Source organism: Pseudomonas brassicacearum, assembly GCF_918698105.1.
GTDB classification, from domain to species: Bacteria; Pseudomonadota; Gammaproteobacteria; order Pseudomonadales; family Pseudomonadaceae; genus Aquipseudomonas; species Aquipseudomonas brassicacearum_F.
The window spans coordinates 1-57,671 of sequence record NZ_CAKKMI010000021.1 but is presented as its reverse complement, the minus strand read 5'-3'; the positions used below and the strand labels follow the sequence as shown (position 1 = coordinate 57,671).

Annotated in this window: 47 protein-coding genes and 2 pseudogenes; 27 read left to right on the top strand and 22 right to left on the bottom strand. The window is 61.8% G+C overall.

The features are described from left to right. Positions 1–138: 138 nt before the first annotated feature. From betB to LQ215_RS10870, 5 genes are all read right to left on the bottom strand, one after another. The gene (gene betB / locus LQ215_RS10890) at positions 139–1,611 is read right to left on the bottom strand and encodes a betaine-aldehyde dehydrogenase (protein ID WP_230149613.1); all 1,473 of its coding nucleotides are present in this window, start codon (positions 1,609–1,611) and stop codon (positions 139–141) included. Between the two features lie 80 nt (positions 1,612–1,691). Continuing rightward, positions 1,692–2,312, bottom strand: coding sequence for a transcriptional regulator BetI (betI, locus tag LQ215_RS10885; protein ID WP_003206359.1), 621 nt, complete (start codon positions 2,310–2,312; stop codon positions 1,692–1,694). A 273-nt stretch (positions 2,313–2,585) separates the two neighbouring features. After that, on the bottom strand, positions 2,586–3,764 hold the full coding sequence (gene choV / locus LQ215_RS10880) for a choline ABC transporter ATP-binding protein (RefSeq protein ID WP_230149611.1): 1,179 nt from the start codon (positions 3,762–3,764) through the stop codon (positions 2,586–2,588). Beyond that, the gene (gene choW, locus LQ215_RS10875; RefSeq protein WP_092333375.1) at positions 3,761–4,606 is read right to left on the bottom strand and encodes a choline ABC transporter permease subunit; all 846 of its coding nucleotides are present in this window, start codon (positions 4,604–4,606) and stop codon (positions 3,761–3,763) included. The genes choV and choW overlap by 4 nt, the downstream gene beginning before the upstream one ends. Positions 4,607–4,677: 71 nt before the next feature. Next, on the bottom strand, positions 4,678–5,625 hold the full coding sequence (locus LQ215_RS10870) for a choline ABC transporter substrate-binding protein (protein ID WP_212797929.1): 948 nt from the start codon (positions 5,623–5,625) through the stop codon (positions 4,678–4,680). A 425-nt stretch (positions 5,626–6,050) separates the two neighbouring features. Here LQ215_RS10870 and LQ215_RS10865 point away from each other — a divergent pair, with 425 nt between their 5' ends. Further along, a complete protein-coding gene (locus LQ215_RS10865) occupies positions 6,051–7,427 on the top strand; it encodes an L-serine ammonia-lyase (protein ID WP_230149609.1) in 1,377 nt (458 codons plus the stop codon). Positions 7,428–8,002: 575 nt separating this feature from the next. Then, positions 8,003–9,106, top strand: coding sequence for a GlxA family transcriptional regulator (locus LQ215_RS10860; protein WP_060740272.1), 1,104 nt, complete (start codon positions 8,003–8,005; stop codon positions 9,104–9,106). Between the two features lie 658 nt (positions 9,107–9,764). Here LQ215_RS10860 and LQ215_RS10855 read toward each other — a convergent pair. The 6 genes from LQ215_RS10855 to choX all read right to left on the bottom strand — a co-directional run bounded on the left by LQ215_RS10855 (position 9,765) and on the right by choX (position 15,415). Next, positions 9,765–10,028 carry a hypothetical protein gene (locus LQ215_RS10855; protein WP_230149607.1) on the bottom strand — a complete coding sequence of 88 codons (264 nt, stop codon included), beginning with the start codon at positions 10,026–10,028 and terminating at the stop codon, positions 9,765–9,767. A gap of 380 nt (positions 10,029–10,408) precedes the next feature. Next, entirely contained in the window at positions 10,409–11,572 is a 1,164-nt protein-coding gene (locus tag LQ215_RS10850) for a gamma-butyrobetaine dioxygenase (protein WP_230149605.1), read from the bottom strand. A gap of 20 nt (positions 11,573–11,592) precedes the next feature. After that, positions 11,593–12,069, bottom strand: a complete 477-nt coding sequence (locus LQ215_RS10845; protein WP_230149603.1) for a thioesterase family protein — start codon at positions 12,067–12,069, stop codon at positions 11,593–11,595. Between the two features lie 178 nt (positions 12,070–12,247). Continuing rightward, complete coding sequence (locus tag LQ215_RS10840; RefSeq protein ID WP_230149602.1) at positions 12,248–13,213, bottom strand: L-carnitine dehydrogenase; 966 nt, start codon at positions 13,211–13,213, stop codon at positions 12,248–12,250. Between the two features lie 142 nt (positions 13,214–13,355). Next, positions 13,356–14,243: a 3-keto-5-aminohexanoate cleavage protein gene (locus tag LQ215_RS10835; protein ID WP_046063290.1), complete on the bottom strand. Its 888-nt coding sequence runs from the start codon at positions 14,241–14,243 to the stop codon at positions 13,356–13,358. 227 nt (positions 14,244–14,470) lie between these two features. After that, on the bottom strand, positions 14,471–15,415 hold the full coding sequence (gene choX / locus LQ215_RS10830) for a choline ABC transporter substrate-binding protein (protein ID WP_230149600.1): 945 nt from the start codon (positions 15,413–15,415) through the stop codon (positions 14,471–14,473). A gap of 186 nt (positions 15,416–15,601) precedes the next feature. On the opposite strand from choX, the gene LQ215_RS10825 reads away from it, so the two are divergent. Together LQ215_RS10825 and LQ215_RS10820 are read left to right on the top strand one after the other, a co-directional pair. Next, positions 15,602–16,561, top strand: coding sequence for a GlxA family transcriptional regulator (locus LQ215_RS10825; protein WP_230149598.1), 960 nt, complete (start codon positions 15,602–15,604; stop codon positions 16,559–16,561). Between the two features lie 50 nt (positions 16,562–16,611). Beyond that, positions 16,612–17,163, top strand: a pseudogene (locus LQ215_RS10820) (hypothetical protein); the annotation flags it as partial. 172 nt (positions 17,164–17,335) lie between these two features. Here the strand turns inward: LQ215_RS10820 and LQ215_RS10815 are convergent. The 4 genes and pseudogenes from LQ215_RS10815 to LQ215_RS10800 all read right to left on the bottom strand — a co-directional run bounded on the left by LQ215_RS10815 (position 17,336) and on the right by LQ215_RS10800 (position 19,380). Then, positions 17,336–17,752: a DUF3010 family protein gene (locus tag LQ215_RS10815; protein ID WP_230149597.1), complete on the bottom strand. Its 417-nt coding sequence runs from the start codon at positions 17,750–17,752 to the stop codon at positions 17,336–17,338. Positions 17,753–17,801: 49 nt separating this feature from the next. After that, positions 17,802–18,578 carry a DUF4239 domain-containing protein gene (locus tag LQ215_RS10810; protein ID WP_230149595.1) on the bottom strand — a complete coding sequence of 259 codons (777 nt, stop codon included), beginning with the start codon at positions 18,576–18,578 and terminating at the stop codon, positions 17,802–17,804. Between the two features lie 162 nt (positions 18,579–18,740). Next, positions 18,741–18,962: pseudogene (locus LQ215_RS10805) on the bottom strand (helix-turn-helix domain-containing protein); the annotation flags it as partial. A 16-nt stretch (positions 18,963–18,978) separates the two neighbouring features. Next, the gene (locus LQ215_RS10800) at positions 18,979–19,380 is read right to left on the bottom strand and encodes a lysozyme inhibitor LprI family protein (protein WP_230149593.1); all 402 of its coding nucleotides are present in this window, start codon (positions 19,378–19,380) and stop codon (positions 18,979–18,981) included. A 235-nt stretch (positions 19,381–19,615) separates the two neighbouring features. Between LQ215_RS10800 and LQ215_RS10795 the strand changes: the two genes are divergently transcribed. The 10 genes from LQ215_RS10795 (at position 19,616) to LQ215_RS10750 (ending at position 36,098) form a co-directional block, all read left to right on the top strand. Continuing rightward, entirely contained in the window at positions 19,616–20,593 is a 978-nt protein-coding gene (locus LQ215_RS10795; protein ID WP_030139307.1) for a dipeptidase, read from the top strand. Positions 20,594–20,672: 79 nt separating this feature from the next. Further along, positions 20,673–21,203 (top strand): 4-vinyl reductase, encoded by a 531-nt coding sequence (locus LQ215_RS10790; protein ID WP_003177589.1) that lies wholly within the window; start codon positions 20,673–20,675, stop codon positions 21,201–21,203. A gap of 15 nt (positions 21,204–21,218) precedes the next feature. Next, positions 21,219–23,279, top strand: a complete 2,061-nt coding sequence (gene dgcA / locus LQ215_RS10785) for a dimethylglycine demethylation protein DgcA (RefSeq protein ID WP_215006280.1) — start codon at positions 21,219–21,221, stop codon at positions 23,277–23,279. 163 nt (positions 23,280–23,442) lie between these two features. After that, the gene (dgcB, locus tag LQ215_RS10780; RefSeq protein ID WP_230149585.1) at positions 23,443–25,392 is read left to right on the top strand and encodes a dimethylglycine demethylation protein DgcB; all 1,950 of its coding nucleotides are present in this window, start codon (positions 23,443–23,445) and stop codon (positions 25,390–25,392) included. Next, a complete protein-coding gene (gene etfA, locus LQ215_RS10775) occupies positions 25,392–26,612 on the top strand; it encodes an electron transfer flavoprotein subunit alpha (RefSeq protein ID WP_230149583.1) in 1,221 nt (406 codons plus the stop codon). The genes dgcB and etfA overlap by 1 nt, the downstream gene beginning before the upstream one ends. Positions 26,613–26,625: 13 nt before the next feature. Then, a complete protein-coding gene (etfB, locus tag LQ215_RS10770) occupies positions 26,626–27,396 on the top strand; it encodes an electron transfer flavoprotein subunit beta (RefSeq protein WP_230149581.1) in 771 nt (256 codons plus the stop codon). 278 nt (positions 27,397–27,674) lie between these two features. Beyond that, positions 27,675–28,241, top strand: coding sequence for a GNAT family N-acetyltransferase (locus tag LQ215_RS10765; RefSeq protein WP_230149579.1), 567 nt, complete (start codon positions 27,675–27,677; stop codon positions 28,239–28,241). Between the two features lie 1,108 nt (positions 28,242–29,349). Next, the gene (locus LQ215_RS10760; RefSeq protein WP_230149577.1) at positions 29,350–32,802 is read left to right on the top strand and encodes a GMC oxidoreductase; all 3,453 of its coding nucleotides are present in this window, start codon (positions 29,350–29,352) and stop codon (positions 32,800–32,802) included. Positions 32,803–32,957: 155 nt separating this feature from the next. Beyond that, entirely contained in the window at positions 32,958–34,826 is a 1,869-nt protein-coding gene (locus LQ215_RS10755) for a hypothetical protein (RefSeq protein ID WP_230149576.1), read from the top strand. Positions 34,827–34,853: 27 nt separating this feature from the next. Continuing rightward, positions 34,854–36,098, top strand: coding sequence for a metallophosphoesterase family protein (locus tag LQ215_RS10750; RefSeq protein WP_230149574.1), 1,245 nt, complete (start codon positions 34,854–34,856; stop codon positions 36,096–36,098). Positions 36,099–36,205: 107 nt separating this feature from the next. Here the strand turns inward: LQ215_RS10750 and gbcA are convergent, their stop codons facing one another. Further along, positions 36,206–37,498, bottom strand: a complete 1,293-nt coding sequence (gene gbcA / locus LQ215_RS10745; RefSeq protein ID WP_230149572.1) for a glycine-betaine demethylase subunit GbcA — start codon at positions 37,496–37,498, stop codon at positions 36,206–36,208. Between the two features lie 284 nt (positions 37,499–37,782). Between gbcA and gbcB the strand changes: the two genes are divergently transcribed. Further along, positions 37,783–38,883: a glycine-betaine demethylase subunit GbcB gene (gbcB, locus tag LQ215_RS10740; RefSeq protein WP_230149570.1), complete on the top strand. Its 1,101-nt coding sequence runs from the start codon at positions 37,783–37,785 to the stop codon at positions 38,881–38,883. 232 nt (positions 38,884–39,115) lie between these two features. Here gbcB and LQ215_RS10735 read toward each other — a convergent pair whose 3' ends face one another. After that, positions 39,116–40,156, bottom strand: coding sequence for a threonine aldolase family protein (locus tag LQ215_RS10735; RefSeq protein WP_003206313.1), 1,041 nt, complete (start codon positions 40,154–40,156; stop codon positions 39,116–39,118). A 235-nt stretch (positions 40,157–40,391) separates the two neighbouring features. On the opposite strand from LQ215_RS10735, the gene LQ215_RS10730 reads away from it, so the two are divergent. From LQ215_RS10730 to fdhA, 8 genes are all read left to right on the top strand, one after another. Continuing rightward, positions 40,392–41,096, top strand: a complete 705-nt coding sequence (locus tag LQ215_RS10730) for a TraX family protein (protein ID WP_230149568.1) — start codon at positions 40,392–40,394, stop codon at positions 41,094–41,096. 307 nt (positions 41,097–41,403) lie between these two features. Further along, the gene (gene glyA / locus LQ215_RS10725) at positions 41,404–42,657 is read left to right on the top strand and encodes a serine hydroxymethyltransferase (protein WP_230149566.1); all 1,254 of its coding nucleotides are present in this window, start codon (positions 41,404–41,406) and stop codon (positions 42,655–42,657) included. A 21-nt stretch (positions 42,658–42,678) separates the two neighbouring features. Continuing rightward, complete coding sequence (locus tag LQ215_RS10720) at positions 42,679–43,929, top strand: sarcosine oxidase subunit beta (protein ID WP_003206307.1); 1,251 nt, start codon at positions 42,679–42,681, stop codon at positions 43,927–43,929. A 14-nt stretch (positions 43,930–43,943) separates the two neighbouring features. Further along, complete coding sequence (locus LQ215_RS10715) at positions 43,944–44,273, top strand: sarcosine oxidase subunit delta (protein ID WP_003206305.1); 330 nt, start codon at positions 43,944–43,946, stop codon at positions 44,271–44,273. Continuing rightward, positions 44,270–47,287: a sarcosine oxidase subunit alpha gene (locus LQ215_RS10710; RefSeq protein WP_230149564.1), complete on the top strand. Its 3,018-nt coding sequence runs from the start codon at positions 44,270–44,272 to the stop codon at positions 47,285–47,287. Before LQ215_RS10715 ends, LQ215_RS10710 begins: the two co-directional genes overlap by 4 nt. Positions 47,288–47,447: 160 nt before the next feature. Next, complete coding sequence (locus LQ215_RS10705; RefSeq protein ID WP_230149562.1) at positions 47,448–48,080, top strand: sarcosine oxidase subunit gamma; 633 nt, start codon at positions 47,448–47,450, stop codon at positions 48,078–48,080. Between the two features lie 167 nt (positions 48,081–48,247). Then, on the top strand, positions 48,248–49,105 hold the full coding sequence (purU, locus tag LQ215_RS10700) for a formyltetrahydrofolate deformylase (RefSeq protein ID WP_230149560.1): 858 nt from the start codon (positions 48,248–48,250) through the stop codon (positions 49,103–49,105). Between the two features lie 182 nt (positions 49,106–49,287). Next, the gene (gene fdhA / locus LQ215_RS10695; protein ID WP_003177608.1) at positions 49,288–50,487 is read left to right on the top strand and encodes a formaldehyde dehydrogenase, glutathione-independent; all 1,200 of its coding nucleotides are present in this window, start codon (positions 49,288–49,290) and stop codon (positions 50,485–50,487) included. A gap of 103 nt (positions 50,488–50,590) precedes the next feature. On the opposite strand, the gene LQ215_RS10690 is transcribed toward fdhA, so the two are convergent. The 3 genes from LQ215_RS10690 to LQ215_RS10680 all read right to left on the bottom strand — a co-directional run bounded on the left by LQ215_RS10690 (position 50,591) and on the right by LQ215_RS10680 (position 52,272). Continuing rightward, positions 50,591–50,803 (bottom strand): cold-shock protein, encoded by a 213-nt coding sequence (locus LQ215_RS10690; RefSeq protein WP_028237470.1) that lies wholly within the window; start codon positions 50,801–50,803, stop codon positions 50,591–50,593. Between the two features lie 371 nt (positions 50,804–51,174). After that, positions 51,175–51,747: a hypothetical protein gene (locus LQ215_RS10685; RefSeq protein ID WP_230149558.1), complete on the bottom strand. Its 573-nt coding sequence runs from the start codon at positions 51,745–51,747 to the stop codon at positions 51,175–51,177. A 105-nt stretch (positions 51,748–51,852) separates the two neighbouring features. Next, positions 51,853–52,272 carry a DUF3757 domain-containing protein gene (locus tag LQ215_RS10680; protein WP_230149556.1) on the bottom strand — a complete coding sequence of 140 codons (420 nt, stop codon included), beginning with the start codon at positions 52,270–52,272 and terminating at the stop codon, positions 51,853–51,855. Between the two features lie 299 nt (positions 52,273–52,571). Here LQ215_RS10680 and LQ215_RS10675 point away from each other — a divergent pair, with 299 nt between their 5' ends. Next, positions 52,572–53,150 (top strand): DUF2780 domain-containing protein, encoded by a 579-nt coding sequence (locus LQ215_RS10675; RefSeq protein ID WP_230149555.1) that lies wholly within the window; start codon positions 52,572–52,574, stop codon positions 53,148–53,150. Positions 53,151–53,190: 40 nt separating this feature from the next. On the opposite strand, the gene LQ215_RS10670 is transcribed toward LQ215_RS10675, so the two are convergent. Both LQ215_RS10670 and LQ215_RS10665 read right to left on the bottom strand, forming a co-directional pair. Then, positions 53,191–53,532 (bottom strand): DUF3757 domain-containing protein, encoded by a 342-nt coding sequence (locus tag LQ215_RS10670; RefSeq protein WP_230149553.1) that lies wholly within the window; start codon positions 53,530–53,532, stop codon positions 53,191–53,193. A 170-nt stretch (positions 53,533–53,702) separates the two neighbouring features. Beyond that, positions 53,703–54,596 carry an acyltransferase gene (locus tag LQ215_RS10665; protein WP_230149552.1) on the bottom strand — a complete coding sequence of 298 codons (894 nt, stop codon included), beginning with the start codon at positions 54,594–54,596 and terminating at the stop codon, positions 53,703–53,705. A gap of 296 nt (positions 54,597–54,892) precedes the next feature. Here LQ215_RS10665 and LQ215_RS10660 point away from each other — a divergent pair, with 296 nt between their 5' ends. The 3 genes from LQ215_RS10660 to creC all read left to right on the top strand — a co-directional run bounded on the left by LQ215_RS10660 (position 54,893) and on the right by creC (position 57,567). Next, positions 54,893–55,399, top strand: coding sequence for an ATP-dependent zinc protease family protein (locus tag LQ215_RS10660; protein WP_014340569.1), 507 nt, complete (start codon positions 54,893–54,895; stop codon positions 55,397–55,399). Between the two features lie 69 nt (positions 55,400–55,468). Next, positions 55,469–56,149, top strand: a complete 681-nt coding sequence (creB, locus tag LQ215_RS10655) for a two-component system response regulator CreB (protein WP_230149550.1) — start codon at positions 55,469–55,471, stop codon at positions 56,147–56,149. Beyond that, on the top strand, positions 56,149–57,567 hold the full coding sequence (creC, locus tag LQ215_RS10650) for a two-component system sensor histidine kinase CreC (RefSeq protein WP_230149548.1): 1,419 nt from the start codon (positions 56,149–56,151) through the stop codon (positions 57,565–57,567). The genes creB and creC overlap by 1 nt, the downstream gene beginning before the upstream one ends. Positions 57,568–57,671: the final 104 nt, after the last annotated feature.

Genomic DNA, 57,671 nt, shown 5'->3' with positions numbered 1-57,671 from the left:
CGGCTGCGCAGCAGTCGCAAACAGGGCGACCGTGTTCTGTCTGAATGACCTGGGAGCCAGGAGTCGGGGCCGCTTCGCGGCCCAACGGGAGCAAGCTCCCTCGCCACAAAAGCCCCCGGTCTCAGGTTCGGTGTCCGATCAGAACACCGACGTGTAATCGCCCAGCTCGACCTGTACCGATTTGATGCGTGTGAAGTTGTTCAGCGAGCTGATGCCGTTCTCCCGGCCTACGCCCGATTGCTTGTAGCCACCGACCGGCATTTCAGCCGCCGACTCACCCCAGGCATTGATCCAGCAAATGCCGGCTTCGAGCTGGTGGATCACGCGGTGGGCACGGTTCAGGTCGCGGGTGACGACGCCGGCGGCCAGGCCGAAATCGGTGTCGTTGGCGCGGCGGATCACTTCTTCTTCGGTGTCATAGGTGAGGATGCTCATCACCGGACCGAAGATTTCTTCACGCACGATGGTCATCTCGTCGGTGCAATCGGTGAACACGGTCGGGGCGACGAATGCGCCCTTGGCCAGTTCGCCGTCGGTCAGGCGACTGCCGCCGCACAGCAGGCGCGCGCCTTCGGCTTTGCCTTTCTCGATGTAGCCCAGCACGCTTTCCATGTGGGCGAAGCTCACCAGCGGGCCGAAGTTGGTGTTTTCGTCCTCTGGATTGCCGATGCGGATGCGCGCCACGCGCTCGGCGATCTTGGCTTCGAAGGCGGCCTTGAGGTGGCTCGGCACGAACACCCGGGTGCCGTTGGTGCAGACCTGGCCGGAGCTGTAGAAGTTGGCCATCATCGCGGTGTCAGCGGCGCGATCCAGGTCGGCGTCGTCGAAGATGATCAGCGGCGACTTGCCGCCCAGTTCCATGGTCACGTCCTTGAGCGACGAACTCGAGGCGCTGGCCATGACTTTCTTGCCGGTGTCGGTGCCGCCGGTGAAGGAGATTTTCTCGATGCGCGGGTGCTCGGTCAGCCAGGTGCCGACTTCACGGCCGCTGCCGGTCAGGACGTTGAACACACCCGCTGGAACGCCGGCCTCGGTGTAGATCTCGGCCAGTTTCAGAGTGGTCAGCGAGGTGACTTCGCTCGGCTTGAAGATCATCGCGTTACCGGCCGCCAGGGCCGGGGCGGATTTCCACAGGGCGATCTGGATCGGGTAGTTCCACGCGCCGATACCGGCCACCACGCCCAGGGGCTCGCGACGGGTGTAGACGAATGAAGTGGTGCGCAGCGGAACCTGCTCGCCTTCGATGGCGGGCACCAGGCCGGCGTAGTATTCCAGCACGTCGGCGCCGGTGACGATGTCGACGTATTTGGTTTCGGAGTAAGCCTTGCCGGTGTCCAGGGTTTCCAGGGCGGCCAACTCATCGTTGCGCTCGCGCAGGATGTCCACGGCGCGACGCAGGATGCGCGAACGCTGCATGGCGGTCATGGCGGCCCAGACTTTCTGGCCCTTTTCAGCGCTGACCACGGCGCGTTCGACGTCCTCGAACGTCGCACGCTGCACTTGGGCAAGAACTTCACCGTTGGCAGGGTTGATGGCTTCGAAAGTGGCGTCGCCGCTGGCATCGCTGTACGCGCCATCGATGTAGAGTTTTTGCAGTTCGAAACGGGCCATAAAGTCCTCGCAAGTGCATAAGTGGTTGGCTGGCCACCGGAGCGTGTCGTTTATAGCTGACTACGCAGTTCGGCGGCGGTTCAGGAGTCGAGCGGTTCTGTGTGCTCTGGTGCTCCTGCTTTGGCCAGTTGGAAATCCATGTATTCGTAAGCGATCTGGTGCGCCTGGGCGGTATCGAACGCGTCTCCCGACAGCGCTCCGCGCAGCCACAAGCCGTCAATCAGCGCGGCCAGCCCCCGTGCCGCGCTGCGTGCCTGATCAACGGGCAACACGCGGCGGAACTGGCTACACAGGTTGGAATACAGACGGTGATCGTTGATCCGCTGCAACCTGTGCAAAGACGGGTGGTGCATGCTGGTGGCCCAGAAGGCCAGCCAGGTTTTCATTGCCGGGCCATTGACCTGGCTGGCGTCGAAGTTGCCTTCGATGATCACCTTGAGGTGAGCCCGGGGGCTTGTGTCCTCCAGCGCCTGGCGGCGCGCGGTGACGTTCTCGCTCAGGACAGTCATCAGGTACTGGGCCGTGGCGGCGATCAGGCCATTCTTGTCCTGAAAGTAGTGACTGATGATGCCGTTGGAGACACCGGCCAAACGGGCGATCAGAGCAATGCTGGCGTCCCCCATGCCGACTTGATCGACCGCTTGCAACGTGGCTTCGATCAGTTGTTGGCGGCGGATGGGTTGCATACCGACCTTGGGCATCTAGCACATCTCCTTAGGCCATCCGGCGCACGAATGTCGTCTGCCGGAACGAAAGCCAGTCTATTTTGTTTTGATTGAACGTTCAATCAACAAAAAATAAGTTCTATGACAAGTCGTCGCTATTTGCCGGGGCGAGGACTTTTGGGGATGTCTTTATAACACTCGTCGGTTGGCAGGTAGGCCAAATGCGCTTGATAGCTGGAATGCCAGCAATTCAGAACCACTCAAACAAAAACGCCGCGTTCATCTCGCGGCGTTTTTGCTGACGTGGGCTCAGCCCAGGTTCTTGCCCAGCAGTGCGTGGTACAGCTCGCTGTCGCCGAGGATCCCGACGACTTGCTGGTTATCGTGGAGCACCAGTTTGTTGCCGGTCTGGTAGCGAATCTGCAACGCGTCGCGCATGCCGATGTTGGAGTCCACCAGGGTCGGACGCCGGCCCAGCTCTTCGACGGCTTGGCCCGGTATCCAGTTTTGCAGGTCCAGCGCCGCGCCATTCTGCCGAGCGCCCTTGATGGTGTTGCCTTCGGCCAGGTCGAGCCAGGAATCGCCGCCCGGGTCCAGGCACACTGAGCCGTTGATGCGCTTGCAGTTGTCCAGGGTGCGCATCAGGCTGCGACCGCACAGGACGTTGAGCGGGTTGGTGTGGGCGACGAAAGTGCGCACATAGTCGTCCGCCGGGTTCAGCACGATTTCTTCCGGCTTGCTGTACTGGATGATCCGGCCGTCTTTCATGATCGCGATACGGCTGCCCAGCTTCAGGGCTTCGTCGAGGTCGTGGCTGACGAACACGATGGTCTTGCTCAGCTTGCGTTGCAGCTCCAGCAGTTCGTCCTGCAGGCCCTGGCGGATCAGCGGGTCGAGGGCCGAGAAGGGTTCGTCCATCAGCAGGATGTCGGCGTCCATCGCCAGGGCGCGGGCCAGGCCGACCCGTTGCTGCATGCCGCCGGACAATTCGTCGGGCTTCTTGTTGCGCCATTGGGTCAGGCCCACCAGCTCCAGCTTCTCATCCACCAGCTTGCGGCGTTCTTTCTCGGGACGGCCCTGCATTTCCAGGCCGAAGCTGATGTTCTCGCGCACCGTCAGCCAAGGCATCAGGGCGAACTTCTGGAACACCATGGCGATGCGCTTGGTGCGCATCATCTTCAGTTCAGCGGGGGTGCAGGACGCGATGTCGATCTGGCGGCCTTCGTGCTCGACGAACAGCTTGCCGCGGCTGACGGTGTTCAAGCCGTTGATGCAGCGCAGCAGGCTGGACTTGCCGGAGCCGGACAGGCCCATCAAGACACAGATTTCGCCTTTCTCGATGTCCAGGCTGGCTTTTTCCACGCCGACGATTTGCCCGGTTTTCTTCAGGATTTCGTTGCGGGTCATGCCTTGGTCGAGCAGCTTGAGGGCCTCGCGTGGATCCCTGGAGAAGATCACATCAACGTCTTCAAAACGGATTATGCTCATGCGTCACCCCCTACTTTGGCGTCGGGTTGTTTGCAGATTCGGTCGAGCATGATTGCCAGCAGTACGATCGCCAGGCCGGCTTCGAAGCCCAGGGCGATATCGGCGGTGTTCAGTGCGTTGACCACGGGTTTGCCCAGGCCATCGGCGCCCACCAGTGCGGCGATCACCACCATCGACAACGACAGCATGATGCACTGGGTGATGCCGGCGGCGATGCTTGGCATCGCATGGGGCAGTTCGATACGCGACAGGAGCTGGCGACGGGAGCAGCCGAAGGCTTTGCCGGCGTCCATCAGTTCGTCCGGTACGTCGCGGATGCCCAGGTAGGTCAGGCGGATGGGCGCGGCAATCGCGAACACCACCGTGGAGATCAGGCCTGGGACCACACCCAGCCCGAAGAGGGTCAGGGTAGGAATGAGGTAGACGAAGGTCGGTACGGTCTGCATCAGATCGAGTACCGGACGCATCAGGGTGTAGAACATCGGCTTGTGCGCGGCAACAATGCCCAGCGGCACGCCGATCAGTACGCAAACCAGGGTCGCGAACAGCACCTGGGCGAGGGTTTCCATGGTTTCTTGCCAGTAACCCAGGTTGAGGATCAGCAGAAAGGACGCGATGACGAATACGGTCAGGCCCCATTTGCGCTGGATGAAGTGCGCCAATAGCGCGATGAGGCCGATCAGGGCCAGGGGATTGAACCAGGTCAGCGCAAACGTCACGCCGTGAATCATCGTTTCCAGGAACAGTGCGATTGCGTCGAAGGTGTTGGCGCCGTGTTGCGTCAACCATTCAACGAAGCCGGCAATGTACTGGCCTAAGGGTATTTTCTGATCAATGAGCATGGTAGTGAACGTCCGCATGCAAGGGAATAAACAGCCCGGGCGAGCGAACCCGCCCGGCATAACATAAGCAGTTACTGCGCAAGCTTGGCTTTCACGGCGTCCAGGCCAGGTTTACCGTCAATGGTGGTCACGCCAGCCAACCAGGTATCGAGTACCTGTGGGTTTTTCTTCAGCCAGGCCTTGGCGGCAGCTTCAGGCTTCATCTTGTCGTCGAGCACGTTGCCCATCAGCGTGCTTTCCATGTCGACGGTGAACTCCAGGTTTTTCAACAGCTGGCCAACGTTGCTGCATTCCTGGCTGTAGCCCTTGCGGGTGTTGGTCGCCACGGTCGCGGCACCGAAGTCGGGGCCGAAGAAGTCGTCGCCGCCGGTCAGGTACTGGATCTTGAAGCGGGTGTTCATCGGGTGTGGCGCCCAGCCGAGGAACACCACGTCGGTGCCACGCTTGGAGGCGCGGTCGACCTGCGAGAGCATGCCGGCTTCACTCGACTCGACGACTTTGAAACCCGCGTCCTTGAGGCCGAAGGCGTTCTTTTCGATCATGCTCTGGATCAGGCGGTTGCCGTCGTTGCCGGGTTCGATCCCGTAGATCTTGCCGTCCAGCTCTTTCTTGAATTTGGGAATATCGGCGAAATCGTGCAGGCCTTTGTCATACAAAGCCTGAGGCACGGCGAGGGTGTACTTGGCGCCCTTGAGGTTGGTGCGCACGGTTTCCACGGTGCCGGCTTCGCGGTAGGCCTTGATGTCGTTTTCCATGGTCGGCATCCAGTTGCCGAGGAACACGTCCATGTTCTTGCCGTCGGCCAGGGACTTGTAGGTCACCGGCACGGAAATCATGGTGGTCTTGGTCTTGTAGCCGAGGGCGTCGAGTACCACGCTGGTGGTGGCGGTGGTCACGGTGATGTCGGTCCAGCCGACATCGGAGAAGTTGACGGTGCTGCACTGTTCGGGTTCAGCAGCGTTGGCCAGCATCGGAAGACTCAGCATGGCGGCCAACAACAACGATGTGGAACCTTTCATGGGTGGACTCCTGGTGTTTTATTGGCGGTGTCCGGTCAGGACAACCGCGCTTAATTGGATGTTGCGGTTGGTGGCGCGTGGGCACTCTCTGACACGCGGCCTTGCAAACGAGCCGTAACCGATCATGTACCAGTGCAAATCTGACGCCTACAGGGTGAGTCGTATCCAGTACAGGGAGGGTCGCATCCAGTGTTGGTGACGTCGTTTACAGATTTTTTCCGCCCCTGGCGGGCCTCTGATACGCAGAAAAACGGCGTAAAACCGGGGCCAGGACGGGGCGGCGTTGCTGGGCATGATTGCGTCGGTGTCAGACGTCGGACCCCAAGGCAAAAACCGGATGATGCGGCCATCCCGGCGTTGAGCGTAGCAGCTCCGTCACCGGACGTTCCTGCGTCCGGATGTGCCTGTTCTGGAGGTTATCGACAATGGCAATCAGCGTTTTCGACTTGTTCAAAATCGGTATCGGCCCGTCCAGCTCACACACCGTGGGCCCGATGCGGGCCGCTGCATTGTTCGTGCAAGGTTTGCGTGAGCGAGGACTTTTGGAACAAGTAGCGCGCGTGGAAGTTCAGCTCTACGGTTCGCTTTCCGCCACTGGCATCGGCCATGGCAGCGATAACGCGGTGATCATGGGCTTGATGGGTGAGTGGCCGGACGCGATCGATCCATCGCAGATCGGTCCGTGTATCGAGCATCTGCGTGAAACCCAGACCCTGTTGCTCGACGGTCGCCTGCCGGTGCCTTTCGTCTGGTCCCGGGACATGCGCCTGATCGACGAGAACCTGCCGTTCCACCCCAATGCGATGACGCTGGTGGTCGAGGGCGCCGGCGGCGAGCTGCACCGTGACACGTATTACTCGGTCGGCGGTGGGTTTGTCGTCGATCAGGCCCAGGCCACCAGCGGCGTGGTGGATCTGGACAGCACCGAGTTGCCTTACGATTTCTCCAGTGCCGAAGAATTGCTTGAGCTGTGCCGTACCCACAACGTGCGGGTTGCCGAGTTGATGATGGCCAACGAAAAGGTCTGGCGTTCCGAAGACGAGATCCGCAGCGGCCTGATGAAACTCTGGCGGGCCATGCAGGATTGCGTCGAGCAGGGCCTCAAGCACGAAGGCATCCTGCCGGGCGGTTTGAATGTGCGTCGACGTGCGGCCAAGTTGCACCGCAGCCTGCAGGAGCTGAACAAACCCAATGTCATCGGCTCGACCCTCAGTGCCATGGAGTGGGTCAACCTGTTCGCCCTGGCGGTCAACGAAGAGAACGCCGCCGGCGGGCGCATGGTCACGGCGCCGACCAATGGCGCGGCGGGGATCATTCCGGCGGTGCTGCATTACTTCATGAAATTCAGCGAAGCGGTCACCGACGCCAACGTCGTGGATTACTTCCTCGGCGCGGCGGCCGTCGGAATCCTGTGCAAGAAGAACGCATCGATTTCCGGCGCCGAAGTCGGTTGCCAGGGCGAAGTGGGATCGGCCTGCGCGATGGCCGCGGCCGGCCTGGCGGAAATTCTCGGGGCCACGCCGGAGCAACTGTGCAACGCGGCGGAAATCGGCCTGGAACACAACCTCGGCCTGACCTGCGACCCGGTGGGCGGCCTGGTGCAGGTGCCGTGCATCGAGCGCAATGCGATCGCCGCGGTCAAGGCCATCAACGCCGCCCAAATGGCCCTGCGCGGGGATGGCCAGCATTTCATCTCACTGGACCGGGTGATCCGCACCATGCGCGATACCGGTGCCGACATGCATGACAAATACAAAGAGACGTCGCGCGGCGGCTTGGCGGTCAGTGCGGTGGAGTGCTGATCCAGCGGCCAGGGAGTTGTGTAGGAGCTGTCGAGTGCAACGAGGCTGCGATCTTTCCCCAGCCACTTGAATCTCAAGCGAAAGATCAAAAGATCGCAGGCTTCGCCAGCTCCTACAGGGTCGATCGGGAGCAATCTCTGGCCACAGGTGAATGTAAAAACCGCTCACAAAATGAACACCGATCTGCAAACGCGCCACCTTTTAGCGCGTCGCAAACAGACAAGCCCCCTGTTGTCGAGCCAACCGCTGAATCGCGCTCGACCGTCCGTCACCCGCACCTGTGGTGCTACTCCTTGCGCAAGCCGCGCAGCCCAGTTCCCACAAGTGCTACCGAACTGCTCACAGCCTTCTGTGATCGGTGCCTGTCGCCATGGATGGCACCTAAAACCTGCACTCGATGCACGCCTTATATAGACAGGCCGCGATGTCGTTTTCAGGATTTATTGAACACACATTCAATTTTAGGCATGGCAATTGCTCTATCCCGATAAAGCCCTGTCTCGCGCAAGAGAATGTGGCAATAACAAGAGCCTCCGCCTGAGGCCATCACCCGCTTTGTGTGAGGAGATACCGCGATGACGACGTCCAACTCCGGGGCCCAACCCCAGAACCGTGCGCCTCAATCCATCGGCTTTTTGCTGCTGGACAATTTCACGCTGATTTCCCTGGCGTCCGCGGTAGAACCGCTACGCATGGCTAACCAGCTGTCCGGTCGCGAGCTGTATCGCTGGACCACTCTCACGGTCGATGGCGGCCAGGTCTGGGCCAGCGACGGCTTGCAGATCACCCCCGACGCTTCCATGCACAAGGCGCCGCCCCTGGACACCGTCATTGTCTGTGGCGGCATCGGCATCCAGCGCACCGTGACCCGTGAACACGTGTCATGGCTGCAGAGCCAGGCCCGCCAATCCCGGCGCCTCGGCGCAGTTTGTACCGGCAGTTGGGCCCTGGCCTGCGCCGGCCTGCTGGATGGCTTCGATTGCAGCGTGCACTGGGAATGCCTGGCGGCAATGCAGGAAGCTTTCCCGCGGGTGTCGATGAGCACCCGTTTGTTCACCCTTGACCGCAACCGCTTCACCAGCTCCGGCGGCACCGCGCCGCTGGACATGATGCTGCACCTGATCAGCCGCGATCACGGTCGTGAACTGTCGGCAGCGATCTCGGAAATGTTTGTCTACGAGCGTATTCGCAACGAGCAGGATCACCAGCGTGTACCGCTCAAGCACATGCTCGGTACCAACCAGCCGAAGTTGCAGGAAATCGTCGCGCTGATGGAAGCCAACCTCGAAGAGCCGATCGACCTGGACGAACTGGCGGTGTACGTCGCCGTGTCTCGTCGGCAGCTGGAGCGGTTGTTCCAGAAATACCTGCACTGCTCGCCGTCGCGCTATTACCTAAAGCTGCGGCTGATCCGTGCACGGCAACTGCTCAAGCAGACGCCGATGTCGATCATCGAAGTGGCCTCGGTGTGCGGCTTCGTCTCCACCCCGCATTTCTCCAAGTGCTACCGCGAATACTTCGGCATTCCTCCGCGTGACGAGCGCGTGGGTTCCAACACCACGCAACAGGTGGCGATGATGCCGCTGCCGCAGGCGCTGGTGCTGTCGCCATTGTCCGGGCCGCTGTCGGCGCTGAGCCAGGCGCGTAATGAGTCGACGTTTGCCAGTGTGAGGCTCTAAGACCGCAGCGCCTTCATCGCGAGCGGGCTCGCTCCCACAGTTGGATTGGGGCAAAGTTGGAGAGATTGGTTGGCTGTGAGGCCGTCTTCGCGAGCAGGCTCGCTCCCACAGTTGGATTGGGGGGGCTGGGGAGATAGGTCGGCTATCAGGCCGTCTTCGCGAGCAGGCTCGCTCCCACAGTTGGATTGGGGATGGCTGGGGGAGATAGGTTGGCTGTCAGGCCGTCATCGCGAGCAAGCTCGCTCCCTCAGGGGAAACGCGGTCTTGCCAAGAACCAGGTCGGCTACTAGGCCGCCTCGCCGTGGACGTTGATCTCAGCGCCCCGTTAACCACGCTGGCCGAACGCAGGCATTGCGCAGTGGGCATCCCGGCATGGATGCCGGGATAGCCGCGCTGGGCCATGGATGGCCCTTCGCGGCGGGCCCACGGAGCAATGCCGGAGTGAGGGCATGCCGAGCCTAGGCGAGGCACCGAGTGGTGGGGCATGAGCGTTTTGCTTACTTTTGCGCTTTTCAAAAGTGAGCCGCCGTCAGGGCGGAACCATAAGCCGCCGTTACCGCAGCAACGGATATGTACTCAGTCAGGCCGCCATCGCGAGCAAGCTCGCTCCCACAGGTTTTGTGAACGACACAGATCCTGTGGGAGCAATTGGGTTCTGTCAGGCGCTATGGTTTTGCTGGTAATCCGTCAGAGCCGGCAACAGCTGCTTATCAATCGCCTGGCGCACGGCCGGCAGGATGGTGGCGCTGCTGGTGTACATCTCCTTGACCATCCGCCGCAATTCATTGGCACGGACCGTGTCCAGCCCCCGCACGGCACACTCGCATGCCTGCTCGGCAGTGGCGCCGCTGGGTATTGGCAGTCCCAGGGCCTTGAGGTGGCCCAGCAGGTCTTCCTGGTCGATCAAATCGGCGTACATCATGACGCTTTTCCTTGTTCAGGGATTGGGGTCGTGTCTCGATTCTGGTAGCCACCCGAAGCGGCGGCAAGGGCAAATGGTCGCAATGTCATGAATGACTATGGAGGCGTCGTTTTCGGCTAACTTGCATGGGGCTGGACTGGGCACACTGACCTCAAGCTGAATCACGATGGTTTGGTCACCCTCGCGCAACAGCTCCTCCAGTAACGCTCCTGCCCCGATCCTGTCACGGCTTGATCGGGGATTTTTTTGCCTGTGAATCAGGGAAAGCTTGGGTGTCTGGTGGATTGTCATCGCGAGCAAGCTCGCTCCCACATTAGATTTTGTGAGCGACACAGAACCCCTGTGGGAGCGAGCCTGCTCGCGAAGAACGATGACGCGGTCTAGCGCTGCAACACCAGAATCCGCGACAACAACTCATCCCGATCCACATAGCACCCCTGGAAATGCCGAGCCCCGGAGGCCGGGTCGAACGCGTTGCGGGCATGGAGGGTGCGGCGGTTGTCGAAGCACCAGAGCTGGCCGGGTTCGAGACGCTGTACCAGGCGAAATTGCGGCTCGCGGGTCAGGCCGATGAAGCGGCGGTAGGCGCGGTAAAGCTTGGGCATCTGCTCGACCGAGGTGTCGAACGGCCCACGCAGGAAGTTCGCCATGCGAATTTCCGAAACCTGGCCGAGGGCGTCCAGCGCGATGATCGGCGCCAGGCAGCGGTAGTCGCTGCGGCGGTCCTTGTTGCGAAACTCCACCGGGATCCGGCACAGCGCATCGAAGGCCTCGGGGTCTTCCTGGCGCAGGAAATCGGCGATGGCAAAACCGTCGACAAAAATACTCTCGCCGCCGTCCGCGTCATTCACCAGGCAATGCAAGAATTGCAGCCCCGGCTGCAATTCCCGGGTCGGCAAATCACTGTGCAGCGGCAGGTTGAAGGCGGTGTAGGCATTGCTGTCGGCATCGGCCTTGGACTGCACATTGAACAGCACGCCGAAGTTACTCTCGCGAATGAAGGAAATGCGTTGGGCAACCCGTCTCAGCGAGCCGGGTTCGGTGGGTACGCCGCGCACCTGGGTCAGGCCGATGTCGCGCACCGCCAGCAACCATTGCAACAACGCATCGGCATCGTCCATCAGCGCGGGGTAATCGAACACCGGCAGTTGCAAGTCGTGTCGCCACAATTGGCGCCGGGGCATGTTCGCCAGGCGCTCGGCTCGGGATTGATCATCGTAGGCGTGGGCGCGCAGCCAGCCCGGGTCGAAACGGCTCTGGTGACCGTCCTGCCAGTCCACGCACAGGCAGCCTTCGTCGTCGAGTCGGGTCGCGCCGGGGGCGATGTCTTCAGGGACGTCGACGATTTCCAGCACCTGCTCGCGGGTCACGCTGTAGACGCATTGCGGGCAAGGGCAGTTGTCCCGCAGCCATTGATGATGAAAGGGGCTGACCCGGCCATCGGCCCACGTCACTTGCACCCGATCGGCCGACGGTGTGGCGGCGGTCAATGGGAAGACCAGGGGGTAACGGCGGAAGTCGGCAAAAGCGGCGGCGGTGTTCATGGCGATCTCCTGTACGAGGCTTATCGGGCGGGAGGCAGGGCGATAACCCGGCCGATGTAGGTCGGCGGCGGCAGGTCGGATTGTTGTTCGAGCAGAGCGTCGAGCCGGCCCAGGGTTTGCTCCGTGAAAGGCGCCGAGCGCGGGCCGGCCAGGTCGACGTGCAGCAGCATCTGTTCATTGCCGGCCAGCTCTTTATCACCGCCGACCAGATGCAGGCTGTGATAGAGGTGCAGGCGTTTGGCGTCGTGGCCGATGATGTGCGTGTGCACCTCGACTTGGGCGTCGAGCTTCACTTCGTGCAGGTAGTTGAGGTGCAGTTCGAGGGTGAACAACGAGTGGCCGCTGGCTTCGCGGTTCTGGCTGTCCAGGCCGAGCCGGTCCATCAGCGCGTCGGTGGCGTAGCTGAAGATCAGCAGGTAGAAGGCATCGCGCAGGTGGCCGTTGTAATCGACCCATTCGGGGAGGATGCGGGTTTGGTAGGTGGTGAGGGTGGGCATGCTGAACTCCACAGATCGTCGCTGATGTACACAAATGTGGCGAGGGAGCTTGCTCCCGCTGGACTGCGAAGCAGTCCCAAACCGGCTGTATGCGGTGTATCAGGCACATGGCATTCGCCGGTTTTACGACCGCTTCGCGGCCGAGCGGGAGCAAGCTCCCTCGCCACAGGGGTGATGTTTATTCGTTGAAGGTCATTCCATGCTTGGCCTTGGTGGCCTTCACCGCCTCCAGCACCGCCAGCAGGCAGTCATCACGATAGCGCTCCAAGGCCGAAATGCTGTGGCTGCCCAATTGCGCGCTCGTGCCGTCCACCACATCGTCGATCAGCTTCTCGGTCAGCTCTGGCGCCGGCAGGTAGGTCCACGGCAGTTGCAGCGCCGGGCCGAACTGGGCCATGAAGTGGCGCATCCCGGCATCGCCGCCGGCCAGGGTGTAGGTCAGGAACGTGCCCATGAACGACCAGCGCAAGCCGGCGCCAAAGCGGATCGCATCGTCGATTTCGCCGGTGGTGGCGACGCCGTCGTTGACCAAGTGCAGGGCCTCGCGCCACAGCGCTTCGAGCAAACGGTCGGCGATAAAGCCGGGGACTTCCTTGCGCACGTGCAACGGGCGCATGCCAAGGGATTCGTACACCTGCATCGCTGCCTGCACCGCCTCGGGCGCGGTGTTTTTGCCGCCGACCACTTCCACCAGCGGCAACAGGTAAACCGGGTTGAATGGGTGCCCGACCACGCAGCGTTCCGGGTGGATGGAACCCTCATAGAACTCGCTTGGCAGCAGCCCCGAGGTACTGGAACCGATCAACGCGTTCGGCTTGGCGGCGGCGCTGATCTGGCCGTGCAGCTGGAGTTTCAATTCCAGTCGCTCGGGGGCGCTTTCCTGGATGAAGTCAGCGTCGCGCACACACTCTTCGATGGTCGCGACAAAGCGCAGCCGATCCTGCGAAGCGCCGGGTGCCAGGCCTTGTTTCTCCAGGGCGCCCCAGGCATTGGCGACGCGCTTGCGCAGCGCCGCTTCGGCACCCGGGGCCGGGTCCCAGGCGACAACGTCCAGGCCATGGGCCAGGGCCCGGCTGACCCAGCCACTGCCGATTACACCGCTGCCCAGGGCGGCGAAGGTCTTGATGTCGGTGATAAAGCTCATGGTGATGTCCTGAAAAGAGTGAAGATCGCTTGTGGGAGCGAGCTTGCTCGCGATGGCGGCGGTACATCCGACGCATCTTCGAAGGCAGAAATATCGCTATCGCGAGCAAGCTCGCTCCCACAGGGTTATGCGCAGGTTCGGTTTAGCCGCGCTGGGTCAGGCCCATTTTCTTGCGGCCTTCAGCCGGCGTGAGCACCCGCGCCCCGAGACGGCTGAGGATTTCGCCGGCCCGCTCCACCAACTGACCGTTGGTAGCAAGTACGCCTTTGTCCAGCCAGAGGTTGTCTTCCAGCCCGACGCGCACGTTGCCGCCCAGCAGCACCGCCTGGGCGGCCATCGGCATTTGCATGCGGCCGATGCCGAAACCGGCCCACACCGCGTCCGCCGGCAGGTTGTCGACCATGGCTTTCATGGTGGTGGTGTCGGCCGGCGCGCCCCACGGGATGCCCAGGCAGAGTTGGAACAGCGGGTTGTCCAGCAGGCCTTCCTTGATCAGTTGCTTGGCGAACCACAGGTGGCCGGTGTCGAAGATCTCCAGCTCGGCCTTGACCCCCAGTTCAGTGATGCGCTTGGCGCCGGCCCGCAGTTGCGCCGGGGTGGAGACGTAAATGGTGTCGCCGTCGCCGAAGTTCAGGGTGCCGCAATCCAGCGTGCAGATTTCCGGCAACAGCTCTTCGACGTGGGCCAGGCGAGTCAGCGGACCGACCAGGTCGGTGTTGGGACCGAACTCCATCGGCCGTTCGCCTGCACCGATCTCCAGGTCGCCGCCCATGCCGGCGGTGAGGTTGACGATGATGTCCACGTCCGCTTCACGAATGCGCTCCATCACTTCGCGGTACAGCGCCACGTCGCGGCTGAACTTGCCGGTCTGCGGGTCACGGACGTGGCAGTGGACCACCGTGGCCCCGGCCTTGGCCGCCTCGATGGCGGCGGCGGCGATCTGTTTCGGGGTGACCGGTACGTGAGGGCTCTTGGCGGTCGTGTCGCCAGCACCGGTGAGTGCGCAGGTGATGATGACGTCGTGGTTCATGGTGCGGATTCCTTCAGGCGTGGTGAGTCACTGCGCAGCTAGTGGCCTGTGTGGCTAATTCGTGCACTCAACTTCGGCGCCAGAACTTGCCAGACTGCATTGCCATTCCTCGCCGTAGCGGGCTACGACTCGTCATGGCGCCTTGCCTGGCAAGTCCTGACACTCGAATTTGAGTGCTCGAATTAACCGTACAGGCCACAAGTGCTGCGCAGATGGATAACGGTTGTTCAGTTACTGGTCAGTTTCAGGTTGTCGGCGGCGGGCTTGCCGTCGAAGGTGGTCACGCCTTCGAGCCAACGCTGCTTGTCTTGCGGATGATCCTTGAGCCATTGCCGGGCCGATTCGAGCGGGTCCTTGTGATCGAGCAACGGCTGCATCATCCGGCTCTCGTCTTCGGCGGTGAAGGTCAGGTTGCTCAGCAAGCGGCCGACGTTCGGGCATTGCTCGGCGTAGTCCGGCGCGGTGACGGTCCATACGGTGGCCATGCCTTCGTTCGGGCCGAGGGCGTCGTCGCTGCCGGTGAGGTAGGTCATTTGCACGTTGACGTTCATTGGGTGCGGCGCCCAGCCGAAGAACACCACGGCTTCCTTGCGCCGCACAGCACGGTCCACGGCGGCGAGCATGCCGGCTTCGCTGGACTCCACCAGTTGGAATTTGCCCAGGCCGAACTGGTTCTTGGCGATCATTGCCTTGATCTGGGTATTGGCGCCGGAGCCGGGTTCGATGCCGTAGATCTTGCCGCCCAATTCTTTGTCGAATTTGGCGATGTCGGCGAAGGTCTTCAGGCCCTTGTCGGCCAAGTAGGTCGGCACGGCCAGGGTGGCGCGGGCGTCCTTGAGGCTTGGCTGCTCCAGCACCTTGACCTGCTCGGCTTCGACGAACGGGGTGATGGTCTGGGTCATCAACGGGTTCCAGTAGCCCAGGAACAGGTCCAGGCGCTGGTCACGGATGCCGGCGAAGATGATTTGCTGGGAGGCGCTGGTTTGCTTGGTCTTGTAGCCGAGGCCGTCGAGCATCACTTGGGTCAGGGCGCTGGTGGCGATGACGTCGGTCCAGTTGACCACGCCCAGGCGCACGTTCTGGCACGCGGCGGGGTCGGCGGCCATGGCGGCGCCATTGAGCAAAGTGGTGCCGCAAAGTGCAAGAGCGCAAGAGCTGATCAGTCGTTTCATGTCGGGTTCCTCGGCAGCTTATTGTTATGGGTTCCGGCATCTGCGCACCGGTGATGCCAAGTTACGCAGCCCGGCGTCTGGCAAAACGCACAGCGGCGACGTGCTCTTGCACTGCAGCGACTCTTGAACGGGCGTTGCAACTGGCGTATCAAGGTCCGCACGCTACCCGCCAACCGAGTGCGCTCCATGTCCCAGGATTTCTACTTCTTGTTGATGCCGGGTTTTTCGGCCATCGGTTTCATTTCGGCCATCGAGCCGTTGCGGGTCGCCAATCGGTTTCGTGGCGAGCTGTACCGCTGGCATGTGCTGAGTGTCGATGGCGGGCCGGTGCTGGCGAGCAATGGCATGTCGGTCAACGCCGATGCCGCACTGGAGCCCTTGAAGAAAGGCGCGACCCTCTGGGTGGTGGCCGGGTTCGAGCCGCTGAAATTCGCCACCCCGGCGCTGGAGCGCTGGCTGCATCGGTTGGACAGCGAAGGCGTGACCTTGGGCGGCATCGACACCGGCAGTGTGGTGCTGGCCGAGGCGGGGTTATTGGAAGGGCACCGCGTGACCTTGCACTGGGAAGCGATCGAGGCGTTCAAGGAGTCTTATCCGCAACTCAGCGTGACCCAGGAACTGTTCGAGATCGACCGGCGCCGCATTACTTGTGCGGGCGGCACCGCGTCCATCGACCTGATGCTGGACCTGATCGGCCAGGCCCACGGTTCGGAACTGGCGATCCAGGTCAGCGAGCAGTTCGTGCTCGGCCGCATCCGCCCGCGCAAAGACCACCAGCGCATGGAAATCGCCAACCGCTATGGCATTCGCAACAAGAAGCTGGTGCACGTCATCGGCGAGATGGAAACCCACAGCGAACCGCCCCTGAGCACCTTGGCGCTGGCCGAGTCGATCAACGTCACCCGCCGCCAGCTCGAACGGCTGTTCCGCTTGCACCTGAACGACACCCCGAGCAATTTCTACCTGCGCCTGCGCCTGGAAAAGGCCCGGCAGCTGCTGCGCCAGACCGACATGAGCGTGTTGGAAGTGAGCATCGCCTGCGGTTTTGAGTCACCGTCGTACTTCACCCGCAGCTATCGGGCCCGCTTCGAGCGCTGCCCGCGGGAGGATCGGCGACGGCAGGGGGATGGGCGGGAGCTGGTTTGACAGGTTTCGAATGCGAGACGCGAGGTTGGCTCACGGTCTACGTCGACCACGGGTCCAGCATCACGCCGTTTCCGTTGTTGGGCAAAGCCTTCACCCAGGCCTACACCGCTCATTTGAACGCGCACCTGGCCCAGACCAACCAGTTCAATGCCGATGATCTCGATCAGGCTTTTGAGTTGGTGGGGCGCCGTCCCGAGATGTTGCGCAGCGTCATCGGCGAAATTGCCCTGGAGCTGGGTGAGGCGAGCCAGTTGGATGACTTGCTGCGCAACAACGCTGAAATGCTGCGCGCCGGCGTCTGGACCGAGTTCGAGAGCGCCTGGAACGCCCTGACGGTGTCGCAACGCGCCGTGCTGCAGGTCATGGCCGAGCGCTCGCAAAACAACGAACCCTTCGCGCCCTTCACCGATTCAACGCTGGAGGCGGTGGGCAAGGCGCTGAGGACCATGGGAAGCGAAGTCGTGCCCGGTACCCAGACCCTCCAATCCTGTATTGATGCGCTGCGTGAAAAGGAACTGGTGTGGAAGTCCAACCGGGGTGGTTATGCGCTGGAGGACAAGGCGTTTGCCGATTGGTTGAAGGGCTATCGCCGGCAACATTGAATTTGAAATACATCCTGTGGCGAGGGAGCTTGCTCCCGCTGGGTGGCGCAGCCGCCCCAAAACCAGACACCGTGGTGGAACAGGTGAACCCTGCAAACCGGTTTACGACTGCTTCGCAGCCGAGCGGGAGCAAGCTCCCTCGCCACAGGTACGGTGTCCGGTTGGAAAAGCTCTATTTCTTCATCAGCGCCGAACACGCCGCCTTGTACGCTTCATGCTGATACTTGTTGAGCGTCGCCGGCAGGGCGAAGTCATGTTTCTTGCTCTGCGCGTTGATGGTCTGCGGCGACAGCAGCGTGACCTCACAACCGTCCAGCAACTGGAAAACCCCTTCGATCTTGAACGTGGTCGGCCCACCGGCGAACTCGCCTTTCTTGCTGCGCTTCTTGATGGCGATGCGTTCGATGCCGTTCTCCGTCACGAACGCCCGCACCTGAGCGGCGAAAGCCTTGACATTGGCGGCCTCGTCATCGTCGTCCAGGGCGATTTTCTTGGTGTTCAGCGCGACGTGGCTCAGCGCCTGTTGATCCAGCGAGGCAACGGCGATGATCGCTTCGCTGCCTTTGATTTCGATGCCGCAGATGATCATGCTTGGCCTTGGATTCGGGAGGTCGGGGCCGTCAGTTTATCCGCCTTGGTCAATTCATGCTCGCGCGCAGGTCCAGCATGATCTTGTCGAAATAATCGACCCGGATCACGCCAAAGCGCGGGTACTCGAAATCCAGGATCACATACAGCACGCAAACCATCACCGCCGCGTAGCCGAGGCTGTGTAGCCAGTTACGTTGCCGGCTACCGGCCATGCCATAGCCGATCAGCAGGGCGCTGATCAGGGTCATGGTGACCAGCATCAGGTAGATGGTCAGAGGCGGGTGGGTTTCGTGGGCCACGGCGCGGGTGATGGTGAGGTCGATCATTTCGTTTTGCGCCTGTAGCACGGGTGTGCCCAAGGTAGGGGTGGGCATCTGTTGCAGGGCGGCGACGGTGCGTTTCCAGATGGTTTGTTGCAGACCGTTGGATCGGTCATGGGCGGCTTCGTCGATTTCATCTTCGCGCAGGTCGCGGTAGTACTCGATGCGGGCGTCGACATAATCCCTGAAGGCTTGGCGCAAGGCCGGTTGCTCGCTGGCCGGCAGCAGGTCCAGGCGCAGCCAGGCCGTGCCCATGGCATTGGTTTCGGCAACGATCAGTGCGCGGCGCTGATCCAGGCGCGAAGCCGCGCCGGAAAAGGTAAAGGCAATCAGCAGCGCCAGCAGGCCAAATACTGCGCCTTCGATGGCCCCGATGCCCTGGCGGGCGCCGTCCGGGTCCTGGGTCAGGTGACGGTTGCCGACCCGACGACCGGCCTCGATGCCCAGCACGATGGCGATGAAGATCACTAACCCATAAACGGGCAAGGCGGTAAGAGAGAGCATACGAAAATCCCTTGATTGTCGTGTGTGACTCGTCTGTACAGCCCGGCTCGGACGGGTATGCAGCCAGTGTAGACGGCGCTGGCGGGTTATTCCTGTCGCAACCAATCGATCGATGCTTTGGAAGTCGTTCTGGCGAGGCAGCAGATTCTTGGCTGTCGCGACTCAGAGCTCCAACTGATCAGCCTGGATACCAAAGCCCGCTGCGATTTTTTCGCGGGTGGCGCGGCGAGGCTTGGCGACGGACTCTTGCTGGGCGAACGCCGGTTGAGAAATACCCAGGCGCCTGGCGACTTCATCTTGAGTCAGGTTCAGGTGTTCGCGCCAGGCGCGGACAGTGGTTGTGCCGTCAACGATACGGCTGACGACTTCATGGGGAATCAAGTTGCTATTCATACGGGAGTTACTCCTGCCCAATCGACTCCAAAAACTCCGACCGATCATCGCTCACCTGGGCCATGCAGTCGTTTTCGGCGATTTTGTAGGCGTCGCTGCCGGGTTTGGCCGGGAAGGCGGCGATGGCGCAGTCGGCGTCGCGCTGTTTTTGCCACAGTTGTTGGGCAGCCTTGACCTTGGTGGTGATGTCGTTGAGCTGGGCCTTGTCGCTGGCGTAGCGGGTTTGCAGGCGCTCAAAGAGGCTTTGCAGGTTTTCGCCCAGCAATTGTTCGGCGGCGGTTTTGCCGTAGGCCGAGCAGGCCAGGGTCTGGACGTCGTTTTCAACTTCGTCGCAGGGGTTGGGTTCGGTGTCTTCGGTCGCATGTGCGACGGTGCTGATCAGTGCCAAAGCCAGGAAGAGTGATTTCATCGCGTTGCCGCTCGAGTCCAGTGAAAACCAGTGATGCGGCGGATTCTGGCGCAAGCGTCGGCTAAAGAACAGACGGGCAGGGTGGGCCTGTCGTAGCCCATTGTCGTGGATTGACGCTTTCGGCAATTCCCCTGTCGTTTTTGCACCGGGTCGTGACGGCCCTCAGGCATATGCTGGCCCCAAAGCGCCGGCACACGATTCGGCGCATGAATCGCTGACAAAAGGGGACTGCCTGATGAGCCCAGCCGAATTGCACGCCGACAGCATCGTTATCGACGGGCTGATCATTGCCAAGTGGAACCGCGACCTGTTCGAAGACATGCGCAAGGGCGGCCTGACCGCAGCCAACTGCACCGTGTCGGTGTGGGAAGGTTTCCAGGCCACCATCAACAACATCGTCGCCAGCCAGAAGCTGATCCGCGAGAACAGCGACCTGGTGATCCCGGTGAAAACCACCGCCGACATCCGTCGCGCCAAGGAACAGGGCAAGACCGGCATCATCTTCGGCTTCCAGAACGCCCATGCCTTTGAAGACCAGCTCGGCTACGTCGAGATCTTCAAGCAGCTGGGCGTGGGTGTGGTGCAGATGTGCTACAACACCCAGAACCTGGTCGGCACCGGTTGTTACGAACGCGACGGCGGCCTGTCGGGCTTCGGTCGCGAAATCGTCGCCGAGATGAACCGCGTCGGCATCATGTGCGACCTGTCCCACGTCGGTTCCAAGACCTCCGAAGAGGTCATCCTCGAATCGAAGAAGCCGGTGTGCTACTCCCACTGCCTGCCGTCCGGCCTGAAAGAACACCCGCGCAACAAGTCCGATGAAGAACTGAAGTTCATTGCCGACCACGGCGGTTTCGTCGGCGTGACCATGTTCGCGCCGTTCCTGGCCAAGGGCATCGATTCGACCATCGACGACTACGCCGAAGCCATCGAATACACCATGAACATCGTCGGTGAAGACGCCATCGGCATCGGCACCGACTTCACCCAGGGCCACGGCCAGGACTTCTTCGAAATGCTGACCCACGACAAGGGCTACGCCCGTCGTCTGACCAGCTTCGGCAAGATCATCAACCCCCTGGGCATCCGCACCGTGGGCGAGTTCCCGAACCTTACCGAGACGCTGCTCAAGCGCGGCCATCCTGAGCGGGTGGTGCGCAAGATCATGGGCGAGAACTGGGTGAACGTTCTCAAGGACGTCTGGGGCGAATAACCCCCGCTGCATCACTGAATCCTTTACCTGCGGCCACTCGCGCCGCAGGCACATCACGAATTTCCGGAGTCAAGTTTTCATGGCCAAGATCGCCCCGCAACTGCCTATCGAAGTCGACAGCGAAACCGGTGTCTGGACCTCCGACGCCCTGCCGATGCTGTACGTGCCGCGTCACTTTTTCGTCAACAACCACATGGGCATCGAAGAAGTGCTGGGCGCCGACGCCTACGCCGAGATTCTCTACAAGGCCGGCTACAAATCCGCCTGGCACTGGTGTGAAAAAGAAGCCGAATGCCATGGCCTGGAAGGCGTCGCGGTGTTCGAGCACTACATGAAGCGCCTGTCGCAGCGTGGCTGGGGCCTGTTCAAGATCCAGGACATCGACCTGGACAAGGGCACTGCCAGCGTCAAGCTCGAACACTCGGCGTTCGTCTATGTGTACGGCAAGGTCGGGCGCAAGGTCGACTACATGTTCACCGGCTGGTTCGCCGGCGCCATGGACCAGATCCTCGCCGCTCGTGGCAGCAAGATCCGCACCGTGGCCGAACAGGTCTACGGCGGTTCCGAAGAAGGCCACGACGACGGCCTGTTCATCGTCAAGCCGTTGTAAGTCGAGGATCGCACCATGGCTTTTGAAGCAATGTTCCAGCCGATCCAGATCGGCAAGCTGACCATCCGCAACCGCGTGCTCAGCACCGCCCACGCCGAGGTCTACGCCACCGACGGCGGCATGACCACCGATCGGTACGTGAAGTATTACGAAGAGAAGGCCAAGGGCGGCATCGGCCTGGCGATCTGCGGTGGCTCGTCGGTGGTCGCCATCGACAGCCCGCAGGAATGGTGGAGTTCGGTGAACCTGTCCACCGACCGCATCATCCCGCACTTCCAGAACCTGGCCGACGCCATGCACAAGCATGGCGCCAAGATCATGATCCAGATTACCCACATGGGCCGTCGCTCGCGTTGGGATGGCTTTAACTGGCCGACCCTGATGTCGCCGTCCGGTGTGCGTGAGCCGGTGCACCGCGCCACCTGCAAGACCATCGAGCCGGAAGAGATCTGGCGGGTAATCGGCAACTACGCCCAGGCCGCACGACGTGCCAAGGCCGGTGGCCTGGACGGCGTCGAGCTGTCCGCCGTGCACCAGCACATGATCGACCAGTTCTGGAGCCCGCGGGTCAACAAGCGGACCGACGAATGGGGCGGCAGCTTCGAAGGCCGCATGAAGTTCGGCCTGGAAGTGTTGAAGGCCGTGCGCGCCGAAGTGGGCGACGATTTCTGCGTGGGCATGCGCCTGTGCGGCGACGAGTTCCACCCGGACGGCTTGTCCCACGAGGACATGAAGCAGATCGCCAAGTACTACGATGACACCGGCATGCTCGATTTCATCGGCGTGGTGGGCTCGGGTTGCGACACCCACAACACCCTGGCCAACGTGATCCCGAACATGAGTTATCCACCGGAGCCATTCCTGCACCTGGCCGCCGGTATCAAGGAAGTGGTCAAGGTTCCGGTGCTGCACGCGCAGAACATCAAGGACCCGAACCAGGCCACGCGGATCCTGGAGGGCGGTTACGTCGACATGGTCGGCATGACCCGCGCCCACATCGCCGACCCGCACCTGATCGCCAAGATCAAGATGGGCCAGATCGACCAGATCAAGCAGTGCGTCGGCGCCAACTACTGCATCGACCGCCAGTACCAGGGCCTGGACGTGCTGTGCATCCAGAACGCCGCGACGTCCCGTGAATACATGGGCGTGCCGCACATCATCGAGAAATCCACCGGGCCCAAGCGCAAAGTCGTTGTGGTCGGTGCCGGCCCGGCCGGGATGGAAGCGGCGCGTGTGGCCGCCGAACGTGGCCACGACGTGACCCTGTTCGAGAAGAAGGAATTCATCGGCGGGCAGATCACCACGGCCTCGAAAGCCCCGCAACGGGACCAGATCGCCGGTATCACCCGCTGGTTCCAACTGGAGCTGGCGCGGCTGAAAGTCGACCTGCGCCTGGGCGTGGCGGCTGACGCGGCGACCATCATGGACTTGCGTCCGGACGTGGTGGTGCTGGCCGTCGGCGGCCATCCGTACCTGGAGCAGAACGAGCACTGGGGCGCCGCCGAAGGGCTGGTGGTCAGCAGCTGGGACGTGCTCGACGGCAAGGTTGCACCGGGCAAGAACGTGCTGGTCTACGACACCATTTGCGAGTTCACCGGCATGTCGGTGGCCGACTTCCTCGCCGACAAGGGCAGCCAGGTCGAGATCGTCACCGACGACATCAAGCCGGGCGTGGCGATTGGCGGGACGTCGTTCCCCACCTACTACCGCAGCATGTACCCCAAGGAAGTGATCATGACCGGGGACATGATGCTAGAGAAGGTCTACCGCGAAGGCGACAAGCTGGTGGCGGTGCTGGAGAACGAATACACCGGTGCCAAGGAAGAGCGCGTGGTGGACCAGGTGGTGGTGGAAAACGGCGTGCGGCCGGACGAGGAAATCTACTACGCGCTCAAGGAAGGTTCGCGCAACAAGGGCCAGATCGACGTCGAAGCCCTGTTCGCGATCAAGCCCCAACCGTGCCTGGAGCAGAGTGGCGATGGCTACCTGCTGTTCCGCATCGGCGACTGCGTGGCCCAGCGTAATACCCACGCGGCCATCTACGACGCCCTGCGGTTGTGCAAGGATTTCTAACGGCTTGCACATGATCCTGTGGGAGCGAGCTTGCTCGCGAAAGCGGTGGGTCAGTCAATTCAAATAGGACTGACAGAATGCAATCGCGAGCAAGCTCGCTCCCACAGGAACCGGGTAAGGCATCTCGACCTGCAAGACCCTGAGGTCTTTGGGAGCAACACCTATGTTGAACACCCTTCTTCCCATCCTGCTGTTTGCTGCCCTGGGCCTCGCGGTCCTTGGTGCCTTGCGGCGGGTGAACATGTGGCGCCGCGGGCGACCGGCCAAGGTCGACCTGATCGGCGGTCTCTTTGCCATGCCCAAGCGCTACATGGTGGATTTGCACCATGTGGTGGCGCGGGACAAATACATCGCCAATACCCACGTCGCCACGGCCGGTGGTGCGGTGGCATCGATTGTGTTGGCGATCCTGGTGCACGGTTTTGGCCTGCACAACCGCATCCTCGGCTATGCCTTGCTGCTGATGTCGGCCGTGATGTTCGTCGGCGCGATCTTCATGTACCTGCGTCGGCGCAATCCGCCAGCCCGTTTGTCCAAGGGCCCGTGGATGCGCCTGCCGAAAAGCCTGCTGGCCTTCTCGGCGTCGTTCTTCCTGGTGACCCTGCCGGTGGCGGGCATCCTGCCGGAGAACTTCGGCGGTTGGCTGGTGGCGGCTGTCCTGGGGCTCGGTGTGTTGTGGGGCGTGTCGGAATTGTTTTTCGGCATGACCTGGGGCGGGCCGATGAAACACGCCTTCGCCGGTGCCTTGCACCTGGCCTGGCACCGCCGTGCCGAGCGCTTTGGTGGCGGTCGTTCCACCGGTCTCAAGCCGCTGGACCTGAATGATCCGACCGCACCGCTGGGTGTGGAAAAACCCAAGGACTTCACCTGGAACCAACTGCTGGGCTTCGACGCCTGTGTGCAGTGCGGCAAGTGTGAGGCTGCCTGCCCGGCGTTCGCTGCCGGCCAGCCGTTGAACCCGAAAAAACTCATCCAGGACATGGTCGTCGGCCTGGCCGGCGGCACCGATGCGAAATTCGCCGGCAGCCCCTATCCAGGTAAACCGGTGGGCGAGCACAGCGGCAACCCACATCAGCCGATCGTCAATGGCCTGGTGGACGCCGAGACCCTGTGGTCGTGTACCACCTGCCGGGCGTGCGTCGAGGAATGCCCGATGATGATCGAGCACGTCGACGCCATCGTCGACATGCGCCGCCACCTGACCCTGGAAAAAGGTGCCACGCCGAACAAGGGCGCCGAAGTACTGGAAAACCTCATCGCCACCGACAACCCTGGCGGCTTCGCCCCGGGTGGGCGGATGAACTGGGCGGCGGACTTGAACCTCAATCTGCTCAGCGAGAAGAAATCCGCCGACGTGCTGTTCTGGGTTGGCGACGGTGCTTTCGACATGCGCAACCAGCGCACCTTGCGCGCCTTCGTCAAAGTGCTGAAGGCGGCGAAAGTCGACTTCGCCGTGCTCGGCCTCGAAGAACGCGACAGCGGCGACGTGGCCCGGCGCCTGGGTGATGAAGCGACGTTCCAGCTGTTGGCCAAGCGCAACATCCAGACCCTGGCCAAATACAACTTCAACCGCATCGTCACCTGTGACCCCCACAGTTTCCATGTGCTGAAAAACGAATACGGCGCCTTCGATGGCAACTACCTGGTGCAGCACCACAGCACCTACATGGCGGAAATCATCGACGCCGGTGCGCTGAACCTCGGCCAGCACAAGGGCGACAGCGTGACTTATCACGACCCGTGCTACCTGGGCCGCTACAACGGCGAATACGAGGCGCCGCGCCAGGTGCTGCGTGCGCTGGGTATCGAGGTCAAGGAAATGCAGCGCTCCGGGTTCCGTTCCCGTTGCTGCGGCGGTGGCGGCGGTGCGCCGATCACCGACATCCCGGGCAAGCAGCGGATTCCCGACATGCGCATGGATGACATCCGTGAAACCGGCGCCGAACTGGTGGCCGTGGGTTGCCCACAGTGCACCGCGATGCTCGAAGGCGTGGTCGAACCGCGACCGATGATCAAGGACATTGCCGAACTGGTGGCCGACGCGCTGCTGGAAGACGCGGCCCCGAGCAAGCCGGCGGCCCCGGTCAAACGTGAACCCGCGGAGGTGCATTAATGAGCGACATCATCCGCCGCGACCCTCGCGCCGAGTGGATCGCCCGCAACCGCCTGCATCCGCTGCACGCGGCCATGCAACCGGTGCAGCACAGCTGGATGGGGCCCAACGGCATCATCCGCAAGAATGTCCATGGCGTCGGTTTCATCGGCCCCAACGGCATCAAGCGCATCGACCGCAGCGGCGCCCAGCAGGGTGGCGCGAGCAAGCGTACCGCCGCCGCTGAAGTGCAACTGCCGCTGCATCAGGTGCCGCAACCGGCGTTCTACATCAGTGTGGTGCCGGACATGGTCGGTGGCCGCTTGAGCAGCCACGACCGCGATCTATTGGGCCTGGCCCATCAACTCGCCGGTGCCGATGGCGCGGTGTTGGCGGTGGTCTTCGGCGAGCATAAGGAAAACGCCTTCGCCACGGCCGGTGTCGACCGCTTGCTGGTATTGGAAGGTGAGGAGTTCAGCGGTTATGCACCGGAGCAACGGGTGCAAGGCCTGCGGGCTGTGGATAACCAATTCAACCCACGCCATTGGCTGCTGCCTGACAGCCGCACCGGTGGCGGCGAACTGGGCCGGCGCTTTGCCGCAGTCTTGGGCGAACGCCCGGCCACGCGGGTCTGGCAGGTCAAGGGCGAGGACTGCATCGGCCGCGCCGGTGCGGGCCTGCAAGACTTGGCCCGGCCGTTGGCGCGCTTGATCCTGGCCGCGGCCGAATGCGCCGAGCCGGTCAGCGAAACCCGTCACGAAGCCTTGCCGGTGGAGTTATCCACAAGCGTGGCCCGCAGCTTGTCGCGTATCGAAGACCTCGGCGCGGTGGCGGTGGACCCGGGCGCGATCCCGATGGCCGAGGCCGAATTCATTTTCTCCGGCGGCAACGGGGTCAAGGACTGGGCGCTGTTCCACCAGACCGCTGCGGCCCTGGGCGCCACCGAAGGCGCTTCGCGGGTGGCGGTGGACGACGGCTTTATGGCCCGCGATCGCCAGGTCGGTGCGTCCGGCACCTGGGTCACGGCGCGGGTCTACGTGGCCGTGGGGATTTCCGGAGCGATCCAGCACCTGCAGGGCATTGGCGCCTGCGACAAGGTGGTGGCGATCAACCTCGATCCGGGTTGCGACATGATCAAACGGGCAGACCTGTCGGTGATCGGTGACAGCGCGGCGATTCTCCAGGCCTTGATCGCGGCGGTAGAGGCTTACCGCAACGAAGCCAAGCGCGATGCGGCTTAAGAAGGATAAGTTGATGAGTACCCAAGTGATCAGCCTCGTGTCCATCGGCGCCCACCCGACTTCCGGGCGACCCCGGCGCGCCGAGCAGGACGCCCGGGCCGTGGAGCTGGGCCTGCAACTGGCTGGCAGCGACCTGCAAGTGTTGCACGCCGGCGACGTGGCCGAACCGGCCCTGCGCGCCTACCTGGGCATGGGCTTGGATGAATTGCACGTGCTGGAAAACCCCGTCGGCGCCGACGCTCTGCCGGCCTTGACCGATTACCTGCGTGATGCCGGCGCCCAGGTGGTGCTCACCGGCAGCCAGGCGGAAACCGGTGAAGGCTCGGGCATGCTGCCGTTCCTGCTGGCCGAGAATCTCGGTTGGCCGCTGGTGGTGGGGCTGGCCCAGGTCGAATCCATCGACGGCGGCGTGGCCCTGGTGCTGCAAGCCTTGCCCCGCGGCCAACGGCGCCGTCTCAAAGTGCGCCTGCCGTTCCTGGCCACTGTGGATAACGCTGCGCCAAAACCTCGGCAAAGCGCCTACGGCCCGGCCCGGCGTGGGGCATTGCATGCCGAGGACGTCGAGGTGATAGACGACACCCTGCTGGCGGTGGCGACCCTGCAACCGGCCAAGCCACGGCCCAAACGCTTGAAAGTGATCAAGGCCAAGAGCGGCGCCGACCGCATGAAAGCCGCCACGGCCAAGGCCAGCGGCGGAGGCGGGCAAGTGCTCAAGGGCGTGAGTCCGGAGGCGGGGGCCGAGGCGATTCTCAAGCTGTTGGTGGAGGAAGGGGTGGTTCGCTAGACCCAGACTCACCGCGTGACCCCTTGGGAGCGAGCCTGTGGGAGCAAAGCTTGCTCGCGATGAAAACGCCTCGGTCTCTTAGGTACCGAGGCGCCTGGATCGCGAGCAAGCTTTGCTCCCACAGGTTAGCTCCCACAGAGGAGAGGATGCGTGTTACCCACAATCCCTGTGGGCCTCTCTGTGGATAACCTGTTCGACACTCGTCGCACACGGCGCCAACCGGGTCGTCCAGACCTGCGCTTAAAAAACGACCGCTGTCAGCCAAATGGAGCCCATCAATGGACGTTGAATTTCGCCCGGCCTTGCCCACGGATGCACGTGAGATCGCCCGTCTGTTTCGGATTTCCTCAGAGGGCGCGTCGGATTACATCTGGAGCCAATTGGCGGAGCCGGGGCAGGACCTCCTGGAAGTGGGGGCCGCTCGTTATGCCCGGGAGAATGTCGATTTTTCCTATCAGAACTGTCTTGTCGCCCAGGCCGATGGCGAGGTCATCGGCATGATGCACTGTTATGTGACGCGCGAGGATCCGCTGGCGGCGCCGGTGACCGATCCGGTCCTGGCCCCCTACGCCGACATGGAAGTGCCTGACACCCTCTATATCTCTAGCCTGGCCTTGCATGAAGGCTGGCGTAACAAGGGGCTCGGCGTGCGCTTTCTCGAGCTGGCGCAACAGCGTGCCGACCAACTGGCGCTCAAAGGCCTGAGCCTGATCGACTACGCCGCGAATACCGGTGCCCGGCGTTTTTATGAGCGCCATGGCTTTGGCATCGTCAAGACCTGCCAGGTCGTCCCGCATCCACTGATTCGGGTAACGGGGGAGGCGTATTTGATGTATCGGCCTTGACCGTCATGGCGGCTTCACCAGAAAGCCCTGTGGGAGCGAGCTTGCTCGCGATTACGGTCTGGCATTCAACATCAATGCAAGCTGATCCGCCGCCATCGCGAGCAAGCTCGCTCCCACAGGATTGATGTGTTTACCCACAATCCCTGTGCGCGCCTCTGTGGATAACCTGTTCACCCCTCGCTGCACCCCTTGCAAACCAGGCGCTCCAGGCCTGCGCTCAAAAAACAGCCAACCTAACCCACGGTTTTCATTGGCTTTTGTTTGTGAATAACGACCCCTTCCAGCCGAAACTTGCCCCCAATCTCTGTTGGCGCTTCTGTGGATAAGATGTTCGCTTAACGCTGCAAGCCATACGGGGCGGGGCGTTCAGTGGATTGATCGAAATTTGATCAATTGGCGTTTTTTAACAGGAAAACCTCCGAAAAACCTCGGTTTACAAGGCGTTCATGGGGTTTTCCACAGAATCGTCAAAATTACCCCCAAACACTGTTGGCGCTTCTGTGGATAAGGTGTTTGCTCACCGCCACAGCCCCCGCATTACGGGGCTTACAGAGGATTGGTCAAAAAACGAGCGATAAGCCGGTAAAACCGTCATTGTTCCTAAGTCACGGTTTTTATTCTCTTTGCCCGTAAAAAATTACCCGACCTGCCCGCACTTGTCCCCAGTTGCTGTGGGTGGTCATGTGGATAACTTGTTCGCCAAACGCTGCAAGCCACGGCCGGCATAGCGCAAGTCGCTATAGATCAAATTTCATACAGTTCTAAGGAACCGCCTTGACGCAAGTCGGTCGGCTGTCTTCACTCCATGGCACAAGGACATCGCACTTTATCCATATCAGGTTCAGGGAGAACACATGATGGATAGCAAGCCCACCCGCTCGCACCCGCTTCCCCCACTGACCTGCGTCCCGGCATCGCCCACCTCGTTGCACAAACGCATCCACCGTCGCGCCGCCAATCAGCGTGCGCGTCTATAGCGCCCGGTTTTTTCCCCTGTAGCACCGCTGACTGCCGCTGGACCCTCACGGGACGGTGGCCAGGCGTTTGTGCGCCTGTCGATTTGCAGGCAACCGCAGAGTTGCCCCCTTCTGCCTGAGAGGACTTGAACATGACACGGATTTCGACCCCCATCAGTGACATCCAGGAACACTACGACGTGATCGTCATCGGTTCCGGCTACGGTGGCGGCATTGCGGCCTCGCGCCTGTCCCGGGCCGGGCGCAAGGTGTGCCTGCTGGAGAGGGGCCGGGAAATCCAGCCCGGCGAATACCCCAATACCCTGCTGGCGGCCACCGAGGAACTGCAAGTCCACGACCCGGACGGCCACATCGGTTCGCGTACCGGGCTGTTCGACCTGCACGTCAACGCCCAGCAGAACGTGGTAGTCGGTTGTGGCCTGGGCGGCACGTCGCTGATCAATGCCAACGTTGCACTGGAGCCGGAGCCTGGCGTGTTCGAGGACCCGCGCTGGCCCCAGGCGGTCCGTGAGCACCAGGACACGCTGCTCAAGGACGGCTACGCCCGGGCCCGGGAGATGCTCAAGCCCAACGCCTATCCGGCGTCGGAGCCGAACCTGCCCAAGCTGGATGCCCACAAGAAGTCCGCCGATTACCTCAAGCAAGGCGCGCATTTCTACACGCCGCCGATCAACGTGACCTTCGACAAGCTGCCCAACAACCTCAACCACGTCGGCGTCGAACAGCTGCCGTGCAACGGCTGTGGCGATTGCGTCTCGGGCTGTAACAACAAGGCCAAGAACACCACGCTGATGAATTACCTGCCCGATGCCTGGAACCACGGCGCGGAGATTTTCTGCCAGGCCGAGGTGCGGCACCTGGAGCGCGACGGCGATGGCTGGATCGTGCACTTCCAATACCTGGACAGTGGTCGCGAGATGTTCTCGGCGCCGACCCTGTTCGTGCGTGCCGACATCGTGGTGGTGTCCGCCGGCACCCTGGGCTCCACCGAAATCATGTTGCGCTCGCGGGACAAGGGCTTGTCGATGTCCAGCCAGTTGGGCGAGAACATGAGCGGCAACGGCGACATCCTCGGCTTCGGCCACAACTGCGACCAGGTCATCAACGGAATCGGCTTCGGTGCCCATTCGGCCAAGGAACTGGAACCGGTGGGGCCATGCATCACCTCGGTCATCGACATGCGCACCGAGGGTGACTGGCGCAGTCGCATGGTCATCGAGGAGGGTTCGATTCCCGGCGCCCTTGGCCGGGCCATGGTGCCGAGCATGGCGGCGTTTGCCGAAATGATCGGCGTGCCCACCGACACCGGCTTCGGTGCCAGCCTCAAATACAAGGAGCGCGAAGCCGAGAGCTTCCTGCGCGGTCCGTATTACGGCGCGCTGCATAACATGCAGACCTACTTGATCATGAGCCATGACAACGGCAAGGGCCGCATGCTGCTCGACAACAAGGACCAATTGCGCATCGACTGGCCCGGCGTCGGCGAACAGGAGAACGTCACCCTCGGCAACGAGCGGCTGCACCAGAGCACCAAGGCCCTGGGCGGGATCTGGGTCGAGAACCCGATCTGGACCAAGTTGCTCAAGCACAGCATCGTCTCGGTTCATCCCCTGGGCGGTTGCGTGATGGGTGAAGACGCGACGCAAGGCGTGGTTAACCACAAGGGCCAAGTGTTCAGTGGCGCCAGCGGCACCGATGTCTACCCGGGCCTGTACGTGACTGACGGTGCGGTGATCCCCACGTCACTGGCGGTCAACCCGCTGCTGACCATCTCGGCGGTGAGCGAGCGCAACATGGGCCTGCTGGCGGCTGATCGGGGCTGGGTCATCGACTACACGCTGCCCTCGGCCCCGCGCAAACCGGTGGCGGCGCCGACCCTCGGCGTGCAGTTCACCGAAACCATGAAGGGCTACTTTTCCACCGCCTTCACCCAGCCCCAAGGCACCGACCTCACGCTTTACGAAGCGGCGGCCAAGCGTGGCAAGGCCGACAACTCGCCGATCGAGTTCACCCTGACCATCACCGCCGACGACCTCAACCGGCTGATCAAGGAGCCGGAACACGCTGCGACCCTGGTGGGCACCCTCGATGCACCGTTGCTCTCGCCGCAGCCGCTGGTCGCCAGCAATGGGGTGTTCAACCTGTTCGAGCAGTACCAGGAACAGGTTGGCGTGCGGCACATGAACTACGACATGAAGCTGACCGCCGAAGACGGCAGCGACTATTACTTCAGCGCCTTCAAGACCGTGCCCGAGGACAACGGTGTGCTGAACATCTGGCACGACACCAGCACCTTGTACATCACGCTCTATCGCGGGCCGGACAAGACCGGCGCGGTGATCGGCTCGGGAGTGATGCACATTCTGCCGGCCGACTTCGCCAAGCAAATGACCACCATGAAAGTGCTCAACGCCCGCAATGAGCGGGAGCGCGTGGAGGCGCTGGCGCGGTTCGGCAAGTTCTTTGCCGGCATCTTGTGGGAGAGCTACGGCGGTGTCTTCGCCGGCGATGTCTACTTCAACCCGGACGCGCCACCCCGGTTGAAACGGCCGTTGGATGCGCCACCACCGGTGGTGCATTTCTTCCAGACCGAAGACAACGTCGAGCTGCGCCTGACCCGCTACCAGGCCGGCAGCAAAGGCCCGGTGATGTTGGTCCATGGCCTGGGCGTGGGCTCGAACATCTTCTCCACCGACACCATCCACACCAACCTGCTGGAATACCTCTGCAAGCACGAATACGACGTCTGGCTATTGGATTTGCGGGTGAGCATCCTGCTGCCGGCCAGCAAAAATGAATGGAACGGCGACCAGGTGGCCCAGTACGATTTCAAGGCGGCCATCGAGCAAATCCAGCAAGCGACCCTGGCCCGTGACGTGCAGTGCGTGGTGCATTGCTACGGTGCGACGACGTTCTTCATGTCGATGCTGGCGGGCTTGCAGGGCGTGCGTTCGGTGGTCTGCTCGCAGATCGCCGCCGACACCGTGGTCGCCACCGCCACCGGGCTGAAAGCCGGTTTGCATTTGCCGGGGATGCTCGATGCCATCGGCATCAAATCCATGACGGCCTACGCCGACACCAAGGAAAGCTGGTTCAACAAACTCTACGACAAGGCCCTCAACGGCTATGCCCGGATCGAGGCCCAGGGCTATTGCACCAACCCGGTCTGCCATCGCATTACGTTCATGTATGCCTCGCTGTACCGCCACGACACCCTCAACGAAACCCTGCACGACAACCTGCATGAGTTGTTCGGCGAGTCGAACATCCAGACCTTCGAGCACCTGGCGCTGATCGTGCGCAAGGGGCACTTGGTGGACTTCAAGGGCAACGACGTCTACATGCCGCATTTCGATCGGTTGAAATTGCCGATCTGCTTCATCAGCGGCGCCGACAACCAGTGCTACCTGCCGCAAAGCACCCTCAAGACCTACGAGCGACTGTGCGAGATGCACGGCCCGCAGTTGTTCAGCCGTCACGAAGTGCCGGGCTACGGCCACATCGACTGCATGTTCGGCAAGGATGCGGTGGTGGATGTGTATCCGATCATCCTCGAGCACCTGGAGAAGACGGCGCTCGGTTGAAGTATGACTGTCCCGTGGCGAGGGAGCTTGCTCCCGCTCGGCTGCGAAGCAGTCGTCGGTTTTGAAGTCTTGGGGGCCGCTACGCAGCCCAGCGGGAGCAAGCTCCCTCGCCACGTGGGTTTTGTGGTGAGTCAGGAATTAAGGAAAAGGATGCCATGAACACTTGTATCCGCTGGTTCCAACGCATCATCTGGGTCGGGATTGTCATGAACATGGTCTTCGCGATCCCGGCGCTGTTCGCGCCGGCGTTGCTGACGTCCATGCTCGGCCTGCCACCCGTATTGTCCGATCCCTGGCTGGAAAACGCCGGCATGTTGCTGGTGGGGATCAGCCTGTTCTACATGCCTTCGGGGTTCAACGCGCCGCGTTTCGTCGTGCATTCGTGGTTGTGCGTGCTGTCGCGGCTGGTGGCGGTGGTGTTCTGGATCTACCTGATCAACACCAACAACCAGGGCCAGCTGTTCGTGCCGATGTTGATGGGCGACCTGGGCATGTTCCTGGTCCTGGGCGTGCTGCTGTACCTCGGCTGTCCGCCGGCCAATCGTCCGTTGGCCTTGCTCTGCGCCGGCTGGCGGGAATGGCGCGCCGGCTGGGCGCAGCGCTGGCAGCGCCACGGTTTCAAGGTCGGCACATTGGTGGTGGTATTGCTGCTGGGTTTCATCGGCTACCAGACCTGGTACCAGATGATCCGCGAAGTGCCGCAAGCGGACTTCGCCTCCGATGAGGACCATTACAAATACGCTGCCATCGGCCTGGGCATCGAGGCGCGGATTCCCTACTACCTTTTCGCCGTGCTGCCGCAGATGTGCCCGGAAAAACTGCCCAAGCCGGGCGGCTACGAGGTGTTCGGTTTTCTCTATGAAAACGGCAACGACCTGCCCATCGGCATGGCCAAGCGGCAGCTCGGTTACCCCACGGTGGAACCCAACTGCGCCCTGTGCCACACCGGCTCCTACCGGGCCAACGCCACTGACGTAGCGGTTCCGGTCGCCACCGCACCGGCCAATACCCTGCAACTGCAAGCCTTCCAGTGGTTCGCCTACGAGTGTGCCAGCGACCCGAAATTCACCCCGGATGCTGTCATGGCGGCGATCAACAGCAAGTTCCAACTGGGCTTTTTCGAGAAGCTGTACAACCGTTACCTGATCATCCCGATGGCCAAGAGTGCGCTGCTCAAGCAGAAGCAGGCGTACGCCTGGCAGAAACTGCGTCCAGCCCAGGGGCCAGGGCGGACCGACACCTTCAACCCGACCAAAATGGTGGTATTCGGCTTCCCGGATGACTCCACCATCGGCACCGTGGATCTGCCGCAGGTCTGGAACCAGAAACCGCGCGAGTCCATGTACCTGCATTGGGACGGCAATAACAACAAGATCCACGAGCGCAACTATGCAGCGGCCATGGCCGTGGGCGCGACGCCGCAATCGGTGCTGCCGCCGAGTTTCAACCGCGTGACCAACTGGCTGCTGGGCCACAAGGCACCGGCCTGGCCGTTCGCCCTGGATCAGGCGAAAGTCGCCCAAGGCAAACCGATCTGGGAGAAAAACTGCGCCGGTTGCCACGATTTTGGCCGCAGCGACACCGGCCAGGTCACCACCAACATCGACCAGTTGGGCACTGATCCCCATCGCCTGAATTCCTTCACCACCGGCCTGGTGACGGCGTTCCACAGCTTCAAGAAACCGCCATTCGACTTCAACGCCTATCGCAAGACCCAGAGCTACAGCAACACGCCCACCGACGGCATCTGGCTGCGCGCGCCGTACCTGCATAACGGTTCGGTGCCAACCCTGTGGGATTTGCTGCAACCGCCGGAGCAACGTCCGCAGGTGTTCTACACCGGCTCCGACATCTACGACCCGCAGAAAGTCGGCTTCGTCACCAGTGGCGCGCAGATGAAGGCGTCGGCCGATTTCAAATATGACACCCGCCTGGAAGGCAACCACAACGGCGGCCACCTGTATGGCACGCAGCTGTCGGACCTCGACAAACGGGCCCTGATCGAATTCATGAAGACCCTGTAGCCCAGGGCATAACGAAGGAGCGTTCACATGTCTTTACTGCACCATTGGGAACATGAGTTCGACAAGGTCAAGGTCCGCCTGCACGGGTTGGTCACGCGGCTGGAGATGTCCTGGAAAAAACTGGTCAACGACTTGGAGCCCGAGGAATTCCAAGCCATCGTCAAGCTGCTGCAGCGAGGCCACGACCAGGCCCGGCATGTCATTGAGCATGGCGAGCTGCCGGACGACGAACCGGCCGTACCCTGGGAGTTGTCCCACGGCTTGTCGATCCTGAAGATCGGCAACGCCACGCCCTTGCCGCAAAGCGAGGACGAGTTGCCGACCCGGGTGCTCAAGGACGGCACCTTGCTCGGCTGCCGCAAATGGGAACTGCTGGACCTGCTATGGAGCGAGGCGCTGCTCAAGTGGATCGAAAACCTGCGCCATCACGCGCCGTTCGGCACCAACCCGGCGCTGGTGAAAATGGACAACGACGTGGTGCTGGCCATCGCCGGCGACTGGGGCACCGGGCCGTTCGACAGCCACGCCCCGGCCGTGGCGGTGGCCAACCAGATGCAACTGGCCCTGGCCGATTTCACCATCCATCTGGGCGACGTGTATTACGCCGGCACCCATTCCCAGGAAGACGTCGACATGGTCGGCTGGCCCCAGGGCAAACACGGCTCGTTCACCCTCAATTCCAACCACGAGATGTACAGCGGCGCCCACGGTTATTTCAAGGAGCTGTCCAAGCGTTTCCCGGTGCAGCAAGGCACCAGCTACTTTGCCTTGTACAACGACGACTGGCTGGTGGTCGGCCTCGACAGCGCCTACGCCTCGGACGCGATGAACCTGTACATGGACGGCACCCTCAATACCCAGCAGATCGAGTGGATGAAAACCCTGCCCAAACGCAAGAAACTCATGGTGCTCAGTCATCACCAGGGTTTTGATATTTCCGGGCACAACAAGACCGCGCTTTACCAACCGGTGTGCGATGCCTTGGGCCGCGAGCCGGATTATTGGTATTGGGGGCATTTGCACAACGGTATCTGCTATGCACCGCAAGGCGGATTGCATGCGCGCTGCGCCGGGCATGGGGCGATTCCCTACGGCACCACCAGCGAATTGAACGGGCATGCCCGGGTGCTGTGGTCGGAAACCGAGTTGGCGGGTGACGAGGTGTATCCGCAGCGGGTGTTGAATGGGTATGTGAAGGTGCGGCTGAAGGGGGAGGAGATTGTCGAGACGTTTTATGGGGAGGATGGGTCGGTGCGGTGGTCTTCACAGTAATCGGGTGAATGTGAGGCCGCTATCGCGAGCAGGCTCGCTCCCACATTTGATCTTCGGTGCGCCAAAGATCCCTTGTGGGAGCGAGCCTGCTCGCGATGCTTTTGCTGTCAGCCCTGGACCGGAACGCCCTTGAGGTAAGGCGCCGGTTCGGCTCCCAGGTTGTTGAGCATGCGCTCGCTGTACCAATCCACGAAGTTCACCACGCCGAACTCATAGGTCTTGGAGTACGGGCCTGGCTGGTAGGCGGTGGAGTTGATGCCGCGCTGGTTTTCTTCGGCCAGGCGACGGTCCTGGTCGTTGGTGGCGTCCCAGACCTGGCGCATGCGCGCGACGTCGTAGTCCACGCCTTCGACCGCGTCCTTGTGCACCAGCCACTTGGTGGTGACCATGGTTTCCTGGGCGCTGATCGGCCACACGGTGAACACGATGATGTGGTCGCCCATGCAGTGGTTCCACGAATGCGGCAGGTGCAGGATGCGCATCGAGCCCAGGTCCGGGTTCTTGATGCGGCCCATCAGCTTGGCGCAGCCTTGCTTGCCGTCCATGGTCATCGACACGGTGCCCTTGAGCAGCGGCATGCGCACGATACGGTTACGCAGGCCGAAGCTGGCGTGGGCGTAAGGGATCTTTTCGGCGTCCCAGGCGGCGGCGGAGGCGGCCACATGGTCCTTGAAGGCCTGGTCGGCGCGTGGGTCGGTGACGTCGTCCCACTCCAGCAGGGTCTTGAGCAGCTCCGGGTGCGCGCCGCCGCAGTGGTAGCACTCACGGTTGTTTTCCAGCACCAGTTTCCAGTTGGCTTTTTCCATCAAGGTGGTTTGCACCGCCACCTTGGTGTTTTCCATGTCGTAGGGTTCCATGTAGTGGTTCAGGGTCGACAGGAAGTCATCGATGGCCGGCGGGTTCTCGGCCAGGCTGATGAAGATGTAGCCACCGGCGGTCTTCACGTTCACGGGCTTGAGGCCGTATTGCTTCATGTCGAAGTCGGCGCCCATCTCGGTGCCGGCGAACAGCAGGCGCCCGTCCAGCTCGTAGGTCCACTGGTGGTAGTGGCAGACCAATTTGGCGACCTTGCCCTTTTCGCTGGTGCACAGCCGCGAACCGCGGTGACGGCAGACGTTGTGGAACGCATGCACCACGCCCTCGGCGCCGCGAATCACGATGATCGGGTTCTTGCCAACCTGCAGGGTCAGGTAGTTGCCCTTGGTCGGAATTTCGCAGGTCATGCCGGCGATCAGCCATTCCTTCTGGAAGATTTCCTGCATATCGATATCAAACAGGCGCTCGTCGCTGTAGAACGGTTGCGGCAACGAGAAGGTGCGCTCGCGCTCTTGCAGCATTTGCGCGGTGGCCTTGCGTGCGGGTTCCAGCGGATCGCCCAGGCTCAGGGTAGTGGTGTCCATCGTTTTATCCTCGTGGCCCTCTAAGCGGAGCCGGTGAAAATGACTAATCGGTTGTGCTACGCAAGGCAGAAAACTTTGTTTATCTGTTGGGGCGAGTGTGGGGCCGCGCAGGGGCCGAACCTTATCCATGGGCGACATGGCCCAATCTGTTCCCGACGCGCAAGCCCCGGTAGTTGGGGGCTGGTCGCGATAAGTATGTGAATGTCGCAGATAGGTAAATGGTCACCCAGGCGCCTGCGCACAATCGCCATCATGAAGGCCGGCAGTCGGCCGTGGAGATCAGCATGTCCAATAACTTCCTGAACCCGGTCACGACCCAGACCTGGGCCAATGGCCGACATATCGTACGTTGCGTCAAAGTCATCCAGGAAACCTGGGATGTGCGCACCTTCTGCTTCATGGCCGACCAGCCGATCATGTTCTTTTTCAAGCCAGGGCAGTTCGTCACCCTTGAGCTGGAAATAGAAGGCCAGCCGGTCATGCGCTCCTACACCATCTCCAGCTCGCCGTCGGTGCCCTACAGTTTCTCGGTGACCATCAAGCGCGTGCCGGGGGGCAAAGTTTCCAACTGGCTGCACGACACCCTGCATGAAGGCCAGGAGCTGGCGGTGCACGGGCCGGTGGGGTTGTTCAACGCCATCGATTTTTCCAGCCCCAAGGTGCTCTACCTCAGCGGCGGCGTCGGGATTACCCCGGTCATGTCCATGGCGCGCTGGTATTACGACACCAACGCCAACGTCGACATGGTGTTTATCCACAGCGCCCGTTCGCCCAAGGACATCATTTACCACCGCGAGCTGGAACACATGGCGTCGCGGATCGACAACTTCAACTTGCACCTGATTTGTGAAAAACATGGCCTGGGCGAGCCTTGGGCCGGTTATCGCGGCTACCTGAACCACAAGATGCTCGAGCTGATGGCGCCGGACTTCCTGGAGCGTGAAGTGTTCTGCTGCGGCCCGACGCCGTATATGAACGCGGTCAAGCGCTTGCTGGAGGCCAGTGGCTTCGACATGAGCCGCTATCACGAGGAATCCTTCGGCGCCACGCCACCGGAAGCCCGCGCCGACGCAGTGGAGCAGGCCGAACAGGCCGCCGACGCGCCGGAAGTCGATGCGGCGGACCTGCACCTGGTGGAGTTCACGGCTTCTGGCAAGAGCATCCGCGTGGGGCCGGGCGAAACCGTACACGCCGCCGCCGCCAAGCTCGGCATGATGATCCCCAAGGCCTGCGGCATGGGCATCTGCGGCACCTGCAAGGTGCTGAAGCTGGGCGGGGAAGTGGAAATGGAGCATAACGGCGGGATCACCGAGGACGACGAGGCCGAGGGCTACATCCTGTCGTGCTGCAGCGTGCCGAAGGGGGATGTGCGGATCGAGTTTTGATTCGCTCGTTCAGGCAGGTGTAAATCCCTCTGTGCCTGGAGGGATTTACTTGTGTCTTGAGGGATTTACCTGTGGCGAGGGGATTTATCCCCGTTGGGCTGCGAAGCCGCCCTAAAACCTGCAAACGCGGTGTTTCAGGCAGGCCGAGTTGGCTGCTTTTGGGGCTGCTTCGCAGCCCAGCGGGGATAAATCCCCTCGCCACAGGTGGCCCGGCCGCTTGAGTGTGGCTTTCCTAGCCCGCCATCACTTCCCTAATATCCGCCGCCAATTCCCGCACCCGCGCTTCTTCGGTATCCCACGAGCACATGAAGCGTGCGCCGCCTTTGCCAATGAAGGTATAGAAACGCCAGCCCTTGGCGGTCAGCGCGGCGATGGCCGGTTCCGAGAGTTGCAGGAACACGCCGTTGGCCTGGACCGGGAACATCAGTTCCACGCCGGGGATGTCGCTGACCAGCTCTGCCAGCAATTGGGCGCAGTGGTTGGCGTGGCGGGCGTGCTTGAGCCAGGCCTGGTTTTGCAGCAGGCCGACCCAGGGCGCGGAGAGGAAGCGCATCTTCGAGGCCAGTTGCCCGGCCTGTTTGCAGCGATAGTCGAAGTCTTCGGCCAGGTCATGGTTGAAGAACAGGATGGCTTCACCCACCGCCATGCCGTTTTTCGTGCCGCCGAAGCACAGCACGTCCACGCCGGCCTTCCAGGTCAGGTCGGCCGGGGAGCAGCCGAGGAAGGCGCAGGCGTTGGAGAAACGCGCGCCGTCCATGTGCAGGTTCAGCCCCAGTTCCTTGCAGGTGACGCTGATGGCGCGGATTTCTTCCGGTGTGTAGACGCTGCCGACTTCCGTGGCCTGGGTCAGGGTCACGACCCGGGGCTTGGGGTAGTGGATGTCCTGGCGCTTGAGGGCGATCTCACGGATCGACTCGGGGGTCAGCTTGCCGTTTTCGGTGCGTGCCACCAGCAGCTTGGAGCCGTTGGAGAAGAACTCCGGTGCGCCGCATTCGTCGGTTTCGACGTGGGCGGTTTCCGAGCAGATCACGCTGTGGTAACTCTGGCACAGCGACGACAGCGCCAAAGAGTTGGCCGCGGTGCCGTTGAACGCGAAGAACACTTCGCAGTCGGTTTCGAACAAGGCCCGGAAATCGTCCGCCGCGCGGTGGGTCCACTCGTCGTCGCCGTAGGCGCGCTGGTGACCCTGGTTGGCTTCTTCCATGGCCGCCCAGGCTTCGGGGCAAATGCCGGAATAGTTGTCGCTGGCAAACTGTTGACTCTTGTCGGTCATGGCCTTGCTCCTTGAATAGAGAGTCCTGGGTAAAGAGATCCCTGGCGGAATGCCCGGGTGGGGCGTTCCCTGGTACGGCGTGTTTGGGTCCACAGCGCCGTGGTCGATCATGGTTCTGCACGCTTGAGTGCGCAACGCCGTGATCTATGTTGGTGCGCACTTTACCCAAGATTAGCGGGGGAACACACCGGATGTTTCTGTCGGAAAGTATCAATATTGTTGCGCGGCTTTATACATGAGCCAGCGTGACGGGGCCCTGGACCTGCTCAAGTGGTTGGCTCTTTTGTCGATGGTCCTCGATCATCTGCGATATGTCGGTTTTTCCGTCGATTGGCTCTATGTGCCGGGGCGGTTGGCGTTCCCGTGGTTCTGCCTGGCGATGGCGGCGAACCTGGCGCGCAACGGTGACGGGGCAACGCCCTGGCGCTACCTGGGTTGGTTGCTGTTGTTCAGCGCCGTGAGCGAAATAGCCTATCGACTGTTCTTTCCTGCCCCGGCGACTTTGAATGTAATGCCGACCCTGGTCCTGGGCTTGCTGGTGGCGCGCGGTTGGCAGGCATCGTCCCTGGAGGCGCGCAGCCTGGCCGCGGGGGCGCTGCTGCTGGCGGCGCTGTTTTCGTCGCGGCTGATGTTCGGGTTCTTCGGCGTACTGTTGCCGCTGGCGATGCTGCTGGTGTTTCGTCGGCCCTGGTATTTCGCATTATTGCCGGGGTTGGTGTGCGTGGCGGCCAACCAATGGCGGGTGTTGTATGGCGCGGCGTGGCTGGGGGATGGGGTGGCGCTTTGGGGATTGGTGACCTGCCTGATCGCGCCATGGCTTGGGCGGGTGCTTTTGCGACACACGGGTCGTTTTCATCCACCGGCGATGCGGCGTTGGGCCTACGCACTGTATCCCGCGCATTTTCTGCTGTTGCTCGCGGTTCGCCAGATCGTCGCATAGCCCTTTGTGGCGAGGGAGCTTGCTCCCGCTGGGCTACGAAGTAGTCCCAAGACCAGACGCCTTGATTTATCAGGCAGATCAACGTCGGTTTTTGGGAGGGCTTCGCCCTCCAGCGGGAGCAAGCTCCCTCGCCACAGGGGTTGGTGTCCGGCTCCATTTGAGCGCATGTCGTAAACGCACCTTTGCGTGGCGTCCATAGGCATTTGACATGCCTGCGCCAGCCATACCATCGCATCCAAAGGGCACGACCGAATGGTCCGTGCCTCACCGAGACGAAAGGCGCACCGCCGCCGCTGGGAGAGACGCGATGTTCAGCAAGCAAGACCAAATCAAAGGCTACGATGATGCACTGCTGGCGGCAATGAACGCCGAAGAGCAACGCCAGGAAGATCACATCGAACTGATCGCGTCAGAAAACTACACCAGCAAGCGCGTGATGGAGGCCCAGGGCAGCGGCCTGACCAACAAGTACGCCGAAGGCTATCCGGGCAAGCGCTACTACGGTGGCTGCGAGCATGTCGACAAAGTCGAAGCCCTGGCCATCGAGCGTGCCAAGCAGTTGTTCGGCGCCGATTACGCCAACGTCCAGCCGCACTCCGGTTCGTCGGCCAACAGCGCCGTGTACCTGGCCCTGCTGCAGGCCGGCGACACCATCCTGGGCATGAGCCTGGCCCACGGCGGTCACCTGACCCACGGTGCCAAGGTGTCGTCCTCGGGCAAGCTCTACAACGCGGTGCAATACGGCATCGACACCACCACCGGCCTGATCGACTACGACGAAGTCGAGCGCCTGGCGGTCGAGCACAAGCCGAAAATGATCGTTGCCGGTTTCTCCGCTTACTCCAAGACCCTGGATTTCCCACGTTTCCGCCAGATCGCTGACAAGATCGGTGCCCTGCTGTTCGTCGACATGGCCCACGTTGCCGGCCTGGTTGCCGCCGGCCTGTACCCTAATCCACTGCCTTACGCCGATGTGGTCACCACCACCACCCACAAGACCCTGCGCGGTCCTCGTGGCGGCCTGATCCTGGCCAAGGCCAACGAAGAGATCGAGAAGAAGCTCAACGCTGCCGTATTCCCCGGCGCCCAGGGTGGCCCGCTGATGCACGTGATCGCCGGCAAGGCAGTGTGCTTCAAGGAAGCGGCAGAGCCAGGCTTCAAGGCTTACCAGCAGCAAGTGATCGACAACGCCCAGGCCATGGCTGGCGTGTTCATCAAGCGCGGCTACGATGTAGTGTCCGGTGGTACCGATAACCACCTGTTCCTGGTCAGCCTGATCCGTCAGGGTCTGACTGGCAAGGACGCCGATGCCGCCCTGGGCCGCGCCCACATCACCGTCAACAAGAACGCCGTGCCGAACGATCCGCAATCGCCGTTCGTGACCTCGGGCCTGCGCATCGGCACCCCGGCGGTGACCACGCGCGGTTTCAAGGTGACCCAGTGCGTCACGCTGGCCGGCTGGATCTGCGACATTCTCGACAACCTCGGCGATGCCGATGTCGAGGCCAATGTCGCGCAGCAAGTGGCGGCCCTGTGCGCGGACTTCCCGGTTTATCGCTGAGTCGGTTTTGGAGTAATGACTATGCAACGCTATTCGGGCTTCGGCCTCTTCAAGCACTCTCTCAGCCATCACGAAAACTGGCAGCGGATGTGGCGCACGCCGACCCCGAAAAAGGTCTATGACGTGGTCATCGTCGGCGGTGGCGGGCATGGCCTGGCGACCGCCTACTACCTGGCCAAGGAACACGGCATCACCAACGTGGCCGTGGTCGAGAAGGGCTGGCTGGGCGGCGGTAACACCGCGCGCAACACCACCATCGTGCGCTCCAACTACCTGTGGGACGAATCGGCCCACCTGTACGAACACGCCATGAAGCTGTGGGAAGGCCTGTCCCAGGACCTGAACTACAACGTGATGTTCTCCCAGCGTGGTGTCTACAACCTGTGCCACACCCTGCAGGACATCCGTGACTCCGAGCGTCGGGTCAGCGCCAACCGCCTCAACGGCGTGGACGGCGAGCTGCTCAACGCCAAGCAAGTGGCCGACGAGATCCCGTACCTGGATTGCTCGAAAAACACCCGCTACCCGGTGATGGGCGCCACCGTCCAGCGTCGTGGCGGCGTGGCCCGTCACGATGCCGTGGCCTGGGGCTTTGCCCGGGCGGCGGACGCGTTGGGCGTGGACCTGATCCAGCAGACCGAAGTGATCGGTTTCCGCAAGGAAAACGGCGTGTGCATCGGCGTGGAAACCAACAAGGGCTTCATCGGCGCCAAGCGTGTCGGCGTGGTGACGGCCGGTAACTCCGGGCACATGGCCAAGCTCGCGGGCTTCCGCCTGCCGATCGAATCGCACCCGCTGCAAGCGTTGGTGTCGGAGCCGATCAAGCCAATCATCGACAGCGTGATCATGTCCAACGCCGTGCACGGCTACATCAGCCAGTCCGACAAGGGCGACCTGGTGATCGGTGCCGGTATCGACGGCTACAACGGCTACGGCCAGCGTGGTTCGTACCCGGTGATCGAGCACACCATCCAGGCCATCGTCGAAATGTTCCCGGTGCTCTCGCGGGTGCGCATGAACCGTCAGTGGGGCGGCATCGTCGATACCACGCCGGACGCCTGCCCGATCATCTCCAAGACCCCGGTGCCGAACATGTTCTTCAACTGCGGTTGGGGCACTGGCGGCTTCAAGGCAACACCTGGCTCGGGCAACGTCTTCGCTGCAAGCCTGGCCAAGGGTGAAATGCATCCGCTGGCCGCGCCGTTTTCCATCGACCGTTTCCACAACGGCGCACTGATCGACGAACACGGCGCTGCTGCCGTCGCCCACTAACAGGAGAAATCCCTATGTTGCACATCTTCTGTCCTCACTGCGGCGAACTGCGCTCCGAAGAGGAATTCCATGCATCCGGCCAGGCGCATATCCCGCGTCCGCTGGATCCGAACGCCTGCACCGACGAACAGTGGGGCGACTACATGTTCTTCCGTGACAACCCACGCGGGTTGCACCATGAACTGTGGGACCACGTCGCCGGTTGCCGCCAGTACTTCAACGTGACCCGCGACACCGTGACCTACGAGATTCTCGAAACCTACAAGATCGGCCAAAAGCCGCAGTTCACCGACAAGGCTGACAGTCCGAAAGCGGCTGCACAGGCTCTGGGAGAGAAGGTATGAGCCAGATCAATCGCCTGTCCAACGGCGGACGGATCGACCGCAACAAAGTGCTGAGCTTCACCTTCAACGGCCAGACCTACAAAGGCTTCGAGGGCGACTCCCTGGCCGCTGCGCTGCTGGCCAACGGTGTCGACATCATTGGCCGCAGCTTCAAGTATTCCCGGCCTCGCGGCATCTACGCCGCCGGCGCCGAAGAGCCGAACGCCGTGCTGCAGATCGGTGCCACCGAAGCCACGCAGATCCCTAACGTGCGCGCCACGCAACAGGCGCTGTACCAGGGTCTGGTCGCCACCAGCACCAACGGCTGGCCGAACGTGAACAACGACATGATGGGCATTCTCGGCAAGGTCGGCGGCAAGCTGATGCCGCCGGGCTTCTACTATAAAACCTTCATGTACCCGCAATCGTTCTGGATGACCTACGAGAAGTACATTCGTAAGGCTGCCGGTCTTGGCCGCTCGCCGACCGAGAACGATCCGGACACCTACGACTACATGAACCGTCACTGCGACGTGCTGATTGTCGGCGCTGGCCCTGCTGGCCTGGCCGCCGCGTTGGCCGCGGCCCGCAGCGGTGCGCGTGTCATCCTGGCCGATGAGCAGGAAGAGTTCGGCGGCAGCTTGCTCGACTCCCGCGAGAGCCTGGACGGCAAGCCAGCGATCGAATGGGTCGCTGCGGCGGTGGCTGAACTGCGCTCGATGCCCGAAGTGGTGCTGCTGCCTCGCGCCACGGTGAACGGTTACCACGACCATAATTTCCTGACCATCCACGAGCGCCTCACCGACCACCTCGGTGATCGTGCGCCGATCGGCCAGGTGCGCCAGCGCATCAACCGCGTCCGCGCCAAGCGCGTGGTCCTGGCGACCGGCGCCTGCGAGCGCCCGCTGGTCTATGGCAACAACGACGTGCCGGGCAACATGCTGGCCGGCGCGGTGTCCACCTACGTGCGTCGCTACGGCGTGGCACCGGGCAAGAAGCTGGTGCTGAGCACCAATAACGACCACGCCTACCGCGTGGCCCTGGACTGGTTCGACGCCGGCCTGCAAGTGGTGGCCGTCGCCGATGCCCGCAGCAACCCACGTGGTGCGCTGGTGGAAGAAGCCCGTGCCAAGGGCATTCGTATCCTCACCGGCAGCGCCGTGATCGAGGCCCGTGGCAGCAAGCGCGTCACCGGGGCACGTGTGGCCGCGATCGACGTGCGTGCTCACAAAGTCACCAGCCCCGGCGAATGGCTGGACTGCGACCTGGTGGCCAGTTCCGGCGGCTACAGCCCGGTGGTTCACCTGGCTTCGCACCTGGGCGGCAAGCCGATCTGGCGTGAAGACATCCTCGGTTTCGTACCGGGCGAAGCACCGCAGAAGCGCGTGTGTGTCGGCGGCGTGAATGGCGTCTACAGCCTTGGCGATAGCTTGGCTGATGGCTTCGAGGGCGGCGTGCGCGCGGCCAGCGAAGCCGGCTTCAAAGCGGTGGAGGGCGTGTTGCCCAAAGCCTTGAGCCGTCATGAAGAGCCAACCCTGGCGCTGTTCCAGGTGCCCCACGAAAAATCCACCGCACGGGCGCCGAAGCAGTTCGTCGACCTGCAGAACGACGTCACCGCCGCCGCCATCGAACTCGCCACCCGCGAAGGCTTCGAGTCGGTGGAACACGTCAAGCGCTACACCGCACTGGGCTTCGGTACCGACCAGGGCAAGCTGGGTAACGTCAACGGCCTGGCCATCGCGGCCCGCTCGCTGAACGTGAGCATCCCGCAGATGGGCACCACCATGTTCCGTCCGAACTACACGCCGGTGACCTTCGGCGCGGTGGCTGGCCGGCACTGCGGGCACATCTTCGAGCCGGTGCGTTACACCGCACTGCATGCCTGGCATGTGAAGAACGGTGCCGAGTTCGAAGACGTCGGCCAGTGGAAGCGCCCTTGGTACTTCCCGAAGAACGGCGAAGACCTGCATGCCGCGGTCAAGCGCGAATGCAAGGCCGTGCGCGACAGCGTCGGCCTGCTGGACGCCTCGACCCTGGGCAAGATCGACATCCAGGGCCCGGACGCCCGTGAATTCCTCAACCGCGTCTACACCAACGCCTGGACCAAGCTCGACGTGGGCAAGGCCCGCTACGGCCTGATGTGCAAGGAAGACGGCATGGTCTTCGACGACGGCGTGACAGCCTGTCTGGCGGACAACCACTTCCTGATGACCACCACCACAGGCGGCGCGGCGCGCGTGCTGCAATGGCTGGAAATCTATCACCAGACCGAATGGCCGGACCTGAAGGTGTACTTCACTTCGGTCACCGACCACTGGGCGACGATGACCCTGTCGGGCCCCAACAGCCGCAAGCTGCTGAGCCACGTCACCGACATCGACCTGGACAAGGACGCGTTCCCGTTCATGACCTGGAAGGAAGGCCTGGTGGGCGGCGTGCCGGCGCGGGTGTTCCGGATCTCGTTCACCGGTGAACTGTCGTACGAAATCAACGTGCAGGCCGACTACGCCATGGGCGTGCTCGAGCAGATCGTCGAGGCCGGCAAGCAGTACAACCTGACTCCGTATGGCACCGAGACCATGCACGTGTTGCGGGCCGAGAAGGGCTTCATCATCGTCGGTCAGGACACGGACAGCTCGATGACGCCGGACGACCTGAACATGGGTTGGTGCGTAGGCCGGACCAAGCCGTTCTCGTGGATCGGCTGGCGCGGCATGAATCGCGAAGATTGCGTGCGTGAAGACCGCAAGCAACTGGTGGGCCTCAAGCCGATCGACCCGAATGTCTGGCTGCCGGAAGGCGCGCAACTGGTGTTCAACACCAAGCAGGCGATCCCGATGACCATGGTCGGCCACGTGACCTCCAGCTATGCCCACAACTCCCTGGGTTATTCATTTGCCATGGGTGTGGTCAGGGGCGGCCTCAAGCGGATGGGCGAGCGGGTGTTCGCGCCATTGGCCGACGGCAGCGTGATCGAGGCAGAGATCGTTTCTTCGGTGTTCTTCGATCCGAAGGGGGATCGGCAGAACATCTAACATTCAAGCCCTGTGGTGGGGGCGTGTGGGAGCAAAGCTAGCTCGCGATGCAGGCAACACGGTAGCCGTCAGACCGAGTTATCGTTCATCGCGGGCAAGCCTTGCTCCCACAGCGCCACGCACCGGCAGGTCGAGCAAGCATTCAAGACAGGTGCTCCATATGACCGCAGTCAACGTGTACCAACAACGCCCAACCACCGGGGCCAAGGCCGAGTCGTCGCTGCACCATGCCGACCTCGCCAGCCTGGTGGGCAAGGGCCGCAAGAACGCCGGTGTGACCGTGCGCGAGAAAAAACTCCTGGGCCACCTGACTATTCGTGGCGACGGCCACGACCCGGCGTTCGCCGCCGGTGTGCACAAGGCCCTGGGCCTGGAATTGCCAGGTGCGCTGACCGTCATCGTCAAGGGTGAAACCAGCCTGCAATGGCTTGGCCCGGACGAGTGGCTGCTGGTAGTGCCCACGGGTGAAGAGTTCGCCGCCGAACAGAAACTGCGCGAAGCCCTGGGCGACCTGCACATCCAGATCGTCAACGTCAGCGGCGGCCAGCAGATCCTCGAACTGTCCGGCCCGAACGTGCGCGACGTGCTGATGAAATCCACCAGCTATGACGTTCACCCAAGCAACTTCCCGGTGGGCAAGGCCGTGGGCACGGTGTTCGCCAAGTCGCAACTGGTGATCCGCCACACCGCCGAAGACACCTGGGAACTGGTGATCCGCCGCAGCTTCTCCGATTACTGGTGGCTGTGGTTGCAGGATGCCGCGGCGGAGTATGGGTTGAGCGTGCAGGGCTGACACATAAGGCCCAAAGCCGAGCCCGGCCTTTGTGGCGAGGGAGCTTGCTCCCGCTGGGCTGCGCAGCGGCCCTCGCTTTTGGCGGTTGCTGCGCAACCGAGCGGGAGCAAGCTTCCTCGCCACAGGGTTCTATGTCGCCCAGTTAATTTTGAACAGGAGTCACCGCAATGAGCCGCGCCCCAGACACATGGATCTTGACTGCCGACTGCCCCAGCGTGCTCGGCACGGTGGACGCGGTGACCCGCTTTCTGTTCGAGCAGGGCTGCTACGTCACCGAGCACCACTCCTTCGACGACCGGCTCTCTGGGCGCTTCTTCATTCGCGTGGAGTTTCGCCAACCCGACGGTTTTGACGAGCAGAGTTTTCGCAACGGCCTGGCCGAGCGTGCCGAAGCCTTTGGCATGGTGTTCGAACTGACGCCGCCCAACTACCGGCCCAAAGTGGTGATCATGGTCTCCAAGGCCGATCACTGCCTCAACGATTTGCTCTACCGCCAGCGCATCGGCCAGTTGTCCATGGACGTGGTGGCCGTGGTGTCCAACCACCCCGACCTCAAGCCGCTGGCCGACTGGCACCAGATTCCCTACTACCATTTCCCCCTGGACCCGAACGACAAGCCTTCCCAGGAGCGGCAGGTGTGGCAGGTGATCGAAGACACCGGCGCCGAGCTGGTGATCCTTGCCCGCTACATGCAAGTGCTGTCGCCGGAGCTGTGCCGCAAGCTCGACGGCAAGGCGATCAACATCCACCACTCGCTGCTGCCGGGTTTCAAGGGCGCCAAGCCGTATCACCAGGCCTACAACAAAGGCGTGAAGCTGGTGGGCGCCACGGCGCACTACATCAACAACGACCTGGACGAAGGTCCGATCATCGCCCAGGGCGTGGAAGTGGTGGACCACAGCCACTATCCCGAAGACCTGATCGCCAAGGGCCGGGACATCGAAGGGCTCACCTTGGCCCGGGCGGTGGGGTATCACATCGAGCGAAGAGTGTTCTTGAACGCCAATCGCACTGTCGTTCTTTAGACCGACATCGCGAGCAAGCTCGCTCCCACAGGGAGTACGCGATCAACTGTGGGAGCGAGCTTGCTCGCGATGAGGCCCTTACAGACAACGAAAGAAACAAAAGACACAAGCACTACCCGAGCAATCAACGCGCTGCCTGCCTGGGCAACGCAGTTCCACAAAAACAACAGCGAGGTGAAAGCATGTCTGGTAATCGTGGTGTCGTGTATCTCGGCAACGGCAAGGTCGAAGTACAGAAAATCGACTATCCAAAAATGCAGGACCCGCGCGGCAGGAAGATTGAGCACGGTGTCATCCTGCGCGTGGTCTCCACCAACATTTGCGGCTCCGACCAGCACATGGTGCGCGGCCGTACCACTGCCCAGACCGGCCTGGTCCTGGGTCACGAGATCACCGGTGAAGTGATCGAAAAGGGCAGCGACGTCGAGAACCTGAAAATCGGTGACCTGGTGTCGGTGCCGTTCAACGTGGCTTGCGGGCGCTGCCGTTCCTGCAAAGAGCAACACACTGGCGTCTGCCTGACCGTCAACCCGGCCCGTGCCGGCGGTGCCTACGGTTATGTGGACATGGGCGACTGGACCGGCGGCCAAGCCGAATACGTGCTGGTGCCGTACGCCGACTTCAACCTGTTGAAACTGCCGGACCGCGACAAGGCCATGGAGAAAATCCGTGACCTGACCTGCCTGTCCGACATCCTGCCGACCGGCTACCACGGCGCCGTCACCGCCGGTGTTGGCCCTGGCAGCACCGTCTACATCGCCGGTGCCGGCCCGGTTGGCCTGGCGGCTGCCGCTTCCGCTCGTCTGCTGGGCGCGGCGGTGGTGATCATAGGCGACGTCAACTCCATCCGCCTGGCCCACGCCAAGGCTCAAGGCTTCGAAATTGTCGACCTGTCCACCGACACCCCGCTGCACGAGCAAATCGCCGCACTGTTGGGCGAGCCAGAGGTGGATTGCGCCGTCGACTGCGTCGGCTTCGAAGCCCGCGGCCACGGCCATGACGGCGTCAAGCACGAAGCCCCGGCCACCGTACTCAACTCGCTGATGGGCGTGGTCCGTGTAGCCGGCAAGATCGGTATCCCTGGCCTCTACGTCACCGAAGACCCGGGCGCTGTCGATGCGGCGGCGAAAATGGGCAGCCTGAGCATTCGCTTCGGCTTGGGCTGGGCTAAATCCCACAGCTTCCACACCGGCCAGACCCCGGTGATGAAGTACAACCGCCAACTGATGCAGGCGATCATGTGGGACCGTATCAACATTGCTGAAATCGTTGGCGTGCAGGTGATCAGCCTGGATGACGCGCCGAAGGGTTATGGCGAGTTCGATGCGGGCGTGCCGAAGAAGTTTGTGATTGACCCGCATAAGTTGTTCAGTGCGGCGTAAGCGGTAAAGGGCAAGACGGAAAAAAGGGCGACAGTGATGTCGCCCTTTTTTATTGGTTTGAAAACCTCATCCTGGCGCTGATAGTGATAGCCCTGACCGATCATTATTCCGGCGTCACTTTCGCGGCCTGCATGCCTTGGTCTCCCTTTTCGACTTCAAACGAGACGGTCTGCCGCTGTTTCAACGTTTTATAACCTTCGCCAGCTATTGCCGAATAATGAACGAACAATTCCTCGCCTCCTTTGCCGCAAGTAATGAAGCCATAGCCCTTTGCATCGTTAAACCATTTAACGGTTCCTTTGATTCGGTCGTTCATTTTTATTCTTCCTGCTTGCCCGAATGAAGAAAGGCACAGGGACTGTGGTTTGCCCAGAGCCTTGTTTTTCGCTGTCTCGGCTGGAGCTTAGAGTCGGCACCCAAAGTTGCCTACTGTCAGAGTTGACAGTAGGCAATACCGAGAAGAAATAACGGATTGTGCGTTGATAGTTGGATGACTGCCGCAGCGGTCATGCCCGGCTTGTGCCTGTACCGTCGACCGATCACGTCCAGCACATCGCAGCCACCTCGCAACGGAATCGTCCGTAGGAGCTGCCGAGTGAAACGAGGCTGCGCTCTTTCCCCAGACACTTGAGTCTCAGGCGAAAGATCAAAAGATCGTCCGAACGCGGCCCGAGCCTTCGCCAGCTCCTACGGGGCAGTTGCGGTCTCGACCCGTTCGCAGAATTCAGGATGGAAACCTTTGGCGCTTGGGCCTTGGCAATAGGCTTGCGCCTGGGCCAGGGCGTCGGCGCTGAAACGCAGGCTGCGGGGCATGCCGGCAAAGGTTTCGTAGCCGCCCTGTTGGGTCTTGATGGCGTCGAAGCCCGGCATGTCGTAGACCAGTTCCACGTCATCGTCGGCGAGCAGGCGCGCCTTGACCGTCACTTGTGTGTACTGCTTGCCCCCGGGCGCGCCATTGAGCGCAGCCAGACCATGGCCGACAACCCGCAGCAGGTCCGCAACCCAGGCATTGCTGTCATCCGCGGCAGCGTTTGGACGGTAGCGCACGGTCAGCGTTTGCTGGTCGCGGGTGACCTCGGTGAGGGTCGGGTCGGAGCGCTTGATGCGGTGTTCGATGGTCAGCCAGGTCTTTTGTTCTTCGCTGGTGCCGTCGGCCAGTTCCGGATTCAACGGGCCACGCTGGCACTCGTTGACGCCCAGGGCAATGAGCATGCCCGCCAGGATGACGGCGAGTGTTGCACCGCCGATTTTTACGTTCATAGGCAAACTCTGCTGGAGAAGGGCGCACTGTACGGTAACGCTGCAGGCGATGGCAGGGCGCCTTGAGACGCTGTGCAGGAACAGTGACGTGGTTGCCATTTCCGATCAGAGATGGTTGAAGTAGTCTTCGTCCATTAGCCTGCACATTCTGATGTCCGGGCTTTTGCAGTGATTATTCACCCACCCGGAAAAGGCAGGTTCCAGAATCTGCTGATACTCCAGATTCAGATTTATGTCCCCGTACCGGCACGTAATGGTCGCCTTCGTAGCTGTCTGTTTGTCCTCCCTGGCTTCATGGACAACGTACTCGGCGCCTTCGAATTGCAACGAGGTCGGGTTGACCACGTCCACAAGGTTTTCGCTCTCCCATTCGTGTTCGTCCTGTGCTTCGACGAAGAAAACATCTTCGACTGATTCAATGTTTCTATGGATGTCAGTGACGGCGGGGCAGATTATTTCGCCGGCATGGGCTTGGCCGATGAACAGCAAAAGCAACGCCGTACCTCCAGCCAGTATTTTTTTCATGGGCCAGGCTCCAGGGCTCAGATCGACGATTCACGGCTTTGGTCGGGCGGTTACTGTCAATGTTGGCGGTTATTTATGTCAATTTAGAACTGTATATGGATGTTTGGTAACTTTTAGTTATATAAAAGTGCGGTTTTCATTGAATCAGATGCTCCTGACGGCTTTGGACGATTTTGCTGTAATGGCTATCGGCCAGCCATAGTAATACATTTAGGAACAATTTCCGTCCACACCGGTCCAACGCACGTTTTACGCCGCTCTTCATGAGCGGCTTTTTCATGGTCTAGAGGACGTCCCGGATGAAAGTTTCACGCGGTTTTGCTCTGTCTTGCCTGGTGGCGGTGGCTGCCAGCCCGGCCTTCGCGCAGTTCAGCCTCAGTGACGCAGCCAGTGTGGTGTCGGCGATGCAGGGCAACCAAGGCGAGCAGGGCGAGGGCGCCGTGGCCGCCGCGCCGAAAGCCGCCGGGCTGCTCAACACCCTGGGCTCGGAACTCAAGATCACGCCGGAACAGGCCATTGGCGGCGTCGGTGCGATGCTGGGGCTGGCGAAGAACCGCCTCAGCGAGCCGCAGTTTTCCGAGTTGAGCAACAGTGTGCCGGGCCTGGATCAGATCGCCGGAAACAGCGCCATCGGTGGGCTCAATGGCCTGGGCGGTTTGCTCGGGGGCGGGTCGGACAAGAATGCGCTGCTCGACGGGCTGCTGGGTAACGTCAAGGACACTAACGACCTGAACACTGCCTTCAGCGCGCTGGGCATGGACAGCGGCATGATCGGCCAGTTTGCCCCGATCATTCTGCAGTACCTCGGCCAACAGGGTGTTGCCGGTTCGCTGCTGCAGGACCTGGGTGGTATTTGGGGCGCGGGTGCAGGTGTCTGATAGATAAAGGTGGCGACATCGAAAATCCGCCACGAAGCCCTTAAAAGCTCAAGCTGAAGCAGTCGGGTGTTGGCGCTTGGGCCTGAAGGTAATGCAGCGTGAGATGGATGCCACCCACTTTGCAGGTGAGGGTTACCCTGCTTGATGCTTGTTCCTCTTCGTCGGATTCATGGATCGCGAACTCGGCCTCGTTGAATTGCTCCACCGCTGGGTTGGCGGCCTGTGTGAGGCGCGGTTGCTGCCATTCGCGATCATCCTGAATCTCTACCGTTTCATTATTGCCATGGCTGGGTGCCGCACTCGGGTGAGTGACTTCTGCGGCGTGGACATGACCGATTATCAGCAAGAGTATTCCAGAGCCGCCTGTCATGAAGTTTCCCATTGGCCTGCCTCCATATTTTGTGTCGGCGACATGTTTGCGGCTGTGCCTGGCCAGGGCTACTGTCAGGGTTGACAGTTTTTTATGTCGATTTGGAATTAAAAGAGGTCAGGTCGAAAAAAGCGAACCTCGCGCTTTAGGGTATTCATCCGTGGTGTTACCTGTCAGAACGGTCAGGCAGCACTTCCCTCGCTGCGCAGGGCCGCGATGCGTCGGTCCTTTTCGGTCCAGAGCTGGTTGACCCAGTCCTGCACGTGCTGGCGAAACACCGGGTCGTTTTCGTAGTCGCCTTGCCACAACACGGGGTCCAGCTCGCGGGTCTGGATGTCGATGATGACCCTGGGCACCGCGCCGCTGATCAAATCCCAAAAACCGGGGATGCGTTCCTGCGGGTACACCACTGTCACGTCCAGCACCGCATCCAGCTGTTTGCCCATGGCCGCCAGCACGAACGCCACGCCCCCGGCCTTGGGCTTGAGCAGGTGGGTGAAGGGCGATTGCTGTTGTTGGCTTTTGGCGGCGGTGAAACGGGTGCCTTCGAGGTAGTTGACCACGGTGACCGGCTGGCGCTTGAACAGCTCGCAGGCGGCCTTGGTGATTTCCAGGTCCTTGCCGGCCAGTTCCGGGTTCTTCGCCAGGAAAGCCTTGGTGTAGCGCTTCATGAACGGGTAGTCCAGCGCCCACCAGGCCAACCCCAGGAACGGCACCCAGATCAGCTCTTTCTTGAGGAAGAACTTGAAGAACGGCGTACGCCGGTTGAGGGTCTGGACCAGAGCGGGGATGTCTACCCAGGATTGGTGATTGCTGATCACCAGGTAGGACGTATCGCGGCGAAGGTCGGCACCGCCGCGAATGTCCCAGCGGGTGGGGATGCACAGGGCAAAGATCAGCTTGTCGATCTCGGCCCAAGTCTCGGCGATCCACATCACCGCCCACGAGGCATAGTCGCGACAGCGCCCGGGCAGGACCAGTTTGAGCACGGCGAACACCATCAGCGGTCCGAACAGCACCAGGGTGTTGAGCAATAACAGCAGCGTGACGAAACAGCCGGTGAGCAGGCGGCGCATAGATGACTCTTGCAAACAGGTGGGCGGGCCATGATAAGCAAGCTTCGGGCGGCAGGCCAAATCGGTGTGGACGAAAGTTTCACTTGAACTTGGCTAAACTGGATGGGCTTTTGTGGCGAGGGAGCTTGCTCCCGCTGGGCTGCGAAGCGGCCCCCGATTGGCGGCGATGGCCAGACCGATTTACGACTGCTGCGCAGCCGAGCGGGAGCAAGCTCCCTCGCCACAGGGATGTTTAACCGAACGAATTCGTTGACCACGGTCTAAAACCCCACTCCCACGATGGAAGCCCTAACTACATGAAATCAGTTCTCGCCCTGCTTTCCCTGGTGGCCCTTCCAGTGCTGGCCGCCGAGCCGACCCTGTACGGGCGCTACGAATACATCGCGCTGCCGGAAATCGGCGGTGAGGTGCTCAAGGCCAAGATGGACACCGGCGCCCTGACTGCCTCGCTGTCGGCCAAGGACATCGAAACCTTCACCCGCGACGGTGATGATTGGGTACGGTTCCGCCTGGCGACCAAGGATGCGAGCAACAAGGTCTACGAACACAAGATCGCGCGCATCAGCAAGATCAAGACCCGCTCCGAGGAAGATGAGGACGACGATGAAAAGATCGCGCCCACCAAGCGCCCGGTGGTCGATCTGGAGTTGTGCCTGGGTAACGTCAAGCGCACGGTCGAGGTCAACCTGACGGACCGCAGCAGTTTCAATTACCCGCTGCTGATTGGCGCCAAGGCGCTGCGTGAGTTCGGGGCGGCGGTGAACCCGGCGCGGCGGTTTACGGCCGATAAGCCGGACTGCTGATTTCCCTGATTGACTCACCCCGAGGCTTGCGGCACCGTTCCGGCAACTTTACTGCCGGGCCCGCAAGCCATGCCTCATATCCTGATTGTCGAAGACGAAGCCGCCATCGCCGATACGTTGGTGTTTGCCCTGCAAGGGGAGGGGTTCGACACCACGTGGCTGAGCCTTGGCGCGGCGGCTCTCGAGCATCAGAAAAGTACCCCGGCGGACCTGATCATCCTCGATGTGGGGTTGCCGGATATCAGCGGATTCGAGACTTGTAAAAATCTCAGACGTTTCAGCGACGTTCCGGTCATCTTTCTTACAGCCCGGGATGGCGAGATCGACCGGGTGGTGGGCCTGGAGATCGGTGCCGACGATTACGTGGTCAAACCCTTCAGCCCCCGCGAGGTGGCGGCCAGGGTCCGGGCGATTCTCAAGCGTGTGGCGCCGCGTCCGGCGGCGGAATCGAGCACGGCGCTGTTTCAGGTCGATATCGAGCGTGTGCAGATCAACTATCGCGGCAAACCGCTGAACCTCACCCGCCACGAGTTCCGCCTGCTCAATTGCCTGCTGGAGCAACCTGAACGGGTCTTCAGTCGCGAACAATTGCTCGATGCCCTGGGCGTGGCCAGCGATGCCGGCTACGAGCGCAGCATCGACAGCCACATCAAGAGCGTACGCGCCAAGCTGCGCCTGGTCCGGGCCGAGGCCGAACCGATCCAGACGCATCGGGGCCTGGGCTACAGCTACAGTCCGGGGCACAGCTGATGTCGCTGGGGATCCGGATTTTCCTGGTGTATGTACTGTTTATCGCCCTGACCGGCTATTTCGTGCTCAACACGGTCATGGAGGAAATTCGCCCTGGCGTGCGCCAGTCCACCGAAGAAACCCTGGTGGACACGGCCAACCTGATGGCCGAGATCCTGCGGGACGATTTCAAGGCCGGCACCCTCAACCAGAATCGCTGGCCGCAGTTGCTCAAGGCCTACGGCGAGCGCCAGCCGGCGGCGACGATCTGGGGCTTGCCGAAAAACCAGGTCAGCCATCGCATCTATGTCACCGATGCCAAGGGCATCGTGGTGCTCGACTCCAGTGGCGTGGCGGTGGGCCAGGATTATTCGCGCTGGAACGACGTCTACCTGACCCTGCGCGGCCACTACGGCGCTCGTTCGAGCCGCAGCGTTCCGGATGACCCGACGTCTTCGGTGATGCATGTCGGCGCGCCGATCCGCGACAACGGCCGCATCATCGGGGTCGTGACCGTCGCCAAGCCCAACAGCTCATTGCAGCCTTATGTCGATCGCACCGAGCGGCGGCTGTTGGCCTATGGCGCCGGGTTGATCGGCCTGGGCCTGTTGCTGGGCGGCTTGCTGTCCTGGTGGCTGAGCGCGGCATTGCGGCGTTTGACGACTTACGCCCAGGCGGTCAGCCAGGGGCAGCGGGTGGAGGTGCCGCATTATCGCGGCGGCGAGTTCGAGCAATTGGCGGGCGCCGTGGAACACATGCGCACGCAACTGGAAGGCAAGGCTTACGTCGAGCGTTACGTGCATACGCTGACCCATGAACTCAAGAGCCCGCTGGCGGCGATTCGCGGCGCCGCCGAACTGCTGCAAAGTGACATGCCCGCCGCCCAGCATCAGCGCTTTGTCAGCAACATCGACAACGAAAGTGTGCGCATGCAGCAGTTGATCGAACGCTTGCTCAACCTGGCCCAGATCGAGCAGCGCCAGGGGCTGGAGGAAGAGGTCGCGGTGCCGCTGGCGGCGTTGATGGATGAGCTGCTGGAAGCGCGCGGTGGCTGGATTGAAAGTCGCCAGTTGACGATTGAACAGCACATCGCCGCCGACCTGACGCTGACCGGTGAGCCGTTCCTGTTGCGCCAGGCCTTGGGCAATCTGCTGGAAAACGCCCTGGACTTTACCCCCGTCAATGGTCGGCTACGTGTCAGTGCCGAGCGCAACGGGAACCGCGTCGAGATCCGCCTGTTCAATCAGGCCGCGCCGATTCCCGACTACGCGCTGCCACGCCTGAGCGAGCGCTTCTACTCGTTGCCGCGCCCGGACAGCGGTCGCAAGAGCACCGGGCTGGGGCTCAACTTTGTCGAGGAGGTGGTGCAGTTGCATGGCGGGCAATTCAGTATCGGCAATGTCGAGGGTGGGGTGGAGGTGGTTTTGCGGTTGCCCTGAAACCGCATCTGCTATCTGACTAAACACTAACCCTTGTGGGAGCGAGCTTGCTCGCGATAGCGGTGGATCAGCTTGCATTTATGTTGCCTGACAGCCCGCTATCG

Excerpts from the sequence above, each read along its gene's own strand:
- betB (WP_230149613.1), bottom strand. The coding sequence starts at position 1,611 with ATGGCCCGTTTCGAACTGCAAAAACTCTACATCGATGGCGCGTACAGC.
- betI (WP_003206359.1), bottom strand. The coding sequence starts at position 2,312 with ATGCCCAAGGTCGGTATGCAACCCATCCGCCGCCAACAACTGATCGAA.
- choV (WP_230149611.1), bottom strand. The coding sequence starts at position 3,764 with ATGAGCATAATCCGTTTTGAAGACGTTGATGTGATCTTCTCCAGGGAT.
- choW (WP_092333375.1), bottom strand. The coding sequence starts at position 4,606 with ATGCTCATTGATCAGAAAATACCCTTAGGCCAGTACATTGCCGGCTTC.
- LQ215_RS10870 (WP_212797929.1), bottom strand. The coding sequence starts at position 5,625 with ATGAAAGGTTCCACATCGTTGTTGTTGGCCGCCATGCTGAGTCTTCCG.
- LQ215_RS10865 (WP_230149609.1), top strand. The coding sequence starts at position 6,051 with ATGGCAATCAGCGTTTTCGACTTGTTCAAAATCGGTATCGGCCCGTCC.
- LQ215_RS10860 (WP_060740272.1), top strand. The coding sequence starts at position 8,003 with ATGACGACGTCCAACTCCGGGGCCCAACCCCAGAACCGTGCGCCTCAA.
- LQ215_RS10855 (WP_230149607.1), bottom strand. The coding sequence starts at position 10,028 with ATGATGTACGCCGATTTGATCGACCAGGAAGACCTGCTGGGCCACCTC.
- LQ215_RS10850 (WP_230149605.1), bottom strand. The coding sequence starts at position 11,572 with ATGAACACCGCCGCCGCTTTTGCCGACTTCCGCCGTTACCCCCTGGTC.
- LQ215_RS10845 (WP_230149603.1), bottom strand. The coding sequence starts at position 12,069 with ATGCCCACCCTCACCACCTACCAAACCCGCATCCTCCCCGAATGGGTC.
- LQ215_RS10840 (WP_230149602.1), bottom strand. The coding sequence starts at position 13,213 with ATGAGCTTTATCACCGACATCAAGACCTTCGCCGCCCTGGGCAGCGGT.
- LQ215_RS10835 (WP_046063290.1), bottom strand. The coding sequence starts at position 14,243 with ATGAACCACGACGTCATCATCACCTGCGCACTCACCGGTGCTGGCGAC.
- choX (WP_230149600.1), bottom strand. The coding sequence starts at position 15,415 with ATGAAACGACTGATCAGCTCTTGCGCTCTTGCACTTTGCGGCACCACT.
- LQ215_RS10825 (WP_230149598.1), top strand. The coding sequence starts at position 15,602 with ATGTCCCAGGATTTCTACTTCTTGTTGATGCCGGGTTTTTCGGCCATC.
- LQ215_RS10815 (WP_230149597.1), bottom strand. The coding sequence starts at position 17,752 with ATGATCATCTGCGGCATCGAAATCAAAGGCAGCGAAGCGATCATCGCC.
- LQ215_RS10810 (WP_230149595.1), bottom strand. The coding sequence starts at position 18,578 with ATGCTCTCTCTTACCGCCTTGCCCGTTTATGGGTTAGTGATCTTCATC.
- LQ215_RS10800 (WP_230149593.1), bottom strand. The coding sequence starts at position 19,380 with ATGAAATCACTCTTCCTGGCTTTGGCACTGATCAGCACCGTCGCACAT.
- LQ215_RS10795 (WP_030139307.1), top strand. The coding sequence starts at position 19,616 with ATGAGCCCAGCCGAATTGCACGCCGACAGCATCGTTATCGACGGGCTG.
- LQ215_RS10790 (WP_003177589.1), top strand. The coding sequence starts at position 20,673 with ATGGCCAAGATCGCCCCGCAACTGCCTATCGAAGTCGACAGCGAAACC.
- dgcA (WP_215006280.1), top strand. The coding sequence starts at position 21,219 with ATGGCTTTTGAAGCAATGTTCCAGCCGATCCAGATCGGCAAGCTGACC.
- dgcB (WP_230149585.1), top strand. The coding sequence starts at position 23,443 with ATGTTGAACACCCTTCTTCCCATCCTGCTGTTTGCTGCCCTGGGCCTC.
- etfA (WP_230149583.1), top strand. The coding sequence starts at position 25,392 with ATGAGCGACATCATCCGCCGCGACCCTCGCGCCGAGTGGATCGCCCGC.
- etfB (WP_230149581.1), top strand. The coding sequence starts at position 26,626 with ATGAGTACCCAAGTGATCAGCCTCGTGTCCATCGGCGCCCACCCGACT.
- LQ215_RS10765 (WP_230149579.1), top strand. The coding sequence starts at position 27,675 with ATGGACGTTGAATTTCGCCCGGCCTTGCCCACGGATGCACGTGAGATC.
- LQ215_RS10760 (WP_230149577.1), top strand. The coding sequence starts at position 29,350 with ATGACACGGATTTCGACCCCCATCAGTGACATCCAGGAACACTACGAC.
- LQ215_RS10755 (WP_230149576.1), top strand. The coding sequence starts at position 32,958 with ATGAACACTTGTATCCGCTGGTTCCAACGCATCATCTGGGTCGGGATT.
- LQ215_RS10750 (WP_230149574.1), top strand. The coding sequence starts at position 34,854 with ATGTCTTTACTGCACCATTGGGAACATGAGTTCGACAAGGTCAAGGTC.
- gbcA (WP_230149572.1), bottom strand. The coding sequence starts at position 37,498 with ATGGACACCACTACCCTGAGCCTGGGCGATCCGCTGGAACCCGCACGC.
- gbcB (WP_230149570.1), top strand. The coding sequence starts at position 37,783 with ATGTCCAATAACTTCCTGAACCCGGTCACGACCCAGACCTGGGCCAAT.
- LQ215_RS10735 (WP_003206313.1), bottom strand. The coding sequence starts at position 40,156 with ATGACCGACAAGAGTCAACAGTTTGCCAGCGACAACTATTCCGGCATT.
- LQ215_RS10730 (WP_230149568.1), top strand. The coding sequence starts at position 40,392 with ATGAGCCAGCGTGACGGGGCCCTGGACCTGCTCAAGTGGTTGGCTCTT.
- glyA (WP_230149566.1), top strand. The coding sequence starts at position 41,404 with ATGTTCAGCAAGCAAGACCAAATCAAAGGCTACGATGATGCACTGCTG.
- LQ215_RS10720 (WP_003206307.1), top strand. The coding sequence starts at position 42,679 with ATGCAACGCTATTCGGGCTTCGGCCTCTTCAAGCACTCTCTCAGCCAT.
- LQ215_RS10715 (WP_003206305.1), top strand. The coding sequence starts at position 43,944 with ATGTTGCACATCTTCTGTCCTCACTGCGGCGAACTGCGCTCCGAAGAG.
- LQ215_RS10710 (WP_230149564.1), top strand. The coding sequence starts at position 44,270 with ATGAGCCAGATCAATCGCCTGTCCAACGGCGGACGGATCGACCGCAAC.
- LQ215_RS10705 (WP_230149562.1), top strand. The coding sequence starts at position 47,448 with ATGACCGCAGTCAACGTGTACCAACAACGCCCAACCACCGGGGCCAAG.
- purU (WP_230149560.1), top strand. The coding sequence starts at position 48,248 with ATGAGCCGCGCCCCAGACACATGGATCTTGACTGCCGACTGCCCCAGC.
- fdhA (WP_003177608.1), top strand. The coding sequence starts at position 49,288 with ATGTCTGGTAATCGTGGTGTCGTGTATCTCGGCAACGGCAAGGTCGAA.
- LQ215_RS10690 (WP_028237470.1), bottom strand. The coding sequence starts at position 50,803 with ATGAACGACCGAATCAAAGGAACCGTTAAATGGTTTAACGATGCAAAG.
- LQ215_RS10685 (WP_230149558.1), bottom strand. The coding sequence starts at position 51,747 with ATGAACGTAAAAATCGGCGGTGCAACACTCGCCGTCATCCTGGCGGGC.
- LQ215_RS10680 (WP_230149556.1), bottom strand. The coding sequence starts at position 52,272 with ATGAAAAAAATACTGGCTGGAGGTACGGCGTTGCTTTTGCTGTTCATC.
- LQ215_RS10675 (WP_230149555.1), top strand. The coding sequence starts at position 52,572 with ATGAAAGTTTCACGCGGTTTTGCTCTGTCTTGCCTGGTGGCGGTGGCT.
- LQ215_RS10670 (WP_230149553.1), bottom strand. The coding sequence starts at position 53,532 with ATGGGAAACTTCATGACAGGCGGCTCTGGAATACTCTTGCTGATAATC.
- LQ215_RS10665 (WP_230149552.1), bottom strand. The coding sequence starts at position 54,596 with ATGCGCCGCCTGCTCACCGGCTGTTTCGTCACGCTGCTGTTATTGCTC.
- LQ215_RS10660 (WP_014340569.1), top strand. The coding sequence starts at position 54,893 with ATGAAATCAGTTCTCGCCCTGCTTTCCCTGGTGGCCCTTCCAGTGCTG.
- creB (WP_230149550.1), top strand. The coding sequence starts at position 55,469 with ATGCCTCATATCCTGATTGTCGAAGACGAAGCCGCCATCGCCGATACG.
- creC (WP_230149548.1), top strand. The coding sequence starts at position 56,149 with ATGTCGCTGGGGATCCGGATTTTCCTGGTGTATGTACTGTTTATCGCC.